The following is a 54,242-nucleotide window of genomic DNA, read 5'->3' on the forward strand; positions in this document are numbered from 1 at the left end:
CCGAGGAGTTCGGTGCCGAAGCCGGCCGCGATCCGGGTGAAGCACTCGCCGATCTTGCCGGTGCCGATCACGCCGACGGTCATGCCGTGGACGTCCCGGCCGAGGAGGCCGTCGAGGCGGAAGTCGAACTCCCGGGTGCGGGTGGCGGCGCGGGTGAGGCGGCGGTTGACGGCGAGGGCGAGGGCCCAGGCGTGTTCGGCGACGGCGTACGGGCTGTAGTGGGAGACCCGGGCGACGGTGAGGCCGAGGTCGGCGGCGGCGTCGAGGTCGATGTTGTTGAAGCCGGTGGAGCGTTGGGCGATCAGCTCGGTGCCGCTGGCGGCGAGGACGGCCAGGGTGTCGGCGTCGAGGACGGCGTTGACGCTGCTGCTGACGGCGGGGTGGCCGGCGGCGAGCGGGGCGGTGTCGCGGTCGAGGAACACGTCCAGGCAGCGCAGTCCGTGCCGGCCGGCGAAGGCCCGTTCCAGCAGCGGCCGTTCGTCGGCCTGCACGCCGTACGCCAGGATCTCCATGCGTCGTCCTTCCGGGGAGGGCTCCTGGGGCCCACGCTAACGGGGCGGTGGCCGGAACGCCCGCCGGGCGCACGGGAGCCCCCGGCGGCTGCCGGGGGCTCCGGAACGGGCGGGAGGGGCGGCGGTCAGAGGACCGTCTCGGCCTCCTGGTAGCGCTCCTGCGGGACGGTCTTGAGCTCGGCGACGGCCTCGGCCAGCGGCACCAGGTTGATGTCGGTGCCCTGGAGGGCGGTGATGTGCCCGAAGGCGCCCTTGTGGACGGCCTCGACGGCGTGCCAGCCGAAGCGGGTGGCGAGCACCCGGTCGTACGCGGTGGGGGTGCCGCCGCGCTGGGTGTGGCCGAGGATGACCGGGCGGGCCTCCTTGCCGAGGCGGTGCTCCAGTTCGCGGGAGAGCTGGGTGGCGATGCCGGTGAAGCGCTCGTGGCCGTAGATGTCCCTGCTGCCCTCCTCCCAGTGCATGGTGCCGGGCTCGGGCTTGGCGCCCTCGGCGCAGACCACGATGGCGAACTTCTTCTGCCGGTCGAAGCGCTCGCGGACCACGGCGGTGAGCTTCTCGATGTGGAAGGGGCGCTCCGGGACGACGATGGCGTGCGCGCCGGCGGCCATGCCCGCGTTCAGCGCGATCCAGCCGGTGTGCCGGCCCATGACCTCGACGACCATGACCCGCTGGTGGGACTCGGCGGTGGTCTTCAACCGGTCCAGGGCCTCGGTGGCGACCGAGACGGCGGTGTCGAAGCCGAAGGTCACGTCGGTGGCGGCGATGTCGTTGTCGATGGTCTTGGGCACGCCGACGATCGGCAGGCCGGCGTCGCTCATCAGCTTGGCGGCCTTGAGGGTGCCCTCGCCGCCGATCGGGATCACGGCGTCCAGGCCGAGGTCGGAGCAGTACTTCTTGGCCCGCTCGACGCCGTCCCGCAGGTGGCTCGGCTGCACCCGGGAGGACCCGAGGATGGTGCCGCCCTGGGCCAGGATGCCGCTCACCGAGTCGAGGGTCAGGGGGCGGTGGTGCCCTTCCAGGAAACCGCGCCAACCGTCCTCGAACCCGATGATCTCGTCGCCGTGGTCGACCACCCCCCGGTGGACCACGGAACGGATCACCGCGTTCAGGCCGGGGCAGTCACCGCCGCTGGTCAGCACTCCGATACGCATTAGCTTTGCAACTCCCGAGCAGAACCGAGGAACGGCCGGACTACAGGCTGGGACGACGAGCCGTCACCGCGACGAGGCCTTCCCCACCGGGGTGACGGGGAGGTTGCCTCGGGGTGAAGCACCGGCCGGATCCGGACAGAGCATCCGAAAACGGCCGTGAAGTCGAGCATACGACCCCTGGTCCGGCCGGGCAGGAGCCGACGCGGGAGCGGCGCCGTCGGCGCCCCCGCGCGGAATTGCAGCCTGCTGCCGAGGAGGGTGTGCAGCCGGCAGCCCCATTGTCGTACGTCCGGGGCCGCCCGTGGGCCGGATGACCGCATCGCGGGCACCCGGGCGGGGCGGCCCGGTCGTACGACGCGGGGTGCGTCGTGAGGGGTGGGTGACCACGTCGGTCCCACGCGGGTCCCACGTGGTCACTCCCCGGGCACTGCGTGGGTACTACGCGGGGCGCGCCGTGGCGGCGATGCGCTCGGCGCGCAGCGCGTCGTACCAGGTGGTGTCGGCCGGCGGCAGGGCGTTGACGTCCAGGGCCAGCCGGATCAGCATGTCGGCGACGGCGGGGTTGCGGGCCAGCACCGGGCCGTGCAGGTAGGTGCCGAAGACGGTGTCCCGCCAGGCGCCCTCGGTGCCGTCGCCGGTGCCGTTGCCGCGGCCGACGGTGACGTTCGCGAACGGCTGGACGCCCTGGCCGAGGTGGGTGACGCCCTGGTGGTTCTCGAAGCCGGTCAGCTGCGGCAGGCCGAGCCGCGGGTCCACGTCGGCGAGCACGTCGCCGACGCAGCGGGCGCCCTCGCCCCGGGTGGTCCAGACGTCCAGCAGGCCGAGGCCCGGCTCGCGCTCGCCGAGGTCGTTGACGAACTCGTGGCCCATGATCTGGAAGCCGGCGCAGACGCCGAAGATGATCGCGCCGTTCTCGGCGGCCCGCACCAGGCCGCTGTCGGCGCGCAGCCGCTCGGCGGCCAGTCGCTGCGGGCGGTCCTCGCCGCCGCCGATCAGGTAGATGTCCCCGCTGGTGGGGATCGCCTGGTCGGAGCGGACGTCGATCCGGGTCACGTTGAGATGGCGCTGGCGGGCCCGGCGCTCCACGACCAGGGCGTTGCCGCGGTCGCCGTAGGTGCTGAGCAGGTCCGGGTAGACCCAGACCACGCGCAGGCTGCTCTCACTCATCCTCGAAGGCCTTCCGTCACGAAAAGACTGGTGTGCGGGCGCGGCATCAGCCGGCCACGACCTTCCGCAGCTGCTGGAAGGCGGTGTAGTTGGCGATGGCCTCGATCCGGCCGGGCGGGGCCATCCGGACGGCCTGCTCCAGGGTGTCCACGACGTGGAACTGCAGCCCGGCGACCTCCAGGCGGACGGCCAGGTCCAGCTTGCGCTGGCCCATCACGAAGATCGGGTGCCCGGCGAGCCGCTCGTAGTCGACGTCCCACAGCCAGGAGGTGTCGGTGCCGTCGGCGTCGAGGGCGTTCACCGAGAGGATCACCGGGGCCGGCGGGCCGTCGATCAGGGAGAAGGTCTCCAGCCAGCCGGCCGGGTTCTTGGCGAGCAGCAGCCGGATGTCCCGGCCCTGGTACTGCACCACGTCGTAGCGGCCGGCCACGGCGGACACCGAGCGCATCCGCTCCAGGGCGACCTGCGGGGAGACGCCGAACACGGCGGCGACGGCGGCCGAGCTGGTGGCGTTGGCCAGGTTGGCCCGGCCGGGCAGCTGCAGCTGGATCGGCCAGGCGCCGCGCTGCGGGTCGATCACGTGGGTGCCCTGGAGCGCCCAGTGCGGGTTGGGGCGCCGGAAGCCGCAGTCCTGGCAGAACCAGTCGTCGCCGGGGCGCTGCATCACGCCGCCGCACGCGGGGCAGGACCAGGCGTCCTCCTTCCACGCCTGTCCGGCGGCCACCCAGACCACCTTCTTGCAGGAGGAGGCGGCCCAGGTCACCAGCGGGTCGTCGGCGTTGGCGATGACCACGGCCTCGGTGTCCTGGAGGCCCTCGCGCCACTTCTCCGCCATCATGCGGGTCTCGGCGGCGCGGTCGAGCTGGTCGCGGGAGAGGTTGAGCAGGGCGATCGCCTTGGGGTGGGTGTCGCGGGCGACCGTCGCCAGGTACTTCTCGTCGACCTCGATCACGCCGAAGCGGGCCTCCGAGCCACCGGCCAGGGCGGACGTGATGCCGGCCGGCATGTTGGCGCCGAGGGCGTTGGAGACCACCGGGCCGGCGGCGCGCAGCGCCTCGGCGATCAGGCGGGTGGTGGTGGTCTTGCCGTTGGTGGCGCTGACCAGGACGACGTCGAGGTGGTCGGCGAGGGTGGCGAGCAGGTCGGGGTCGAGCCTGAGGGCGACCTTGCCGCCGATCACCGAGCCGCTCCCGCGACCGGCCTTGCGGGACACGGCGGCGGCGACCTTGCCGGCCGTGACCGCGATCTTGGCGCGGGCCGGCAGCGAGGCGTCGCGTGCGCCTGTGGGCTCCGATTCGGTGCCTGCCATGCTCAGTGGTTCCTCCTTGCTGCGGCACCACCTGTCGGCCGGATAACGGGCCGTCGGGCGGCGGGGACGGGGCCAGCCTACCGACTCCGTAGCCCGGCCGGACGATCCGGACCCCATGCCGCCAGCTGCGACGCCGCTGCGGGGGCTGCTGACGGCCCGTCAAGGAGGGCGGTGTACGGAGGGACCCCTGCTGCGGGGAAGGACGCCTCACCGGCTGCCCCGGGTTCCCGGAGCAGCCGGTAAGGATGTCGTGAAGAAATGATCAGCGGCCCGGAACGGGTGCGGAGGCGGTGGCGGGCGCGGCTCCGGCGGCGAGGGTGGCGGTGATCACCAGGGTGCCGTCCTCGCAGTGGAAGTCCAGCGGCGCCGCCAGCCGGCGCATCGCGGCGATCAGCCCGGTGTTGGCGGCCTGGGTCACCGCGTACGCCGCGCCGATCCCGGCCGCCCGGGCCAGCGCGGTCAGCCGCCGGAGCAGGGCCAGGCCGAGCCCCTGCCGCTGCCAGGCGTCCTCGACCAGCACGGCCAGCTCCGCCTCGTCCTCGTCCCACATCAGGTGCCCGAGGGCGATGACCCGCCCGTCGGGGGCCACCACCACCAGGCTGCGGCCGTGCCGGGGGTCCAGCAGGTGCTCCAGGTAGCGGTCGGCGTCGCGGACCGGCCCGTGGTAGCGCAGCCGCAGCGCGGCGGGGGAGCAGCGCTCGTGCATCGCCAGGGCCGCCGCCTTGTCGGCAGGGCCGGCCGGGCGCAGCAGCAGCTCGGTCCCGTCCGGCAGGGACAGCCGGGACACCTCTGCGGCCGGAGCGGCCGGAGCGGCGTGGCCGCGGGTCGGCCGGTGCGGGCCGCCGGGGTGCGCGGGCGGCCGGGTGGACTGGGCGTCGGGCGCCGCGCACCTGCGGTTCGACCTGCGGAAGGGCCGGTGCCAGAACCGTTCGGGGCGGGTGCGGGGTGCCGTCATGGGTCCGACGCTACCGACGGCTCGCTTCCGGCCGGTTACGTGATCGTGAACGCACGAATGCCCGACCGCGCACGGGCGTCCCGCCGGGACGGATCCGGCACAGGTCCAGACCGGTGCCTCATGCGGTCGGGACGGCGGGCGGCCGACGGTGGAGTCCGTACCCGGCGCTCCTGGTGAGCAGGTCCGCCGGGGTCCGTACGTCCACGCACCGAAGGCTCTCCCATGCGCAACACCGACCTCGCCGCCACCGCCACCACCACCGCCACCGGCGGCACCCCCGCCAACCCCGCCACCCGCCTCCCGCACGCCCGCCGGGCACCCGTCGGCACCGCGCTGACCGGTCTGCTGGACCGGCAGGCCCGCACCCGGCCCGCGTCCCCGGCCGTCGTCGGCGAGCACGGCCGCCTGACCTTCCTGGAGCTGTCCGAACGCGCCCGCGGGCTGGCCGCGCGGCTGCGCGCGCTGGGCGCGGGCGCGGGCCCGGACGACTGCGTGGGCCTGTACGTCGAGCCCTCGGTGGAGCTGGTCGCCGGGGCCTGGGGCGTCCTGTACGCCGGGGCCGGCTACCTGCCGCTGTCGCCCGAGTACCCGGAGGACCGGCTCCGCTACATGATCGAGGACAGCGGCACCCGGATCGTCCTCACCCAGGAGCACCTGCGCGAGCGGCTGGCCGGGCTGCTGCCGGCCGGCACCGCGGTCCTCACCGTCGAGGAGGCGCCGTCGGCGCACGGGCAGTCGCCTGCGCACGAGCGGACGGAGGCGCACGGGCAGCCCGAGGAGTGGGCGCAGCCGGAGTCGACGGCCTACGTGATCTACACCTCCGGCAGCACCGGCCGCCCCAAGGGCGTGCAGATCGAGCACCGGGCGGTGGTCTCCCAGCTGCGCTGGCTGCACACCGCCGGGCACCTCGCCCCCGGGGTCACCGTGCTGCAGAAGACCCCGATGAGCTTCGACGCCGCCCAGTGGGAGATCCTCGCCCCGGCCGTCGGCGCCCGGGTGGTGGCCGGCACGCCCGGGCTGTACCGGGACCCGGAGGCGCTGGTCGCCGCCGTGCGCCGGTACGGCGTGACCGCCCTGCAGTGCGTGCCGACGCTGCTGCAGGCCCTGCTGGACACCGAGGGCTTCACCGACTGCACCGGCCTGACCGGCCTGTTCTCCGGCGGCGAGGCGCTCTCGCTGCGGCTGGCCCGCGACCTGGCCGCCGCCCTGCCCGGGGCCGCGCTGGTCAACCTGTACGGCCCGACCGAGTGCACCATCAACGCCACCGCCCACCTGGTCGACCCGGCCGCGCTGGGCGACGGCGCCGGCTCGGTCCCGATCGGCCGGCCGGTCGACAACACCCAGTGCTACGTCCTGGACGAACGGCTGGCCCCGGTCGGCCTCGGGGACGTCGGCGAGCTGTACATCGGCGGTGTCCAGCTGGCCCGCGGCTACCTGCACCGGCCGGAGCTGACCGCCGAGCGGTTCGTGCCCTCCCCGTTCGCCCCGGCCGAGAAGCTGTACCGCACCGGCGACCTGGTGCACTGGAACCCGGACGGCACCCTCCAGTTCGCCGGCCGGGTCGACAACCAGGTCAAGCTGCGCGGCTACCGGGTCGAGCTGGACGAGATCGCCCGGGCGATCGAGGAGCACACCTGGGTCCGCCGCTCGGCCGCCGTGGTCACCGCCGACGCGCGCACCGGCCACCAGAACCTGGTCGCCTGCGTCGAACTGAACCCGCGCGAGGCCGCCCTGATGGACCAGGGCAACCACGGCGGCCACCACCAGTCCAAGGCCAGCCGGCTCCAGGTCCGGGCCCAGCTGTCCGACCCCGGGGTGCGGGCCCCGGCCCAGCTGGCGGGCCGGGAGAAGGTCGAACTGCCCGGCCGGCGCGAGAGCGGGACCCAGCGGCGGGCCGTCTTCGCCCGCAAGACCTACCGCTTCTACGACGGCGGCCCGGTCACCCGGGACGACCTCACCGCGCTGCTCGCCCCCCGCCCGGCCGGCCCCTTCGGCCGCGAGCTCGGCCTGCTGAGCTTCCCCGAACTCGGCCGGATCCTGCGCTGGTTCGGCCAGTTCCACAGCGAGGAGCGGCTGCTGCCCAAGTACGCCTACGCCTCGCCCGGCGCGCTCTACGCGACCCAGCTGTACCTGGAGACCGGCGGCCTGGACGGGCTGGCCGCCGGGATGTACTACTACCACCCGGTCGAGCACACCCTGATCAGGGTCGGCGCCGCCGACGCCCGCCCGGAGCCGTACCTGACGCTGCACTTCTCCGGGCGGACCGCGGCGATCGAGCCGGTGTACAGGAACAACATCCGCGAGGTGCTGGAGTTCGAGACCGGGCACATGCTGGGCGTGCTGGAGGAGGTGCTGCCCGAGTACGGCCTGGAGGTGCGCCCGCAGGGCTTCGACCCGGCCGTCCGGCAGCGGCTGGACGTCGCCGAGGAGGACCACTACCTGGGCAGCTTCACCGTCGACCGCAACCGCAGCCTCGCCCCCGAGGAGCACACCGAGCTGTACGTCCAGGCCCACGGCGACCGGGTGGACGGCCTGCCGGCCGGCCTCTACCGCTACGCCGACGGCGAGTTGACCGGCGTCGCGGACGAGGTGGTGGAGTCCCGGCAGGTGATCGCGATCAACCAGGCCGTGTACGCCCGGGCCGCGTTCGGCATCACCGCGGTCAGCCGGGCCGCCGAGGACTGGCTGGAGTACGTCGCGCTCGGCACGAAGCTGCACCACCTCCAGCGCAACGGCCTGGGCCTGGGCTTCATGTCCTCCGGCTACAGCTCCAAGTCCGGCCACCCGCTGCCCGCTTCGCGCCGGATCGACGAGATCCTCGACGCGGCGGGCATCCCCACCGGCGCCTCGTACTTCTTCCTCGGCGGGAAGGTGAGCGAGGAGCAGATCGGCAGCGAGGGCATGCACGAGGACACCGTGCACATGAAGGGCCCGGCCGAGATCATCAAGGACGAACTCGCCACCCTGCTGCCCGACTACATGCTGCCCAACCGGGTGCTGATCGTCGACGCCCTGCCGCTCACCGCGAACGGCAAGGTCGACCTCAAGGCGCTGGCCGGCTCCGAGGCCGTCCGCGCGGACGGCGGGCGCGGCGAGTTCGTCGCCCCGCGCACCGCGCGGGAACGGTGGCTGGCCGAGGCCTGGGGGCAGGCGCTCGCGTACGAGGAGGTGTCGGTGACCGACGAGTTCTTCGCCGCCGGCGGCAACTCGCTGACCGCCGTGGCGCTGGTCAACCGGATCAACCGGGAGTTCGGGACCTCGCTGCCGCTCCAGGTGGTGTTCGAGTGCCCGAAGCTGGCGGACCTGGCGGCCCGGATCTCGGCCTCGGACGGCGCGCCGGCCTCACGGCTGGTCCCGCTGCAGCCGGGGAAGCCGGGGAAGCCGGGGGAGTCGGCGGAGTCGGGGGCTTCGGGGCAGCAGGGCCGGCCGGTGTTCTGCTGGCCCGGGCTGGGCGGCTACCCGATGAACCTGCGGCTGCTCGGCCGGGAGGCGAGCGACGGTCGTGCCTTCTACGGCGTCCAGGCGCACGGCATCAACGAGGGCGAGACGCCGTACGCCACCATCCGGGAGACGGCCGCCGCCGACCTCGCCCAGCTGCGCCGGGTGCAGCCCGAGGGCCCGTACACCCTGTGGGGCTACTCCTTCGGCGCCCGGGTCGCCTTCGAGGCGGCCTGGCAGCTGGAGCAGGCGGGCGAACGGGTGGAACAGCTGCTGCTGATCTGCCCGGGCAACCCGGAGGTCCGGCAGGCCGACGGCCGGGAGTACGGCCGGGAGTCCTCGTACGCCAACCCGGCGTACGTGACCATCCTGTTCTCGGTGTTCGCCGGGGCGATCAGCGGGCCCGAGCTGGAGCGCTGCCTGGCCGGGACGGTCGACGAGTCCTCGTTCGTCGCCGGGGTGCACCGGATGCTGCCCGCGCTGGACGAGGAGGTGATCCGCCGGATCACCCGGATCGTCGGCGAGACCTACGAGTTCGAGTACAGCTTCCGCGAGCTGGCCGAGCGGCGGCTGGCGGCGCCGGTGACCGTCTTCAAGGCCTCGGGCGACGACTACTCCTTCATCGAGGGCAGCACCGGCTGGTCGGCCGCCCCGCCCACCGTGGTGGAGCTCGCCGGGGACCACTACGGGGTGCTCAAGGAGCGCGGGGTGCTCGAACTCGCGGCCGCCATCCGGGCGGTGGAGCGGCCCACCCCGTGACGCCCGGGCGCTGACGCGGACACGCTCACGGATGGCCCAGGATCCGTGACCGCGGGAGCCCCTTCGGATAGGGATGGCTCGGCTTTCCGCCGAACCCGTCTCGATCCGAAGGGGCTCCCCCATGCTCGCGAAGAACTCCGCACTCGCCACGGCCTGTTGCGCCCTGCTGCTGGCCGTACCGCTCGCCCTCGCCGGGACGGCTGCCGCCGCCGGCAGCGGCAGCAGCGCCGGCACCAACGGCACCGGCAACAGCAGCACCGGCAACAACAACACCAGCATCAACACCAGCAGCAACAACGGCCCGAAGACCCCCCAGGAGGCGGCCGTCTGCAAGAGCGTCACCGGTGCGCTGCTCGGCGGCTTCGGCGGCATGCTGGGCAACGCGGTGTGCGTGGTGCAGCCGGCCGACCGGGGCTGAGCGGCCCGCCGACCCGCCCGAGGAGCGGCGGGCGCCCGATCAGGCGCCCGCCGCCGCCACCAGCCGCTGCTCCAGCAGCTGCCACTGCGCCGCCATGTCGTGCACCAGGTAGAGCTCGCGGCTGCGGGTCCAGGCCTGGCCGGACCGCGGGTCGTACGTCCCCGGCATCGCCGTCCCGGCCGGGGCGCCCGCCGAGGCGATCCCGGCCAGCCGGGTGGTGAGCACGCAGCGCTTCACGTGGTCCCGGAAGCCGACCACCCCGGCGGTGCCGATCCCGCCGGGCAGGCCCTTGCGGGCGGCGGCGACCTGGGCGGCCACGCCGTAGGTGCTCAGGTAGGTGATCGTCCCGTCCGGGGCGACCACCGGTTCGATCGAGGTGACGTCGGTCAGCCCGTGGACGTCGGTCAGGAAGTGGGCGATCTCCCACTGGGCGTACACCGGCACCTTGCGGCGGCGGTGGATCCTGGCCACGGTGTCCGCCAACTCCCGGTTCACCGGGCCCGGTTCGTACCGCACCTTGGCCGGGTCCCCGCCGCCGGCCGGGGCGCGGTTGCCGAAGGCGTAGGCGAGCAGGAAGTCGACCTTCGCCGGCTCCACCGTCGGCGGCGCCCAGTCGAAGCAGACGTCCAGGATCCGCGGCACCTCGGCCTCGGCGGCCGCCCGGTCGCCCAGCGCGCCGGTCAGCGCCTTCACCATCTGCCGCCGCAGGCCCTCCTGACCGCCCGTCCCCTCGGCCTGCGCCTGCCCGGCCCCGGCCACCACCGGCACCACCGCACCCGCCGCCACCGCCGCGGCGAACCTCCGCCGATCCATGCTGCGCACCCGCTCCCTGTTCCGTCGTCCGGTCGGCCCATCCGACCGGGCGCGCGCGTCCGCCGGGCGGCCGGGCACGGAAGCCCCGGTGAACGTTGGCCGGACCCGGAAGGCTGGTGCGGGCCCTTCGCGTGCTGACGTATCATCCGGCGATCTGTTGAGCTGTTGTTTACGCGAAATGAGATGACATGCCGGACATGGAGAACGAAGAGCCGACCGAGAGACCCACCGGTCTCCGGGCGATCTGGGCCAACACCCTGGAGCCGGTGGCCCCGCTGCCCTGGTACCGCACGGTGTCCCGCAAGGTCTGGATCGGCGGAGCCGTGGTCGCCGCCCTGTTCGCCGGGCTCACCGTCGCCGCCGTCACCGGCGCGGGCGCCCCGCCCTCGCACCGGATCGTCCTGGCGGACCGGATCGGCGACCAGGAGCGGTTGCCGGACACCGACGAGATCACGGCCGAGCGCTGGCGCCTGCACCAGAACCTCACCGCGCTGAGCCGTTACCGGGACGTCGAGGTGGCGGGCTACGGCCCCGTCGGCTCGGGTCGCAGCACTCTCCGGGTGGTCGGGATGACCGGCGGCTTCGCGGATGCCCGGGAAGAGCTGGACCGGCAGTTCGGCGCGCACTGGGGCGCCCGTACGACCAGGGACAGCGAGCCGATCCGGAGCCGCCGGGACTACCCGGCCGGCCCGCTCGGCGGCGCGATGGACTGCGCCGTCGTGGGCGTCCCAGGTGAGGAGCGGACGATCTGCATCTGGGCGGACGGGACGACGGTCGGCGGGGTCGTCGACGAGTCGGGCGCGACCAGCACGGACGACCTGGCCAAGCGCACCACGGAGGTTCGTACGGCCGTCGAGGTCGAGGCCTGAACCGGACTGCACCCGGGCCGTTCAGGCGATGCGGGTCGGGGTGTCCTCGACGGTGTGGCCGGTGGTGGTGAGCAGGGCGGTGAGGGCCGCCGGGTCCAGGGAGTGGGGGGTCCGGAGGAAGAGCTCGTCGGCCGTGGGGTGGCGGTGGAGCGAGAGCAGGGTGATCCGGTGGTCGGCGAGCGCGGCGGGGGTGTGGGCGAGGGCGGTGGTGCGGACCCGCCACAGCGTGGTCGGGGGCGGGCCGTGGGGGGACCACCAGGAGTGCAGCAGGGCGGTGGCGAGCAGGGCGACGGCCGAGCCGATCAGCAGGACCGGGCCGTCCGGGCCGTCGACCACGAGCTTGGCGATCAGGTCGGCCGCGGTGACGGAGAGGAAGACCGCGGCGAGTTCGACGGTGTCCCGGCGCCAGCGGGGGGCACGGGGGAAGGAAGGCTTCGAGTGCTCCATGCCCTCCACCGTGCCCGCTCGGTGTTTCCGGTCCGCGAACCGGCCGTGACCTGCTGGTTAAGGTCCGTCCGGGGGTGTTACGGCAGCAGCGTGCGGGCGGCGGCCCGGACCTCGTCGAGCAGCAGGCGCAGGTCCTCCTCGGTGGTCGCGGCGTTGAGCAGGCAGGCGCGGAGCATCTCGTGCCCGCCGAGCCGGGCGCCGGTGACGAAGACCCGGCCGCGCCGCTGGACGGCGACCGGCAGCTCGCGGTTGAGGGCGTCGCGGGCCGCCGCGTCCTGCCCGGGCGCCCGGTGGCGGAACGCCACGATGGACGTCTGCACCTCCGCGAGCAGCTCCAACTCCTCGTCGGCCTCGACGAGTTCGCCGAGCCGACGGGCGAGCGCGGTGCACCGGGCGATGTCCCGGGCGAGGCCGGTGCGGCCGCGGTGGGCGATGGTGGCCCAGACCTTGAGGGCGCGGAACGGGCGGGTCTGCTCGGTGCCGTACTCGGAGAACCAGCCGAGCTCCCCGGCCGCCTCGTCGCGCAGGTAGGACGGGACGAGGCTGAACGTGCCGCGCAGTTCGTCGGTGTCCCGGACCAGGGCGCAGCCGCAGTCCACCGGGACGCCGAGCCACTTGTGCGGGTCGAGGGCGAGCGAGTCGGCGCGCTCCAGGCCGGCGTAGCGGTGGGCGATGGCGGGGTCGAGCCGGCCGAAGGCGCCGTACGCGCCGTCGACGTGCAGCCACAGGCCCTGCTCCTGGCAGAGGTCGGCGAGCGGGTCGAAGGCGTCCACCGCGCCGGTGCCGACGGTCCCGGCCGAGGCGACCACCAGGAAGGGCAGCAGTCCGGCGGCGCGGTCGCGTTCGACGGCGGCGCGCAGGTCGGCGGGGTCGAGCAGCCCGTCGGGGCCGGTGGCGACGGTGCGCAGGTGGCGGCTGCCGAGGCCGAGGAGCTCGGCGGCCTTGCGGACGCAGGAGTGGGTCTCGCCGGTGACGTAGCCGACCAGCGGCGGCAGCCCGGTCAGGCCCTCCTCGCGGACGTCGTGGCCGGCCCGGCGGGCGGCCCGGTTGCGGGCGGCGGCCAGGCAGACGATGGTCGCCGCCGAGGTGCCGGAGGTGAGCAGTCCGCCGCCGGCCGGGTGCGGGAAGCCGACCAGTTCGGCGATCCAGCGGACCACGGCGCGCTCCAGGTGGACGTCGGCGTGGTCGCCGCCGGCCGAGCTGGGGTTCATCGCGGCGGCGGCGAGGGTGGCGAGCACCCCGGCGGGGGCGGGCGCGGAGTTGACCCAGCCGAAGAAGCGCGGGTTGCCGTTGCCCATGGGGTGGGGGAGGACGTCCCGCCCGACGGCCTCGACGAGCTCGGCGAGCGGGCGGCCCTCGGCGGGCAGCGGGGCGTCGAGCAGGGCCTGCCGGGCGGTGTCGTCCATCGGCTGCCAGACCGGGCGGGCAGGCAGTTCGGCGAGGTAGTCGGCGACCAGGTCGGCGGCGGCGTGGGCGGCGCCGCGGAAGTCGTCGGAGGTCATGTGGGTGTGCTCCAGGGGCCGGGGGACCGGGGGAGGCGCGGCGTCCTCGGCGCACCGTGATCAGCAGATGCTACGGAACGGGCCCGCGCCGTGCGGCGCGGGCCCGGAGGGTGGGACGGGGACGATCAGTCGAGGGAGGCGGACAGCCCGCCCGCGGAGCGGCAGTAGCCCTGCATCTCCTTGTTGGTGATCTTCGCGCAGAGCCGCCCGGCCGCGCCGCCGTCGGTGTAGTTGACCGTGTAGTAGCTGACCAGCCCCTCCGCGCAGGCCTTGCGCTGCCAGCCGTCGGCGGCGGTGGCGCACTGCTGGGCGGCCCAGTCCTCGCGGTCCAGGTTGTACTTCATGGTCCGGGAGCCGACCCCGCGGCTGCAGTCCACCGCCCCGCCGCTGGCCTTGCCGTTGAGGCACCACTTGAGCGCGTCGGCGTAGACCTCGGGGTGGTTCGGGTAGTCGTGCGAGGACAGGTAGAAGGTCGGGGCGTAGAAGAAGCAGGCGGACTGGAACAGCGAGGGCTGGTCCTTGCACGGGTACAGCGGGTCCTGGGCGAGCTTGTCGGCGGGCAGGTTGGCCTTGGCCTGCTCGTCCTCCTCGTCCGGGCCGAAGAGCTGCATGAACAGGCCCTCGGAGCAGCGGATCCGGTTCTGGTCGCTGGTGAACTTGTTGCACAGGTCGCGGGCCTTGGCGACGTCCTGCTTGGCGACGAACATGGTGCCGTGGCCGACGCCGTGGATGCAGGGGCCGCTGTTCTTGGGGGCGCACAGCTTGAGCAGGTCCACCTCGGGCTGGGTGGAGGCGTTGAGCATCTCCTCGACCGCGCCGTGCAGGTAGCCGGCCGCGCAGGTCTCGTGCGGGAAGGAGATGACCTTCTGGAAGTCGGCGTTGAAGCGCTTGACCGCCGCGTGGCCGAGCTCGTGCGCGATCGGGTGGCAGAAGCGCACGGTGTACGGCTTCTCCTTGGTGATCCTGTCGAGGTCGGCGAGGGCGACACCGGGGTCGGTGGCGTCCATCTCGGCCATCATCTTGTTGCGCAGCGTCGAGCGGGTCCACACCGCCGGGTCGCCGGTCGGGGTGGCGCTCGCGGCGCCGGCCGTGACCGGCTGGGCGCCGGTGCCGGCACCCGCGCCCGGACCGGCGACGGCCGGGGCGGCGGAGGCCGCGGCGGGCTTCCAGTCGGTGACGGCCACCGAGCCCAGGCCCAGGACGCCCAGGAGCACGGCGGTGAGAATCGCGAAGACTCGCGGCTGCATGACGGGATCCCCCGGCGGATCGAGGTGAACGGTTCGCTCCCATCCTGACGGCACCGGGAGCGCGATCCCGCGTTATCGCCCGCCATTCGGGAGGTGTCGGCGACGCTACCGCATCGCCGGGACGCCCCGGCGGGCCGGGACGGCTCCCGGCGCGCGGGGCCCGCGGCGGACCACCCGTACGGAGGGGTCCGCCGCGGGCCGGGCGTGCGTTCCGCCGTTCGGGCGGGGGGACGGTGCGTCAGAGCTCCAGCGTCACGCGGTACTCCGTCAGCCAGACGTCGAGGTCCAGCGCCAGGTCGACGCCCAGCCGCACCGACCCGGGGTCGGTGTCGGGGGCGAGCGCGTCGGCCAGCCGCCGCCGGTCCAGCAGCTCCAGTGCCGGGGAGGTCCGTTCGGCGGCGAGCCGGGAGAGGTCGGCGCGCAGCAGCTGCGGGTAGCGCGGGTCGGCGGTGATCGGGTAGGCGCTCTTGACCCGGTCGGCGACCTCGGCCGGCAGCAGGTCCCGGACGGCGGCGCGCAGCAGGCTCTTCTGCTGCCCGTCGAAGGTCTTCATCGCCCACGGCGTGTTGAAGACGTACTGGACCAGCCGGTGGTCGCAGAACGGCACCCGCACCTCCAGCCCGCCGGCCCGGCTCATCCGCTCGTTGCGGTCGAGCAGCACACCGGAGAAGCGGGTGAGGTTGAGGTACGAGATCTCCCGCATCCGCCGTTCCACCGGGTCGGCCGCGGGCAGGTGCGGGACTTCGGCGAGCGCCTCCCGGTACTGGGTGCGGCGGTGGCCGGCCAGGTCGAGCTTGCGCACCAGGTCGGCGTCGAGCAGCTGCTCGCGCGGGGCGGAGCCCGGGCCGGCCAGGCCGCCGTCGAGCCGGGCGGCCCAGGGGAAGTCGTCGGCGGCGATCGCGACCGGGTCGTGGAACCAGGGGTAGCCGCCGAACAGCTCGTCCGCGGCCTCGCCGGACAGGGCGACGGCGGCCCGCTCCCGGACGCGGCGAAAGAGCAGCAGCAGGGCGGCGTCCAGGTCGGCGAGCCCGCCCGGGAGGTCCCGGGCGCGCAGCACGGCGTGACTGCGGCGCAGCTCGGTGAGCTCGGCGGCGTCCAGCGCGATCACGTCGTGCTCGGCGCCGACGTGCCGGGCGAGCATCCGGGCGTACGGGCCGTCCGGCGTCGAGCGGGCCGGGTCGGGGTGGAGGTCCTCGTCCCGGCCGGTGAAGTCCACCGCGAGGGTGCGCAGCGGGCCGGCCCCCGCCCGGCGCAGCGCCGCCGCGGCCAGGGCGGTGAGGGCGCTGGAGTCCAGGCCGCCGGAGAGCAGCGAGCAGAGCGGCAGGTCCGAGTCGAGCTGGCGGTGGACGATGTCCTCCAGCAGGGCCCGGACGGTGGCGATCGTGGACTCCAGGGAGTCGACGTGCTCGCGCGCCTCCAGCCCCCAGTAGCGGCGCTCCGTGACGCCGCCGCGGCGCACCCGGACCAGGTGCCCGGGCCGGACCTCGTGGACGCCCCGGTACGGGGTGGTGCCGGGCGTGCGGGTGAGGGAGAGCAGTTCGCGCAGCCCGTCCAGGTCGACCACCGCGCGGACCGCGGGGTGGGCCAGCACCGCCCTGGCCCCGGAGCCGAACACCACGCCGTCCGGGGTGGGGTGGTAGTGCAGCGGTTTGACGCCCAGCCGGTCGCGGACCAGCAGCAGCTCCTCGTGCCGGGAGTCCCAGATCGCGAAGGCGTACGCGCCGTTGAGCCGCTCGGCCAGGCCCTCGCCCCACTCCAGGTAGCCGAGCAGCACGACCTCGGCGGCGTCCCGGGTGCGGAAGCGGTGGCCGGCCGCCTCCAGTTCCGCGCGCAGTTCGCGCTGGTTGTGGACCTCGCCGGTGAGGGCGAGCACGGCCAGTGGGCGGCCGTCGTGCTCGACGGACAGCGGCCGCGCCCCGCCGTCGGTGCCGGCCGCGCCGGGGCGGCGGCGGCCGAGTGCGGCGTGCGGCTCCAGGTGGACGCCGCCGGCGTCCGGGCCGCGGCAGACCTGGGTGGCCGTCATGGCCTCGAGGACGTCGTGCTCGGCGGTGAGGTCGCGGTCGAAGGCGACCCATCCGGTGATCCCGCACATCAGCAAGCCCTCCGGTCTTCGGGTACGTGTGGCGGGGGTCACGCTACGGGCGCCCTCGGCGCGGCATCAAGAGCCTGTCCGGAAGGTGACGGCCAGGGGTCCGCGCGGTTACCCGGGCCGAAAGTCGCCGAGCCTGCCCGAATTCGGGCAAGATCTTTGGCTTCGGCACGCCGGGAGACCTAGAGTTCTCATTCGTGCCGAGCTCACCCCACCCTCACGAAGACCTCCTCGCCCACCTCTCCCGGACCAGCCCGCTCGGGCCCCGGGAAGCGGCGCGGGTCGTGGCGGAGGTGCTGGCGTACTTCTCCGAGACCACCGAGGAGTACGTCCGTCGCCGCCACGGCGAGCTGCAGGCACGCGGCCTCACCAACGAACGGATCTTCGCCCGGCTCGCCGAGGAGCTGCCCGCCCGCCGCGTCGCGGCGCCGGAGCTCTCGGCCCGTCAGCTGCGCCGGATCGTCTACGGCTGAGCCCCGGGTTCATTCGCTATTTACTGGAGGAGTCCACGCATGTGCGGAATCGTGGCCTACATCGGCCCCAAGGACGCGACCCCCTTCCTGCTGGAAGGACTGGCCCGGCTGGAGTACCGCGGCTACGACTCGGCCGGCGTCGCCGTCGCCGGGCGCACCGGCGGGATCAAGCTCCGCAAGGTGAAGGGCCGGGTCGCCGACCTCGCCGCCGCCGTGCCGGCCCGCTTCAAGGGCGGCACCGGAATCGGCCACACCCGCTGGGCCACCCACGGCGTGCCCAGCGACGCCAACGCGCACCCGCACCTGGACAACGCCGAGCGGATCGCCGTCGTGCACAACGGCATCATCGAGAACGCCGACGAACTGCGCGCCAAGCTCGCCGCCGACGGCGCGGTCTTCCGCTCCGAGACCGACACCGAGGTGCTCTCCCACCTGATCGCCGCGCACACCGCCGAGGGCGTCGAGCTGGAGGACGCCGTCCGCGCCGCGCTCGGCCGGGTCGTCGGCACCTACGGCATCGCGGTGCTCGACGCCGAGCAGCCCGACCGCATCGTGGTCGCCCGCAACGGCAGCCCGATCGTGCTCGGCATCGGTGAGAAGGAGATGTTCGCCGCCTCCGACGTCTCCGCCCTGGTCCGCTACACCCGCCAGGTGGTGCACCTGGAGGACGGCGAGCTCGCCACCGTCCGCGCCGACGGCTTCCGCACCTTCACCGCGGACGCCCGCACCACCCACCGCCAGCCGTCCACCGTCGACTGGGAGATCGACTCCTTCGACACCGGCGGCTACGACCACTACCTGCTCAAGGAGATCCACGAGCAGCCCACCTCCGTCGAGCGCACCCTCAGCGGCCGGCTCGACGAGCGGTTCAGCACCGCCCACCTCGGCGGCCTCAACCTGGACGCCCGCGAACTGCGCGAGATCCGCCGGGTGAAGATCCTCGGCTGCGGATCCGCCTACTACGCGGGCGAGATGGGCGCCCAGCTGATCGAGGAGCTGTCCCGCATCCCCGCCCACAGCGAGCCCGCCTCGGAGTTCCGCTACCGCAACCCGGTGATCGAGGCCGACACCCTGTACGTCGCGGTCAGCCAGTCCGGCGAGACCTACGACACGCTGGCGGCCGTCCAGGAGATCAAGCGCAAGGGCGGCCGCGTCCTCGGCGTCGTGAACACCGTGGGCAGCGCGATCGCCCGCGAGTGCGACGGCGGCATCTACCTGCACGCCGGGCCCGAGGTGTCCGTCGCCTCCACCAAGGCCTTCACCTCCACCGTGGTCGCCTTCGCCCTGCTCGCCCTGCACTTCGGCCGGATCCACGACCTCTCGCCGGCCGACGGCCGCCGGATCGTCTCCGCCCTCCAGGCGCTGCCCGACCAGATCCGCGAGGTGCTCGACCAGTCCGACGCGATCGCGAAGCTGGCGGCCGAGTACGCCGACTCCGCCGGGATGATGTTCATCGGCCGGGTCCGCGGCTACCCGGTGGCCCGGGAGGGCGCGCAGAAGCTCAAGGAGATCTCCTACGTCCACGCCGAGGCCTACCCGGCGAGCGAGCTCAAGCACGGGCCGCTGGCCCTGATCAGCCCCGAGCTGCCGACCGTGGCCCTCGTCCCGGACGACGAGCTGCTCGACAAGAACCTCACCACCCTCGGCGAGATCAAGGCCCGCTCCGGCCGGGTCATCGCGGTCGCCCACCGCCGGCCCGAGGACAAGCTGGCCGACCACTGCATCCTGGTCCCCAAGAGCGAGCCGGAGCTGGACCCGCTGCTCCTCAACATCCCGCTCCAGCTGCTCGCCTACCACGCGGCGGTCGCCCTCGGCCGGGACGTGGACAAGCCGCGGAACCTGGCGAAGAGCGTGACGGTGGAGTAGCCGTCAGGCGTTCGAACCCCGGGCCCCGGTCGCTGTGCGGACGACCGGGGCCCGGCCGCCGTCAGGCCCGGTTCGCGCGCGCCGTCCGGACGTGCTGCCAGATCAGGGCGGCCAGGGTCAGCACGGCGGCGGCGTGCAGCAGCCACCAGCCGGCCCCGAAGGTCAGCGTGAGGTTCGCCTGCACCGCGGGCGGCAGGGTGTGGAAGACGTCGGCGTCCTGGGCGCGCAGGGTGACGTCGACGATGCCGAGCACGACCGGGAGCGGCAGGGCGCAGAGGTAGCCGAACCTGCGCAGCGGCCCCCACGGGCGGTACGGCAGGACGGCCGCGCAGACCAGGGCCAGTACGGCGGGCACCAGCCACGGCCAGGGCATGAACAGGAAGCCCCGGCCCGTGCCGGGGAAGTCGTCGAGCCCGAGCGCGGAGTGCAGCGGGAAGCCCGACCCGGACGCGTGGTTGATGGCGGCGACCGTCTGCGGGGTCATGTTCCCGCCGGCCGCGATGCTGACGGTGCCGCCGGTGAGCAGCATCGACACGCCGTACACGGCCAGCAGCCCGGCCGGCACCAGGACGGACGCGAGCAGGCGCTCCCGCCGGCCGGTCGCCGGGGGCCGGCCCGGTTCCCCCGGCGGGACCGGGAGGGTCGGCGGGGTGACCGGCTGGGTGGCGAGCGCGGTCGGCGGGTGCGCGGGCCGGGCCGGCGGCACCGGCCGGTGCGGTTGCCGGGGCCGCTGCCCGGCGAGCAGGGCGGCCGCCTGCGCCCCGGTGAGGCGGGCGTTCGGGTCCTTCGCCAGCAGGCCGTCGATCAGCGGGGCCAGCGGGCCGGCCAGGGTCATCGGCGGCGGCTGTTCGAACAGCACCGCGGTGAGCGTCGCGACCGGGGTGTCCCGGCGGAACGGCGGTCGGCCCTCGGCGGCCTGGTAGAGCGTGGCGCCGAGCGAGAACAGGTCGCCCGCCGGGGCCGCGGGGCTGCCGTGGGCGCGCTCGGGGGCGAGGTAGTCGACCGAGCCGATGAAGGCGCCCGAGGCGGTGAGGGCGGTCTGGTCCTGCTGCACGGCGATCCCGAAGTCGGCGAGCAGCACGCCGCCGTCGTCGGCCAGCATGATGTTCGCCGGCTTCACGTCGCGGTGCACGATCCCCGCCCGGTGCGCGGCGTCGAGCGCGGCGAGGACGGCCTCGGCGACCGTCACCGTGTCGGCGGTCGGGAGCGGGCCCTCCCCGGCGATCCGCTCCTCCAGGGACCGGCCGACGATCAGCTGCATCACCGTCCACGGGGCGCCGTCGTCGACCACCACGTCGTGGACGCCGACGACGTTCGGGTGGTCGCGCAGCCGGGCCGCGTGCCGGGCCTCCCGCTGGGCGCGCAGCAGGCGCTCGGAGTGCTCCTCGGGCGAGGCGGCGGGCGGCAGTCGGACCTCCTTGACGGCCACGTCCACGCCGAGCACCTCGTCGTGGGCCTGCCAGACGCTGCCGAAACCGCCCGCCCCGAGCCGCCGCGCCAGCCGGTACCGGCCGCCGACCAGCCGCCCCGCCGAGGTCACGGCCGTACCGCCGTCCCCGCTGTCCGCCACCGTCGGTTCCCCCGTTCCTCGGCCTGCACGTCCGCCACAGTCTGGCAGAGCCGGTACGGCCGACGGCGGGGGAGGGCGGGTGACGGGGGAGGGCCGCGGCGGTGCGGAGTCGGTGGGGCTTCGGGATGCCGACGGGTTGTCATGACTGAAACACCGTCGGGCTGGGCATAACGACGTGGACCCACCGAAGGGCCCGGCTGACGCTCCCCCACGAGCGCAACCGGGCCCCGGGCCGGCGATCGGGCCTGGGCGTGACTCCCCCCACGGAGTGGCGACCAGGCCCGCAGCGTGTTCAACCAGCGATACGCAGAGTACATGTCATATCCACGTAGCGCTACCGAGTTCCGCGCTTCCGTTCCGGGCCCCGAGCGGGCCCCGGGGGCGGGGGTCAGTTCGCGCGGCCGGCCCGGGCGTAGGCCGCCAGGACCGAGAGGTAGCGCCGCCGGACGTCGTCGCGGTCGGCGGCCTCCGGGACCGACTCCCGGTTCAGGCGTTCGATCATCTCCGCCTGCTGGAGCAGGACCCGGCGCTGCTGTTCGGTCCGGGTCTCCGCCATGATCTCGGCCAGCGCGTCCAGCTGGCGGATCAGGACGGCGGGCATGCCGGGGGCGGCCTGGCGGATCTTCTCGAACGACCGCTGGACCAGCCGCTCGTAGCTCACCGGGACGGTCATCACCCGGACGTACCCGGCCTCGTCGCGGTGGACGGGGTTCGGGTCCCAGCGGGCGGCGATCCGGCACAGGCCCTCGCCCAGCCAGTCGATGCAGGTCAGGGTGGTGAAGGTGTCGTTGACCGCGGTGGACAGGGCCCGGATGGCGATCTCCACCAACTGGTCGACGGCGAAGGCGATGTCCTGGGCGAGGGTGCGGGTCGACCCGACGACGTGGGCGCGGGCGAAGCTGCGGGCCACCTCGGGCGCGGCCGCCGGCGGCCAGACGGTGGCCAGCGGGTGGCCCTGGACGAGGAAGTGCCCCGGCCGGTGGTCCAGCCGGATGACGGCGTCGAGCTCCGCGGCCATCCGGACGAGCGTGCGGTGCCGGACGAACTGGAGGTAGCCGCTGGCGGGGGCCGGGACCGTCGCCCCCGAGGTGTCCAGCCGGACGTTCAGCTCCGCGGCCGTCGGCCCCGCGCCGCCCCCGGCAGGCCGGTCCGGCCCGCCCGCGCCCGCCTCGATCGCCTCCGACAGCTCCGCCGCGATGCTCGCGATCACCCGGGGCAGCTGGATGGAGGTGGCGATGTGGTGGATGAAGAAGATCAGTACGGCGAGGTCGAGCATGACCAGCACCATGCACACGGTGATGGACAGGTGGGGGACGAAGTCGCCCCTCGGGCCGGGCCCGATGACGACCAGCGAGAGGATCGCGAAGACGAACGTCCCGACGAAGGTGCCCAGGGTCATCTGGGTGGTGCGGTCCCGGATGAAGGTGCGCAGCATGCGCGGCCCGAACTGGGTGGAGGCCAGCGTGAGCGTCACGATCATGATCGAGAACACCACGCCGACCACGGTGATCAGCGCCGCCGCGATCGCCGCCAGGACCTGCCGCGCCGAGTCCGCCGTCCCGCTGATCACCCAGGACGGCAGCCCCAGCGTCCCGTCGTACGCCCCCCGGTCCAGCGAGACCGTGACCGTGAACAGGGCCGCGGCGAACCCGACCTCCAGGATCGGGACGACCCACAGATTGGTCCGCAGCGCCTCGCGCCGCCACTGCGCCTCCAGGTGGACACCGCGGATCACCTCGCCCACCTCCGTACGCCCGGCCCGCCGGTACACCCCCTCGATCACCCAATCTAGGGTCCCGGCGGCCTCCCGGCTCGGCGTCCGCCCAGCCCGTACGGCTTGACCTTGACACGGTGACAAGCCCTTCACTGGTCTCCAGGAGGTGGTCCCGATGACGACGTCGACCGAGGACGAGAACACGATGCGGGTGTGGAAGGGGCTGGCGCACGACGACCCGTCGGTGCGGCTGCGGGCCGCGCTGGCCGTCGGGACGAACCCGGACCCGGGGTTCGTCGACGGGCTGGTCGAGCGGTGCGCCGTCGAGCCCGACTTCCCGGTGCGGGAGATGCTCACCTGGGCGCTCACCCGCCACCCGGCGGCGGTGACCGTCCCGCCGCTGCTCGACGAGGTCCGCTCGGAGCGCGCCCAGGCACGGAGCCAGGCGCTGCACACCCTGTCCAAGATCGGGGACCGGCGGGCGTGGCCGGCCGTCACCCCGGCGCTGCTGTCCGACCCCGACGAGGAGGTGGCCCGCAGCGCCTGGCGGGCCGCGGTCGTGCTGGCGCCCGAGGACGAGCGGCCCGCCCTGGCCGTAGGGTTGGCGGCGCAGCTCGGGCGCGGCGGCCGGGAGACGCAGCTGAGCCTCAGTCGGGCGCTGGTCGCGCTCGGGGAGGCGGCGGCCCCGGTCCTGACCGCCGCGACGACGGACCCCGACCCCCGGGTGCGCGCCCACGCGCTCGCCACGGAGGCGCTGCGCCGCGACCCGGACGCCGGCTTCGAGTCGGCGATCGAGGAGGCGAAGCGGATCGCCGTCCTCGGGACCGAACGGGACGGGTAGCGGGGGATGTCGATCGGTGGCGGACGGTGTGGACGGTTTGGACGGTGTGGGCGGTGCTGATCGGTGAAGTCGCCCGGCGGTCCGGGGTCAGTGCCCGGATGCTCAGGCACTACGAGTCGCTCGGCCTGGTGCGGCCCTCGGGCCGTACCGGCTCCGGCTACCGGGAGTACTCCGACGCGGACATCCGGCGGATCTTCCACATCGAGAGCCTGCGCTCGCTCGGCCTGTCGCTGCACGACGTCGGGCGGGCGCTCGACGACCCGGGCTTCGCGCCCTCGGGGCTGGTCGACGACCTCGTCGCCCGCACGCTGGAGCGCATCGCGGCGGAGAGCGAGCTGCTGACGCGGCTGCGCCGGATCGGTGCGGCGGAGCCCGGCGGCTGGGAGGACGTCCTGCGGACCGTGGCGCTCCTGCGCGGGCTGGAGTCGGGGAGCGCGGGGGCGCGGCAGCGCGCGGCCCTGGCGGCGGTCGAGGAGGCCCCCGTCCCCCTGGAGGCACTGGCCGAGGCGGTGCTGGCCGAGTCGGACCCGAACGCCGCCGGGGCCCTGCGGTGGGCCTTGGCACGGGCCGGCGAGGCGGCGGTGGCCCTGCTGGCGCCGGGCCTCGGCTCGCCCTCGGCCGAGGTGCGGGAACGCGCTGTCCGGTCCCTCGCCGAGATCCCGGACGAGGCGGCGACCGCACTGCTGCGGGACGCCCTGGCCGGCCCCGATCCGGTGGTCCGCGGGTACGCGGCCCTGGCGCTCGGGGCCAGGCGGGTGGCCGACGCCGTCCCGACGCTCATCGACATGATCGTCGAGGAGCGGAACGACGCCGACGCGGCCGACGCGCTGGCCGCGCTGGCGAACGGCGGCGCCGGGGGCGGTGCTGCCGGTGTCGGTGCTGCCGTTGATCCCGTCCTGGCGGACCGGATCGCCGGGCGGCTCGTCGAGCGGCTGGCCCGGGACGGGGTCGACGAGCCCGCCCGGCGGCGGCTGACCCAGGCGCTCGCGGACATCCCGGGGAGCACGGCGACGCGCGCGCTCGCCGGGCTGGCGCGGGACGGTGACCGGGTGGTCGCGCTCACGGCGGCGTACGTGCTCACGCTGCGCGGCGCGCGGTAGCGGACTCCCGCGCGCCGCGCAGTGGCTGTGGGCGGTCGGTGGCGGTGGGCCGGTCAGCCGGCGCTGCTGATCCGCAGGATGCCGGTGGTGGTGCCCTGGTAGACCACGCCGCCGGGGGCGATGGAGCCGACCATCTGGAGCGTGTCGAAGAGGAATCCCGCGCCGAGGTAGTGGGTGCGGGTGACGGCGCCGGTGCTCGGGTCGACCTCGGCGTAGTCGTACGGATCGAGGATCGAGGTGGCGTCGGTGCCGGGGATGACCGGCCGGCGCAGCACGGTGTGGATCAGACCGTCACCGGTGGACAGCCTCGGCACGGCGGCGGAGCGCACCGTGGTGTCCCAGACGAGGTCGCAGCCGGAGCCGTCGGAGCGGACGTCGACCCGGCTGAGACCGCCGGAGAAGCGGCCGGAGGCGGGCACGCTCGGGCCGGCGTCGGCGGGCAGCTTGGGGTACGGGTAGCCGTAGGTGCTGGCGACGAAGACGGCGTTCCCGGCGCCGACCGGGGAGTTCTCGCTGCCGCTGCCGCCCGCCCTGAGGACGGGGACGGAGCAGACCTCGGAGCCGTCGGCGGTGCGGTAGACCAGCAGGTGCACGGTCGGCGCGGCGTTGTCGACGACGGTGACGTAGTCGGTGCCGGTGCGCGGGCCGAAGAAGGTCGGCGTGGAGCCGGTGCCCCAGCTGAGCTGTCCGGGCTTGCGGCCCGGCCCGCGGTCGTACGGCCGCCGCCAGGCGATGCGCGGAGTGCCGTCGGCCCCCGCGGTCAGCAGGTAGGTGGCGTGGGTGGTGGCCACCAGCGTGCCGGCCGGGGCGGTGGAGAGGGAGTTGGCGACCTTCTCCCCGGCCGGGAGGGCGAGGGTGCGGACGGTGCCGGTGCGGTCGTCGGCGGTGCCGACGACCCCGCCGCCGGTGGCGAACCAGACCCGGCCCTGCCAGTCCGGGGACAGGCCGGTCACGGCGTCGCCCTCGGGCACGGCGCCGGCCAGCGACAGCCGGCTGTCCACGGTCAGCGCCCAGGCGCCGGTGGCGGTGCGGTGGTGGCCGATCCGCAGCAGGTCGCGGTTGCCGTCCACCACCACCAGGCGGTCGTCCTGGTCCAGGTAGGCGTACACGCCGCCGAGCAACGAGCCCTTGGCGATGGGGAGTTCGGCGACGGAACCGCCGTCGGCCGGGTCGAGCAGGTGGACCGTCGGGACGAGGCCGAAGATCGTGGTGCAGAGCGCGACCGGGCGTCCGTCCGAGCCGACCAGCACCGTCGGGCAGGCGGACTGGAGGGCCACCCGCTCGGAGTCGAGCGGGCCGGGCTTCGGGCCGGGCAGCGGGGTGGCGTCGGAGGAGCCGGTGTCGCCGTGCATGGTGGCGGTGCCGTCGGGCCCCGCGTACGGGTTGTGCGGGGGGAGCGGACCGAACGGGCTGTCGGCGTGGGCAGGGGCAGGGGTAGGGGCGGGGTCCGCGAGGGCGGGGACCGGGAGGGCCAGCAGGGCGGCGGTCACGAGTGCGGGCAGCGCGAGGCGCATGGGAGTTCCCGTCGGGAGAGGTGTGGACGGCGTGGTGGTGCACGTGATCGCCCGGGTGGGGGTTCCCGACGGCGCCGGGGGCGCCGGGCTGATCACCGCGTCAGAGCGCGCGGTGACAGATCGCCGAGCACGCGTGCCCGAGGTCGACGTCGAGTCGACGGCTCAGGTGCGTGTGGCGGTTCATGCGGCCAGCATGGACCACTGACACTTTGTCGCACAAGCGTCCGTCCGGCCCGTGGGACCGGGTGGTGCGGGTCAGAAGACCGAGCAGCCGGAGAGGGTGGTGAGGGTGTCCAGGGCGGTCACGGCGGCGACCGAGTTGCCGGCCTGGTCGAGGCGGGGGCCCCAGGCGCAGACGGCCGCGCGGCCGGGCAGTATGGCGAGGACGCCGCCGCCGACGCCGCTCTTGCCGGGCAGGCCGACGCGGAAGGCGAACTCGCCGGCGGCGTCGTAGGTGCCGCAGGTGAGCAGGACGGCGTTGAGGCGCTTGGCCTCGCCGCGGCTCATCAGCCGGGTGCCGTCGGTGCGCACGCCGTAGCGGGCGAGGAAGGCGCCGGCGAGCACGAGGTCGCGGCAGCTGGCGGCGATCGCGCAGTGCGCGTAGTAGTGGTCCAGCACGGTGTCGACCGGGTTCCGCAGATTGCCGTGGCTGGCGATGAAGTGGGCGAGCGCGGCGTTGCGGTGGCCGTGCTCGGCCTCGGAGGCGGCGACCACCGGATCGGTGTCCAGCAGCCGGTTGCCGGACTCGCGGCGCAGGAACTGCCGTACGGCGCCGGAGGCGTCGCCGGTCAGGGACTGCAGGCGGTCGGTGACCACCAGGGCGCCCGCGTTGATGAACGGATTGCGCGGGATGCCGTGCTCGGTCTCCAGCTGGACCAGCGAGTTGAAGGGGTTGCCGGAGGGCTCCCGGCCGACGCCCCGCCAGAGGTCCTCGCCGCCGTCGGGGCTGTAGGCGAGGGCGAGGGCGAGCGAGAACAGCTTGGAGACGCTCTGGATCGAGAACGGCCGCTCCCAGTCGCCGACGCCGTGCAGCTCGCCGTCGACGGTGGCCACGGCCATGCCGAAGGCCTCCGGGTCGGCCTCGGCGAGGGCCGGGATGTAGTCGGCGACGTGGCCCCGGCCCGTGGTCGCCCGGGCGGCCGCCTCGGCGGCGGCCAGCAGGACGGGGTAGTCCAGGTTCTCCACATCGAACAAGGTTCTTCACTCCACGCGCGGACGGGTACGGACGGGTATGGACGGGTACGGGCACCGTCCGACCTGTGATTATCCGTCTTCGGGGGAGTGCTGTGCGCCAGGCGGGGGTGCGGTGCGTGGCGTGCCGGGAGGCCGGCGCTACGGCGCGTCGGTCGGCGCCTGGACCGGCGGGCCGGTCAGCAGGGTGCCGGAGTCCGTGTAGGGCCAGCCGTTCGGGACGCAGCCGTGCAGGCCCTTGATCTGCTGCATCATCACCGGCGCCGGGGCGCCCGGGCCCGGGCAGTCGACGTGGCCGTTGCCGAGGATGTGCCCGACCTCGTGGTTGATCGCCAGCGCGTGGTACAGCTCCGGCTGGTTCCGGTAGAACTCGGACAACTCGGTCCACCGCTTGAGGTTGATCACCACCTGGTGCTGGACGCCGCAGTTGACCCAGCCGCCGGTGTCCAGCCCGTACTGGCCGCAGATCCGGTCGGTGGAGCCCGGGGTCGCCAGGTAGACCGTGAAGTCCACCGGGTCGGCGGCCATCCGCTCGAAGGACGCGGTGCCCCCGGCCGCCCAGCCGCGCCGGGTGTCGCCGAGGACGGCGTCCACCTCGGCGGCGAACTGCGCCGGACTCTCCGCGATGCCGTCCTCCACCCGCACCTTGTAGCGGTACAGGTGCTCCCCGGTGCCGAAGCGGGCGGAGCCGCCGGGGGCGGTGGTGAAGGCCAGCGGCGCGGGCTCGCCGCTGCGCCAGGGCTGCCACCACAGCAGGCCGGCGGTCACCGCCGCGACCAGGGCCAGGGCGAGCGCGGCGTGCCAGGGCCGCAGGCGCCGCCAACGGCGCGGGCGGGCAGCGGCCGCCGTCATCGGCCGCTGCCCGCCGCCGCACGGCCGTGCGTCCGGCGTATTCGGTGGGTCGGGGGCGCGGCGGTGTCGGACATGGTGGTGGTGCTCCTGGGCGGGCTCAAAACGGGGTACATCAGGAGGAACGGTCCGGTTGCGGCGGAGGGTTCAGTCCTGTTGCGGGTGTCGGGGCCAGGGTAGGGGACGGCGGGAGCGCCAGGGCGTCGCGGAACTCCCGGGCGAGGGAGAGGAACTCCTCCGGGGACCGCGCCGCGTGGTGCAGGTCGATCAGCGGCTCGGCGCCCAACTCCCGTACGGCGGAAGCCAGGTAGTGGGCGATCTGGGCGACCGTGCCACGCTGGGGGACGTCGCCCTCGGGCGCCGGGCCGGCGGTGACCACCGGGTTCACCCGCAGCACCAGGCGCAGCGCCCCCGGGTCGCGGCCGTCGGGCGGGCGGCGCCGCCGGTTCCCGGAACCACTCGAAGGTGCCACCCGTGCGGCGTGTTCCTGGGGATCGCCGTCGGAATCGGCTGTTGTGGTGCGGGTCGATCACGACGACCACCCGCACCACGACCCGTAACCGGAGGCACCGTCATGTCCATCACCACCGTCCTCACCGTCGACGGCATGAGCTGCGGCCACTGCGAGAGGACCGTCAGCGCCGGGCTCGCCGCCATCCCCGGGGTCACCGAGGTCGTCGCGGACGCGCCGAGCGGACGGGTCACCGTGGCCTCTGCCCAGCCGCTGGAGACGGCGGCGGTCCGCAGTGTGGTGGACGGGGCCGGCTTCACCCTCGTCGACGAGATCTGACCCCGGACGGGCCGGGGCCCGCCGTCCTGCTACGGCGGGCCCCACCCGGCTCAGCCCATGCTCTTCGCGCCGTCCAGCGACTCGCGGACGATGTCGGCGTGGCCCGCGTGCTGGGCGGTCTCGGCGATGACGTGCAGCAGCACCCGGCGGGCCGACCACTCGGCGTCCGCCTCGAACCAGGGCGCCTTCGGCAGCGGCTGGGTCGCGTCCAGGTCCGGCAGGGTGGCCACCAGCTCGTCCGTCCGGCGGGCCACCTCGGCGTACTCCGCCAGCACCCCGGCCAGCGTCTCGCCCGGCAGGAGCCGGAACTCGTCGGCGCGGCGGGCGAAGTCGGCCTCGGTCATGGCGGAGAAGTCGGGCATCGCGGACGGGCCCTCCACGATGAACTCCGCCCACAGCCGCTCCACCGTGGTCACGTGCTTGACCAGACCGCCCAGGCACAGCTCGCTCGCACAGGTCCGCAGGCCGGCCTGCTCGTCGGTGAGGTCGCGGGTGGTGAAGCGCAGGAAGTGCCGCTGCTTCTCCAGCGCGACCAGGAGGTCGGCGCGCTCGCCGGTGACGGGGGCGGTGGCGTCGGGGGTGGTGGTCGTGGTCATGGCTCTGGCCTTCCGTTCGGGTCCTGCTCGGGTGCTGCTCCCTCGGACGAGAACCACATTACGGAGCATTGCGGCCACTTCCTGTCCTGAATTGCGGCCAGAATCGGGACATGGCGAACACCAGCACCCGGACCCTGCGACTGCTCTCCCTGCTCCAGACCCACCGGTACTGGCCCGGCGAGGAACTCGCCGACCGGCTCGGCGTCTCCGTCCGCACCCTGCGCCGCGACATCGACCGGCTGCGCGACCTCGGCTACCCCGTCGAGGCCCAGCGCGGCGTCGAGGGCGGCTACCAGCTGGCCGCGGGTGCGGCGCTGCCCCCGCTGGTCATCGACGACGAGGAGGCGGTCGCCCTCGCGGTCGGACTCCAGGCGGCGGCCGACAGCCCGGTGGAGGGGGTCGCCGAGGCCTCCGTCCGGGTCCTGGCCAAGGTCGTGCAGGTGATGCCGGGCCGGCTGCGCCGCCGGGTCGAGGCGCTGCGCGCCGTCACCGTCCCCGTCGACTGGGGCACCGCCCCCGCCTCCCGCGTCGACCCCGACGCCCTCACCGCCGTCGCCCTGGCCTGCCGGGACGACGAACGGATCCGCTTCTCGTACACCGCCGCCTCCGCGCGGCGCACCGAGCGGCACGTCGAGCCGCACCGGCTGGTCTGCCTCGACCGGCGCTGGTACCTGGTCGCCTACGACCTCGACCGCGGCGACTGGCGGACCTTCCGCCTCGACCGCCTCACCGCCGCCGAGGCCACCGGCGCCCGCTTCGCGCCCCGCACCCTCCCGGCCGCCGACGCCGCCGAGTTCGTCCGCGCGGGCCTCAGCGCCATGCCCCGCCCCAACCGCGTCGAGGCCCTGGTGGAGGCGCCCGCCGACCGCGTCCGCGCCCACGTCGGCCGCTGGGGCGACGTCGAGGCGGTGGACGCCACCCGCTGCCGCCTACGGATGACCGCCGACTCCCTGGACTGGCCCGCCATGGCCCTGGGCTCCCTCGGCGCCGAGTTCCAGGTCGTCCACCCGCCGGAGCTGCGGACACTGATCGCGGAATGGTCCACCCGCTTCGGCCGGGCAGCGGAAGGCGGCGCGGAGGAGTAGGAAGTCGGCCCGATCGACTTTCGGTGCGGGGTGGGGCTGTGGTGGGGTGGTCCTCCCGTGGGGTGGGGCTGGAACGGCCGGGCTTCGTACGGTCGTTACGCCGGCCGGGGGTGGATGGGGGTGGGTGTGGGGCGGGTCAGGGTGTGGCGGGTCAGGAGGGTGTTCCGGGAGGCGGACCACAGGTACGTGCGGGCGGCGGAGCTGAGGCTGGAGGGGGTGTTCCAGCTCCTCACCCTGTCGGGGAGGCGGCGGGCTCGGCGGCTGCCGCTCGTACGTCGGCAGTGGCTGCGGGCGGTGGAGGAGGATGCGGACCTGGCGCTGACGGCGCTCGCCGACGCGGTGGTGGACGGGTTGGACGTGGCGACCGGCGAGTTCGTCGACGAGGCGCTGGCCCGGTGGGTCCGTTCCGGGCGGCAGGGCCGTTTGCAGCGAGGTGCCTACGAACGGTTGCGGGAGGCCCTGGCCACGACCGGCCGGTCGCTGGCCGCCCGGCTGACCGACCTGTACCGGGGGGAACCGGCGCTTCGGGAGCACCGCAGTGCCCCGGAGGTGCGCGACATGCTGATGGAGTACCACCCGGAGCACCCGCCGATGGAGCTGCTGATGGCGGTGGGCCCGCTGGGTTCGGAGGCGGACTGGTGGTGCGATCTCGGGTACCGGGCGGTCGAGGACGGTGACCTGGAGCTGGCCGACCGGCACTTCGCCCGGTCGCACGACCTCGGTTGTCCGCACGTGCGGAAGCGGGTCGTGTACCTCGCTCTGCTGCGGGTGGCGGAGGTCGGCGACCGGGTGCAGGTGCGCGACGCCCTCAGGACGGCCCGTGAGCTGCATCCCGCCCTCGACCACGAGCAGTTGTTCTACCTGGACTGCCGGGCCGTCCTCGCCGGTGCGGAGCCGGACGTGGCGGCGATGGTGCGGTTGCGGGTGGGCCGCCCCGACCTGCGTCAGCTGTGGCTGGCCCAGCACTTCCTCCGGGTCGGGAACCCCGTCGTGGCCCGGGCCAGGTTGCGTTCGTGCGTGCGGAAGGCCGGGAAGCTGACCCAGGACCGGTACTGGCACCTGGACAGGCGTGACGACGATCCCGATCCGTCCGACGTCCTGCGCACGGCCAAGGCCCAACTGGCCCGGCAGGACGGGCGTCGCCAGGACGGGCGTGAGGCGGCGGGCCCGGACGCGCGCCTGCTGCCGTCGGTGCACCGGTTCGACCCGGGCTATCTGCACGAGGCGCCGCCGGAGCCGTAGTGGCGGCGGGCCGCCGCCACTACGGGGCGATGGACTCGATGGTGGCGCGCAGGCGTCCGAGTACGGCGGGGAGTTCGGGCAGCGGGGGGTTGGCGAGGGCGAGGCGGATGGCGTTGGGGTGGTGGGGGCCGGTGGCGAAGGCGTCGGCGGTGGAGACGAGGATGCCCTCGGCGGCGAGCAGGGCGGCGACCCGGTCGGGGCGCTGGTGGGGTTCCAGGGCGAGCCACTGGATGTAGGAGGCGGGGTGGGCGGTGACGGCGAGGCCGGCCAGGGCGGTGCGGGCGAGCCGTTGGCGCTCGGCGGCGTCGGCGCGGCGCCGGGCTTCGAGGCGGGTGACGGTGCCGTCGGCGAGCCAGCCGGTGGCGAGGGCGGTGATCAGGCCGGGGGCGCCCCAGGCGGCGGCGCGCAGCTGGGTGGTGGCGGCGCGCAGGTGGCGGTCGGGGAGGACGGCGAAGCCGAACCGCAGGCCGGGGGCGACGTTCTTGGACAGGCCGGCGACGTAGCAGGTGCGGTCGGGGGCGAGGGCGTGCAGCGGCGGGGGCGGTGAGGCCTCCAGGAAGGCGTAGGTGCCGTCCTCGATCAGGGTGCAGTCGTGGGCGGCGGCGAGGGCCGTGAGGCGTTGCCGCTGGCCGCGGTCGAGCACCCAGCCGAGCGGGTTGTGGACGGTCGGGACGGTGTAGACCGCGCGGACCGGGCGGCTGCGGCAGAGCCGGTCGAGGGCGTCGAGGTCGGGCCCGGTGGGGGTGACGGGCACGGGGGCGAGGTCCAGTCCGTGCGCGGCGGCGAGGAGTTTGACGCCCGGGTAGCTGAGCGCGTCGACGGCGAGGACGTCGCCGGGGCGGGTGAGGGTGCGCAGGACGCAGTCGAGGGCCTGCTGGGCGCCGCTGGTGAGCAGGACGTTGTCGGGGGCGGTGTCGACGCCGCGGTCCAGCAGGTAGCGGGCGACGGTCGCCCGGTCGTGCCGGTGGCCGCCGGGCGGGTGCTGGCGCAGCAGGGCCTCGGCGTCGCCGGAGGAGGCGAGGGTGCGCAGCGCCCGGCGCAGCTGGTCGCCCTGGTCGGGGGCGAGGGGCTGGTTGAAGGAGAGGTCGGCGGTGCGGGGCACCGGGAGGACGCGGGAGGGTTCGAGGCCGTCGTAGCCGGAGCGGACCCGGACGAAGGTGCCGCGGCCCTGCTCGCCCACGACCAGCCCGGCGGCGCCGAGTTCGGCGTAGACGCGGGTCGCGGTGGCGAGCGCGATGCCGCGTTCGCGGGCGAGGGCGCGGTGGGTCGGCAGCCGGGTGCCGGCGGGCAGGGCGCCGGAGCGGATCGCGGCGGCGTACTCGTCGACGACGGCCTTGTAGGAGGGAGGTCGCACGGGGCCTGCCGTTCCGTGGTCCGAAGGCGTGGGCGGGGGAGGGGGAAGTGTATCCAGGACAATAACTGGATTGTCCTGGACCACCTTTCCTAGCCTCGCTCGGGCAGTGACCGAAGCGACCACGTCGAAAGGGAACCAGCGGCCATGACCGTCCACAGCGAGCGGGACCAGCACGTCGTCACCCTCACCATCGACCGGGAGAAGAAGCTCAACGCCCTCGACTACCCGACGATCGACGCGCTGCTCGCCGCACTCGACCGGATCGACGCCGACGACAGCGTCCGCGCCGTCATCCTGACCGGGGCCGGGCAGCGGGCGTTCAGCGCGGGCGCGGACATCCCGTCGCTGGCGGCCAGCATCGCGGGCGGGCCGGAGCGGGCGCTGCGCGAGTTCGTCCGCCGCGGCCACACCCTGACCCGGCGGATCGAGGAGTTCCCCAAGCCGGTCATCGTCGCGGTCAACGGGCTGGCGTACGGCGGGGGTTGCGAGCTCACCGAGGCGGCGCCGCTGGCGATCGCGGCGGAGCACGCCAGCTTCGCCAAGCCGGAGATCGCGCTCGGCTTCCCGCCGCCCTTCGGCGGCTCGCAGCGGCTGCCGCGCCACGTGGGCCGCAAGCGCGGCCTGGAGCTGATCCTCACCGGGGACCCGGTCCCGGCCGCCCGGGCGGCCGAGCTGGGCCTGGTCAACGCGGTCGTCCCGGCCGGTGAACTGCTCGACGAGGCACGGGACCTGGCGGACCGCATCATCCGGTACGCGCCGACCGCGGTGGCCGCCTGCCTGCGGGCGGTCACCCGCGGGATCAACCTGCCGATCGACGAGGGCCTCGCGGTGGAGGCGGCGGCCTTCGCCGCCACCGTGCCGACGGACGGTGTGCGGGACGGGATCCGGCGGTTCCTCGACCGGACCTGAGGCCGGATATTCGCTTGGCCGACGGTGGCGGGCCGGGCGATCATGGCGGGATGTCCGATCTGTTCGAGCGGGTAGCCGCCTTCCACGTCGCCTTCGCCCGCCGCCAGGCGGCCGAGGTCATCGAACTGCCGGAGTTCCCAGGGGTCTTCGCCGTACGGAACCCCGAGTTCGTGCGCTCCCACGAGCACAACCAGCTGATCGTCACCGGGCCGGGCGCCGACCCGGCGGCCCTGCCGGGGCTGGCGGCGCGCTGGCTCGGGCAGCGCCGGCAGTACGCGATCACCGTGCTGGACGAGGCGTGGGGCGAGCGGGCCGCGCCGGTACTGGCCGGGGCCGGGTACGCGCGCAGCGCCGTGGTGGTCATGGCCAGGGGCACGGCGGGCTGCGCACTGCCCGAACCGGCCGCCCTGCCGACGGAGTTCGCCGAACTGCGGGAGCCCGTGCTGCGGCAGCAGCGGGAGTGGTACGAGGAGGCGGAGCTGCTCCGCCAGCTCACCGACCGCCGACCGGCCAGGCGGCGCGGCGCCGAGCAGGTGCACTTCCTGGCGGCCCGGGCGGCGGACGGCGAGGTGGCCGCCTGGGTCGACCTCTACCTCGAACCGGCCGCCGGGCTGGCGCAGTTGGAGGACCTGGTCACCGCGATCCCGCACCGCGGGGCCGGTCACGGGGACACCCTGCTGGCCAGCGGCCTGGCCCTGGCGGCGGCGGCCGGGATCCCGCGGCTGTTCCTGTTCGCGGACGCGGTCGACTGGCCGCGCACGTGGTACGCGCGCCGGGGCTTCGTCGAGATCGGCCGCAACCTGTCCTTCCAGACGAGCTGACGACCGGGGGACAGGCGATTGGACGGTGACCTGAACACGGAGCGGGCCCTGCCCCGTGACCTGATGGCCGTCGACACCCCGGCGCTGCTGCGACTGGAGGAGCGCGCCGTGGATCTCGGCCTCTCCCAGCGGCTGGACCCGGCGTGGCTGAGGGCGCACGCGGCGCCCGACGGGCGGCACTACCTGCGGGCGGCGCTGTGGCACGGGCTGTCCCACCGTCCCGAACTGCCGGCCCGGTTGCGCTGCGAGCTGGTGCTGGAACTGCGGACCGGCGAGCAGGTGCTGAGCCTGCTGGACGTCCTGCCCGAGGAGTTCGCGCGGCTGTCGGCGGTGACGTCCCGCGACGAGGGCCTGCCGGTGGCCCGTCTCCTGGGCGGCGGCGGGCTGCGGTCGGTCAGGGAGTACTCGGGCGGGGAGTAGCCGGCTGGGGCGCGGGCGGCGTACGACGAGGGGCCGCGGGGCTGACCGGCCCGGCCGCCGCCCGCCCGCAGTGGTCGGCGACGGTGTCCGCGAAGGCCCGGGCGAGCGGTCCCAGGGTGAGCCACTCGCGCGCGGCCCAGCCGACGGTGAGGCCCGGGAGGTCGGGCAGCGGGACCAGCCGGAGCCCGGGGTGGCCGGGGCCCTGCCACTCGGGGAGCGCGGGGACGACGGCGTGGCCGAGGCCGAGTTCGGCGAGCAGGATGGCCGTGTCCCAGTCGGTGACGCTGGTGTCGAAGACCGGGCGGATGCCCGACTTGCCGAGCCAGTCGTCCAGTTGGGAGCGGGAGACCGAGTTCTGCGGCAGCCCGATGAGCCGGGCGTCCTGGAGGTCGGCGGGTTCGATGCGCTCCCGGGCGGCGAGCGGGTCGGCGGCCGCCACGGCGAGCACCCACGGCAGGTCGGCGACGGGACGCTGCTCGATGCCGCGGACGGGCGTGCCCAGGGTGATCCAGGCCAGGTCGACCTGGCCGGCGGTGAGCGCGTCCAGACAGCTGCGGCTGGAGACGCCGGTCTGGAACTCCAGGCTGACCTGCGGGAACCGTTCGCGGAAGTCGACCACGGCGGCGGACATGAAGTGCCGGATGCTGGTGGCGCCGGTGGTGATCCGCACCGATCCGCCCTCGCCGCGGGCGAGTTCGGCGATGGTGCGCAGCGCGTGGTCGATGCCGCCCAGTCCGTTGGCCACGGCGGTCTGCAGGTGGCGTCCGGCCTGGGTGGGCACCACGCCGCGCGGGTGCCGATCGATCAGGGTGAGGCCCAGCTCGCGCTCCAGCCGCTTCACGTGCTGGCTGACGGCGGACTGGCTGCACGCCAGGTCGCGGGCGACGGCGCTGAGCGAGCCGGCCCGGCAGACGGCGGCGAAGACGCGGAGGTCGTCGAGGGTCACGAACGCCCAGGGTACTGCCGGTCCGGGACGGCACGAGAAGGGGCCCGACCCAAGCCTGACCTTGGAAGTTCCCCAGGAAATCAGCGGATTGACTTGGAAGTCCGGCAGCCTCGATCATCGACGGCAGGGCCCGCAGGAGGGCGGCAACCCGCCCGCTGCCTTCGCGGCGCTCCGGACGCGTAGAGGCGGGGGCGGGGCGGGTGCCGACCCGTAGGTACCCGCGGGCCCACGGGCACGTCGGGCAGTGGAGGGGGAACGGAACATGCGGTACGCCGATGGTCCCGGTACGGACTGCGAGGTGTTCGTCCGGGCGGAGGTGGAGCGGGTCTGGGCACTGGTCACCGACATCGCGCTGCCCGCCCGGCACAGCCCGGAGCTCCAGCGGACCGCCTGGTTGGACGGCGCGGTCGGCGCGGACGACCCCGCGCCGGGCGCCCGCTTCGAGGGGTACAACCGCCGGGCGGGCATGCCCGATTGGCGGACGGTCTCCGAGGTGGTGGAGCTGGTCGAGCACCGCGCCTTCGCCTGGGCCGTCCTGGACGTGGACGGCCGCTTCGGCACCCCGGTGACGGACGCGACCGGTGCGCTGGCCCGGTGGCGCTTCGAGCTGCGCCCCGAGGACGGCGGTACCCGGGTGCGGCACTCGGTGCTGCTCGGCCCGGGCCGCAGCGGAGTCACCCGGGCCATCGACGCCCGGCCGGAGGCCGAGGAGAAGATCGTCGCCTTCCGCCTGGGGGAGCTGCGGACCGGGATGACGGCGACGCTGGAGGGCATCAAGTCGGCGGCCGAGAGCGTGGGTTGAGGTGTCGGAGCTGGAACGTTCGGAGCTTGAGCGTGCGCTGGACCCCGACGGGCTGCTCGCGGAGGTCCGGGCCTCGGCGGCACGCCTGTGCGCGGACCTGGCGCCGCTGACCGACCGGCAGGCCCGTGAGCCCTCGCTGCTCCCCGGCTGGAGCCGGGGCCATCTGCTCACCCACCTCGCCCGCAGCGCCGACGCCTACCGCTGGATGCTCGCCCTGGCCCGTACCGGCCGCGCCCCCGGGCCGCGCGCCGACGCCGCCGAGCTGGACCGGCAACTGCGCGCGGGCGCGGGGCGCGCCGCCGGAGCGCTGGCCGCCGACCTGCGGGACAGCCTGGACGGGCTGCTGCGGGACGCGGCCGAGCTGCCCGCCGGGCGCCGGGACGTCCTGGTCCCGGCGTTGGCGGGCTGGCGGCACCCGGCCTGGTACCTGCTGTGGCGGGCCTGGCGGGAGCTGGAGGTGCACGCGGTCGACCTGGGCCTCGGCCGCGGGCCGGCCGACTGGCCCGCGGCGTTCGTCCGGGCGGCCCTGGCCGAGACGGCCGCGGCACTGGCCGTACGGGCGGTGCCGCTGGCCCGGGTGGAGGCCGAGGACCTCGGCCTCGGCTGGGCGATCGGCGGGACGGGCCCGGTGGTGAGCGGCCCCGGGCACGCGCTGCTCGCCTGGTTCGCCGGGCGCGGCCCGCTGGCGGCCCTGCGGGTGGACGGCGGGTTGCCGGCGCCCGCGGTGCTGCCGGCCTGGCCGTTGCCGCCGGTGCCCGGCTGGGGGTGAGGTCCGCTCAGGAGGCGGAGGCGGAGGCGGAGGCGGAGGCGGAGGCGCGGGCGCGGGCGGGGGCGTCGGAGGGCGGGTGCCCGGCATCAGCACGGGTGATGCCGGTGACCGGCCAGGGGCTGTTCGGGACGGGCCCGGAGGAGCGGAACGGCGTACGGCGGGGTCGACCGATCGGTTGATCCCGCCGTACGCCGTTCACCAGGAGAGTGGGTAGCGGACCGGGTGTCCGCCGATCCGGCCCGGCAGCAGGCCGACGGCGACCAGCAGGGTGGTGGCCAGGACGAGCAGCGGCAGGAAGGGCACGGGGTGCGGGGCTTGCAGGACCACGATGACGGCGGTGGCCGCCGCGGGGGAGTGCGAGAGGTGGGTGAGCAGCATCGCGCCGAGCGCGAGTCCGGCGGCGATCGCCGCGCCCCAGGCGGTGCTGCCGGTGACGGCCAGGGTGGCGTAGCCGAGCGTGGCGGACAGCAGCTGGCCGCCGATCAGGTTGCGCGGCTGGGAGATCGGCAGCCCGGGTGCGCCGTGCACCAGTGCGGCGCTGGCCGCCAGGGGCGGGATCAGCAGCGGCTGGTGGAGCAGCACGCCGATCCCGACCAGCACGAGCAGGGCGCCGACGGCGTAGACGGAGTCCCGCAGCACGTGCAGCGGGTGCGGCCGCGGGCGGGCGCCGGTGGCGGGCGGTATGCCGGGGGCGGGCGGTGGGGACGGCGGGGCGGGCATGTGCGGGTGGCTCCGGGTGGAAGACGGGGGACCCGCCGATGATAAACAGACTGTTGAAGGAGAGGTAGGACGTTTTGCCTGCTGGGCACATTGTCGAGACGGGATCCGAGGAGCACCGTGTGATCGCACCCACCCCACCGGCCGTCACCGTCTTCCGGGACGTCCGCCCCTTCGGCGCCGCCGAGGCCGTCGACCTGGTCGCCGTGGACGGCGTCCTCGCCGAGCGCGTCCCGGACGGCGCGGCGCCGCAGATCGTCGAGGGCGCCGGCCGGATCGCCCTGCCCACCCTGGTCGACGCCCACATCCACCCCGACAAGACCGCCTGGGGCGAGCCCTGGTACAGCCGCCGCCCGGCCGGCTCGCTGCCCGAGTACGTCCAGGGCGACGTCGAGCTCCACCGGCGGCAGCGCACCCTGCTCGCCGAGCGGGCCCACCGGCTGCTGGCCCACGCGGTGACCCGTGGCACCCGGGCCGTCCGTGCCCACGTGGACGTCGCCCCCGCCTTCGGCCTGGCCGGGGTCACCGGGCTCGCCGAGGTGCGGGAGCGGCTGGCGGGCGCGCTGGACCTCCAGCTGGTCGCCTTCCCCCAGCACGGGGTGCGGCGCACGCCCGGGGCGGGTGAGCTGCTGGCCGAGGCGGCCGCGAGCGGGCTGATCGACGCGATCGGCGGAATCGACCCGGCCGGGTTCGACGGCGGCCCGGACGGCACCGGCCCCGCCCAGCTGGACCTGCTCTTCGGCCTGGCCGAACAGTACGGCCTGCGGCTCGACATCCACCTCCACGACCGGGGCGAGCGCGGCCTCGGCCCACTGCGCGAGATCGCCGCGCGGACCGCGGCGGCCGGTCTCGCCGGGCGCGTGGTGGTGAGCCACGCCTTCTGCGTGCCCGAGCTGACCGGCCCGCCGCTGGCCGGACTGGCCGAGCTGCTGGCAGGGTCGGGGGTCGGGCTGACCACCGTCGCGCCCTCGGCCCACCAGGTGCTGCCGTTCCGCGTCCTGCGGGAGCACGGCGTGCGGGTCGGCCTCGGGTCGGACGGCGTGCGCGACTCCTGGAGCCCGTACGGCAACGCGGACCTGCTGCACCGCGCCCACCTGCTCGGCTGGACCACCGACGCCCGCACCGACGGGCAGCTCGCCGACTGCTTCGCCCTGGCCGCCGACGGCGGCGCCGAACTGCTCGACCTGCCGCCGGTGACCCTGGCGCCCGGCTCGCCGGCCGACTTCATGCTGCTGACCGGCGAGTGCCTGCCGCAGGTCGTGGTCGACCTCCCGCCGCGCGAACTCGTCGTCCGGGCGGGGCGCGTGGTGGCCCGCGAGGGGCGGTTCACCGGCTGACCTTCGGCCCCGCCCCTGCGTGGCCCCCGCCTGCCCGCGCCCGGCACCGGTTCGTCCGGTGCCGGGCGCCCGACTGTCCGGCCGTCCGACTGTCCGGCCGTCCGACTACTCGGCCGTCCGACTGTCCGGCCGTCCGACTACTCGGCCTTGAGGTGCGCCAGCGTGACGATCAGCCGGTCGGCGATCCCCTCCGGCCACGGAAAGGCGACCGTGACCGCCCGCTGGTGGGCCAGCCCGTGCAGGCCCAGCCAGAGGGCCACGGTGTCCGCGAACGCGTCGTCGCTGCTGGACGCGCCCGTGGCCACGCACGCCTCCAGGGTCTCGACGAACAGCTGCAGCAGCTCCTGGCCGAGGGTGCCCATCTCCTCCGGCGTCACGGTGGTGTCCTGGAGCGCGGGCACCCAGACGCCGCCGAACATGGTGCGGTACCGCTCGGGGTGCTCCCGGGAGTACGCCAGGTAGGCGTGGCAGAGGGCGGTGAGCCGCTGTCGGGGGTCGTCGTCGGCCGCGTCGACGGCGGTGCGCAGCCGGGCCTCCATCTGTTCGAAGGCCTGTCGCACCACGGCCAGCATGATGGCCGGCTGGTCGGGGAAGTGGCGGTAGATCGAGGGGGCCGCGATGCCGACCCGGCGGGCGACCGAGCGCAGGGTGACGGCGGTCTCGGTGCCGGCCTCGTCGAGCAGTTCGACCGCGGCGGCCACGATGTCCGCGCGCAGGCGGGCGCCTTCCCCGCGACGGTTGCGGGCACGGACGGGGGCTGTGCTCGATTCGTTTCCCATGGCGTGAGCTTACAGGTGAAAACTTACGAACGGCAGCTCTTGTCAGTCGTGAGCTTACGTGTGTAACTTTACGGCTGTAGCCACCGCACCGCAGAGCCGAACGGAGCACACCGTGAACAACGCCGTCGTCACCCACGCCACCGAGGTCGTCCTGCCGGGCGAGGTCGAGCCGAGCGGCCTGCGGCTGCGCACCCGCGACCTCCCGCCGCCGAGCGCGGGCCACGTACTGCTCCGGATGGACGCCACCGGGGTCTCCTTCGCCGAGCAGCAGATGCGCCGCGGCAAGTACTACGACCAGCCGCCCTTCCCCTTCGTGCCCGGCTACGACGTGGTCGGCACCGTGGTCGCGACCGGCCCCGGCGTCGACCCCGCGATGGTCGGGCGCCGCGTCGCCGCCGTCACCAAGACCGGCGCCTGGGCCAGCCACCTGCTGCTCGACGCCGCCGACGTCGTCCCGGTGCCGGACGGCGTGACGGCCGCCGACGCGGAGACCGTCGTGGTCAACGGCGTGACGGCCTGGCAGATGCTGCACCGGACCGCGAAGGTGCGCCGGGGCGGCACGATCGTCGTGCTCGGCGCCAACGGCGGCGTCGGCTCGACCCTGGTCCAACTGGCCCGGCACGCCGGGATCACGGTGATCGGCACGGCCTCCGGGCGGCACCACGACACCGTCCGCGCCCTGGGCGCGACCCCGGTCGACTACCGCGACCCCGAGCTGTACCGGCGCATCCGGGAGCTCGCGCCGGACGGCGTCGACGCGGTGTTCGACCACGTCGGCGGCGCCGGACTGGAGCAGTCCTGGTCGCTGCTGCGCCGCGGCGGGGTCCTGGTGTCCTACGGCACCGCCGCCACCAGGGACGAGGCCGGCAACTCCCAGCTCCCGGTGTTGAAGCTGTTCGCCCGGCTGGCGCTGTGGAACAACCTGCCCAACGGCCGGTCCGCGCACTTCTACAACTTCTGGGCGGGCAAGCGCCGCCCGGCGGCCTTCCGGGCCCGGCTGCGCGAGGACCTCACCCAGGTGCTGGCCCTGCTCGCCGACGGCACGCTCACCGCCCAGATCGCCGCCGAGTTCCCGCTCGACGAGGCCGCGGCCGCGCTCGCCCTGGCCGAGTCGCGCACCGTCGCGGGCAAGGTCGTCATCGTCCCCTAGGGCCTGTCCGGCGGATCTTGCCAGGCGCGCGACGCCGGGCATCCCGCCTGGACGCACGCCCGAATCGCCCAAGTACGTCCAGTACGAGGCCGACTCGGGCGCACGCCCAGCCGGGCGCCCAACGCCGCGCGCTGATCTGCCAAGATCCGCCGGACAGGCCCTAGTCGGGGGCCGGCGTCGGCCGGATGCCCGAAACCCCTTCTGCCGCACCAGGATTGGAGCTCCACCCATGGTCGACCCAGCTGCCGCCCGGACCGTCCGCCGCCGCTGGTGGTGGTCCCTGTGGGGCCTGATGGCGGTGTCGGCGGTCGGCATCGCGGCCGTCTTCGTCCCGCCGTACCTGACCGGATCCTCGTACGCGCCCATCGACCGGAGCATCGTCGGCTACTACGCGAGCCTCGTCGTCCACGCGGGGCCGGCCGGACTGACGCTGATCATCGGGCCGTTGCAGTTCGTGCCGCGCCTGCGGACCCGCTACCCCCGGCTGCACCGGATCGCCGGCCGGGTGTACCTGGTCTCCGTGGTGGCCGCCTCGGCCGCGGCCCTCTACGCCAGCACGGTGTCGCCGAGCGGCTTCCCGCTCCAGGTCGCCTTCTTCCTGCTGACGGCGGCGTGGCTGTACACCGCGGCCCAGGCCTACCGGACGATCCGGCGCGGCGAGGTGCAGCTGCACCGGATCTGGATGATCCGGAACTACGCCCTGACCTTCGCCGCGGTGACCCTGCGGATCTACCTCCTGGCCGGCCTGGCGCTGGCGGAGGTCGTCCCGTCCCTGACGTTCCGGGACGTGTACACCGCGGCGGGCTGGGCGGCAGTCCTGGGCAACGTGCTCGTCGCGGAGTACGTCATCGTGCACTGGACGCTGGAGCGCTCGACCCGCCGGCGGCGCGACGCTTCCGCCCCGGTGACCGTCGCGGGCACGGCGGGCACGGCGGGCACGGCGGGCACGGCGGCCTCGACGGCCCAGCGGGCCTGACCGGCTTGACCGGCCCGAGCGGCCGTCCGGGCCGAGCCGGCCGGCCGTCGGTCAGGCGGTGTCGGCGGCGGCCGCCGCGATGCGGGCCTCGATCTCCGTCAGGATCGGCCGGTAGGCCTCCTCGTAGGTGCGCATCCGGTCCAGGCACTCGGCGAACAGCCGCCGGGAGCGGGACCTTCGGTGGGGCATCAGGTCGTAGCGGCGCAGGCGCACCGAGCGCATGTCGACCATGAACCCGGGCCGGCAGCGCACGCCGTGGGCGTGCCGGACGGTCTCCTCGGCCTCGCGCAGCAGGCTCAGGTAGGCGTCGTGGCCGACCTTCCAGCGGGCGGCCTCCTCCGGGGTGCCGGGCACCGCGACGCCGCGCAGGGGCGGCAGGACCGGGTCGGCGATGTCGTAGAGGGTGAACTCCAGCCCCTCGGGCGCCTGGGCCCAGGACATCACCCGCCACGGCCACGGGATCAGGGTGTAGGTGCGGTGCTGTACACGGATCACGCGGTTCCCCCCGGTGTCGGTGCGCATCGGTCCGGCGGCCGGGGCCTGCTGCCCCGGGCCTGGCGTCAGCGTAGAGGATGCCGCGGGCGCGGTGGAGGCCGTCGGCGCATCGGTCCGGCGGTTGATCATCGGGCGTCAAGTTGTCTGTACAGCTCCGGGTTTCTTGACGGCCACCGGCCGGACACCGGACTCCGCCGCTGCGTCCACCTCGGTCTCGTAGACCTGACGGGTCCGACACGAACGGCCGCTCCCGGGCCGGTGCCGGAGCCCCCCAGTCCGTCAGCAAGGAGCCCCACCCCATGAGTCCGAAGCCCGAACTGTCGCGCCGCAGCCTCCTCGGCGGCGCGGCGGCGGCCGCGGTGCTGTCCGCCCTCCCGCTCAGCGTCCAGCAGGCGCTCGCCGCGCCGGCCCGGCCCGGACGGCTGGCCGACATCGAGCACGTCGTGGTGTTCATGCAGGAGAACCGCGCGTTCGACCACTACTTCGGCACCCTGGCGGGTGTCCGGGGCTTCGGGGACCGCACCGCCGTGCGCGGCGTCGACGGGCGCTCGGTGTTCCACCAGCCGGACCCGAGCCGCAAGGAGGGCCACCTGCTGCCCTTCGCCATGAACGCCGCCCACACCAACGCCTACCAGCAGGGCGCGCCCGCCTTCGGCTTCGTCGACTCGATGAACGCCTGGAACGACGGCCGGGCCGACGGCTCGGTCACCCGCCGCTCCTCCGGCTGGCTCGGCCAGGGCTACTACGAGTCCGCGGACATGCCCTTCTACCACGCGCTGGCCTCGGTGTTCACGGTCTGCGACGCCTACTACGCGTCCGTGCAGTGCAACACCAACACCAACCGCGAACACCTGATGACCGGGACCAGCGGCGGCACCGTGCGGGACACCCCGGTCACCGACAACACCGAGATCCCCGGCGGCTACGAGTGGACCACCTACGCCGAGCGCCTGGAGCGGGCCGGCGTCAGCTGGAAGACCTACCAGGCCCTCGACAACTTCGACGACAACGCGCTCGCCTGGTTCGCCCCCTTCGTCAAGGCCAAGCCCGGTGAGCCGCTGTACGAGCGCGGCATGCGGGCCGTCGGCGACCCGGCGAAGAAGGACGACCCGTTCGCGATGGGCGACGCCCTGGTCGAGGCCTTCACCGCCGACGTCCAGGCCGACCGGCTGCCGCAGGTGTCCTGGATCGTCGCCCCGGCCGCGCTCTCCGAGCACGCCAACTACGCGCCGCCGAGCAAGTGTACAGACGTTGACCTCGCCCGTGACCAGTGGATATGCGGGCAGGTCACCAACTACGCACTTGCGGCGTGAGCCCGGCGGCCGTCGACTGGAGGAGGACGCCTGTTGCGCGGCAAGGCCCCCGTTCTGCGACAGCGGGGGCGGTTGCAGAACGGGGGCTGGCCGCCCGGGTGGTTGATCTTGTGGAGGGATCACACCGTCGCTATGCCGGGGTCGACCGGGGGTCGGGCACCGAGTGCAGAGCCTGGTCACGCGCGCGGAAGCCGAAGCTGACGAGGGTGACGCTCTCGCTGGCGCTGAGGGGCGTCCGGCCGTGCGGCGTGAGCGCACCATCGAACACGACGCAGTCACCCGGGCCAAGATCGCATTCGAGGTAACCGTCGACGGTGATGAAGACGGTGGTGCTGACCCTGGGTACGCCGGTGGGCCGTTCGTGCTTGAGGCACAGGATCAGGTTGGCCTCGCCGAAGCCGGGCTCGTCCACGTGGAAGTCGAGGAACTGACCTTCCTCCCGGTAGGCAATGTAGACGCCAGTATGGGGCTGTTCGACGTTCAGGCCGGCGGAGCGCCCGACGACCGCCGTGAGATCGACCTGTTCGGCGAAGTGGTGCGCGGCGTCGCCGACACCGGCGTTCCACTTGCCGTTGTGGAGGTACCCGTCAGCGGTGATGGCCTTGTCCGCCTCCTCAGCCATCGCGGCGAGCAGGTCTGCGGGGAACGACTGATCGCGCCGGTGGCGCAGGTGGCGCGGGGCCACATGCTGCTGTGAGGTGAGCCCGCGGATGGCGTCCCGCAGAGCGGGGAAGTCCCCCGCCCATCGGGCGGGCGTCCGGGCCGTGGTGCGTGACTGGAGCCATCCGGTCCATTCGCCCGCTGTGGCAGGGATTGCCGTTGCTGCGCCGGTCTGGCTGATCAGCAGCTCGACCCGGTCGAGCGCGGCCTGCGTGGACTCGACCAGCTCGGCGTCCCCTTTGGCGATCCGCAGCCGCAGCGCTTCTTGCAGGTGGCCCTGCGCGCCCACGAGGTCTCCGCGCTCCATGAGGTGCTTTCCGGTGTGCTGGAGCGCGTAGTCGAGGAGTTCCGGGTGCTGGCCTCGGGCGGTGCTCAGGGCGCTGCGGTAGAGCGCATCGGCGCTCTGGGCGTCCCCGGCGTAACGGTGCGCGTCACCGAGGTTGAGCCCGGTGGCGACGACGGCCCTGCTGTTGCCGATCGCCGCGGCGAGGTCGAGCGACTGCCGGAGGAACGTCCGGGCCTCGTCGTGGTTGCCCAGGCACATCTGAGCGATGCCGATCCATCTGGTCAGGACCCGGGTACGGGCGGAGTCGCTCCCTTCGGGCAGGGTCCGCAGTTCCTCGCGGAGTCGGCCGACGGCGGCGGTCAGCTCGTTCCGGTCAGTGGGGACCATCCGCAGGTTGTCGTCATGTGTGATGAGGTGATCCAGCACGTGGCTCTCCGTCGGTGGGTTGCGCTCAGCGTGGCACTACAGCTGGTCGGTCTGGTGGCGCAGGTCGGCCAGCAGCTCCAGGCCGTGGGGGGTGAAGTGCTCCCGCAGGAGTTCGAGTTCGCGCATGAGATAACGGACGGCCGGCAGGCCCTCGTCGTAGGCGCTCTGGAGGCTGGTGCGCTCGTCGGGCGTGAGGTCGCTGCGGCGCAGTTCGGTCTGGCGGAAGCGCAGCAGCTGGTTGTAGACGCAGGTCGCGTGGAAGGCCCGGTCGATCTCCCAGTACTGGTTGCGGTCCTCGCCCTGTCCGGCCCGCCACCTGATCTCGATCTTGGGTGAGGTCTTGGACGAGTACCCGTCGGCGAAGACCTGGTGCTGGAGGACGTGGAAGCTGATCGACTGGTGGGTACCCTCGTGCAGCAGGTTCTCCGCCAGGTAGAGGGGAGAGGGCTGCTCGCTGACGGTGTTCGGCGGGATGTGACGGGCCGCCTTGTCGGAGAACACGATGACGTACGGGAGCGCCGGGTCGCTGGAGCTGGTCAGCGAGGACGCGCGGACGCCGGGCTTGAGGCCCATCCACAGCAGCCCCCGGACGAATTCGCGCACGCGGGCGAACCCCTCGGGGTGGACCAGCGACAGGCGGTCCAGGGCCTGGGTCAGCGCCGCACGGCGCTCGTCGGTGTGGGCCACGATCTCGTAGTCCGCGAGGTTGATCTCATCGGCGATCTCGGCGGGAAGCTCGGCGTCGAACCAGTCGAAGCTGGCTCCGGCCACGGTCACGGGTTCGCTGCGCAGCATGCGGGCGTGCTCGGCGAACGGGGTGCCCGTCTTCACCAGACGCTCCATCAGGGCGAAGGGCATGGCCGGCTCGGCGCCCTGCTCGCGGAGCCGGATCAGGTCCGGGTCCTTGCGGTCGAGGTCGAAGAAGGAGCCGGTGGGGACGCGGGTGGCGATGGCAGTCTTCAAGGCAGACTCTCCTTGATCGGGATGTGTGGGCGGGAACGGCGGGTCGGCGAGGGAGATCATCCGTCGCCGACCCGCCTATGCCGTCAACTGACCGGCATCAGAGGGGATCTGCGGTCAGACCTCCGTGCCCACCGGGGTGAAGTCGCCGTCCGGGACCTTGTGGTCCAGGCGGCGGGTCAGGGCCTCGACGCCCGTCTGCGGGGCGAAGTCCCCGTCCGGGACCGAGTGGTCCAGGCGGCGGGTCAGGTTGGTGACCTCCGGGTCACCGGGCTTGGTGGTGGTGTCCACGTACTTCTCCAATCAGGTTGGCTCTGCCCACACGGGTGCGAGTGGGCAGGCGTGCGGGGTGGTGCAACCCGGCCCGGGAAGAGGCCCTTCCGACAGGCCGGGGGCTCATGGGCGCCCGAAGGCGCAGGTGCTGGCTAGTAGCGGCCGGAGGCGATCAAGGCGGTTGCCAGCCCCATCAGCGCGAGCAGCGAGAGCGTGTAGGCGACGGCGACCGGTACCGGGGTCGGAACTCCGTGTGCGGTCTGCTCGGCCGCATCGCGGTACTCGTCCTGGTCGTCCATGCCGTCCCTACGCCTACCCCTTGCCGAGCGCGGCCCGCAGGGCGGCACGACGCTGCGGCTTCCGGGCGCGGCTGATGCAGTCGCCGCAGATCGGGTGACAGGTGCTCCGGTCCTCACCGGGGACCTGGATCGTGGTGCCCGCGCAGACCAGCGTCTCCCGGTCGCAGACCCAGCAGGTGCCCTCGCGGTAGCCGTCGGGCCGGTCCACGACGAGTCCGTCGCCCGGAGGCCGGCTGGGGCGCGGGGCGCTCAATCCGCGCTCTCCAGCTCCTCCAACAGGACCATCTCCGGGTAGGAGTCGCTGGCGCTGTCCTTGGTCACCCAGGCGTGGTTGGCGAGCTTGCTCGGGGTCTCCGTGACGGTGCCCGTCCAGCCGGCCTTGCGGTGCCGGACCGGGTCGCCCTGGATCACGTTCACAGTTGCGCCTCTCCATCGAGAAGTTGAGCGTGGTGGTTAGGCAGCCCATCGGCGGGCCGTGCAGCGGGCACAGGGACACAAGGCCCGTACGGCGTCGTCCTGGAGCAGGGAGCCCATCGAGGGGGCACGGTCGGCGGCCTGCGCCGCTTGGTAGTCGTCGAGCGGGTTCCAACCCGCTGGGGCCCTCGCCAACTCGAACTTCGAGGGGCCGCTGAAGACTTCGCGGTACTCGCGTTTGGGGTTGCGCCCTGCCATCGGTCTGTCCTCCTTCGCCGAGGGCGATGCGGTTCGATCCGCGCGGGGGTCAACCTGGGGTTCTGGTGCGGTCTCGGCCCCGTGCGGCTTTGACCAGTCAACGACCTGGGCATCTCTGAGGCAGGGGCCGCGGAGGGGTGCATTTCTCTGCAGGGGGCCGCTCTGGGGGGCCAGAATGGCACGCCTCACTTCAACTAGCCCTGGGGAGAGCGCATGATTTGCCCTGACGGGATCGGTCAGCTTCTGCGGGTCATCCGGGAGTCGCACGGCCGAACTCGTCTGGAGCAGGCCGAGCTGCTCCAACGTCTGCAAGACGGGCGCTACTTCGACCCGGACAACATCAAACGATGGGAAACGGAGAAGCGGCTCCCGACACCGGTGTGGTACGGCCTGCTCGTTTCGGCCTACGGCGTACCCCTGGAGGAGATCAAGCGAGCCATCCAGGCCAGCAAGCAGTACCGCCGGCTCGCTTCGGCCAACGTCCAAGCTGATCCGGAGGAACCACCAGTGGAGCGTCGAAACTTCCTCGCCGCCGGCCTCGTCGCCGCCGGTTCTGCGATCGAACCGTGGGGACGACTCGCGGCCGCGATCTCGCCCCGGCCGGTTGATACTGCGACCGCAGAGCGCCTACTTGCGGCGACGGCTGCCATGTTCACCACCGAGGAACATCTCCCGGCACGGATGCTCGCGGCGAGGTTGGCAACTCACCTGGAGACCTTGACGTCCTTGTTGCCCGCAGCGGGAAAGCACCGACGCGAGCTGACCGTCGCCGCGGGTGAGACGGCGGCGCTTGCCGGTTGGGCCGCCTACGACACAGGAGACCTGGCCTCTGCGGCTCACTACTACGAGACGGCACTTCTGGCTGGACGCGAGGCGGGTCACGGAGCCGTAACCGCCCTGGCGCTGGGCTATGCCTCGTACTCTGCCAACCCGGAGCGAGCAAGGGACATGCTGTCCGCTGCCCAGACCCACGTCCGGGGGGCCGGATACGCCTCGGCACGGTCATGGTTGGCTGCTCGTGAGGCCGAGGAGATCGCCACTCTCGGGGACCGGGCAGGCGCTGAACGTGCCATCGACCGGGCCACCCTGGCGTTCGACTACGTGCTCACGGACGGGGAACCGGCCTGGACGAGCTTTTTCAGGCGCAGCCGCCTGGACAGTCTGACGGTCTCCACGTACGCCCGGCTGGCCCACTCGGACTTGGCGCTCGCCGCCGATGCCGCGCTGGCCAACCTGGGGTCCGACGACTCAAAGGTCCGGATCGCAGTGCTGCATGACGTCGCAACCGGGTACGTGGTCTCAGGCGACCTCGACCGAGGGGCCGAGGTCGGCCGCCGCTTCCTCAGCGCGGCGTTGGGCACGCCCACGACGATGGGCCGCCAACGGATGGCCGACTTGGCGAAGCAACTGCCGCCGACAGACGGCGCGGCCCGTCAGCTCCACGAGGAGATCCGAGCCGCGCTCGCGGCGTGACTACCGCTCACTGGTCTCCGCCCGCACCCAGTCGAGGTACGCGGCGCTTCCGGTCGCCAGCGGCACCCCTACGATCTCGGGCGTGTCGTAGATGTGGTGTTCACCGATGAACGCACCGAGGCGCTCCGCGAGGTCAGCACGGGTCTTGAAGTCGATTCGCCATTCCGCGGAGTCCTGCACCTCCCCGTCCCACCAGTACACCGACTGAATCGGGTAGACCTGAGCACACGCCGCCAACCGGGCCTCGACTACCTTCTTGGCCAGCGCACGCGCCTGCTCGGAACCGTCGTGGGTTGTTGTCACGACAAGGAACTCAGGGGTGGTCGTCATGGGCGTAAGCCTAGGTGGTCCGACGTGTCCACCGACCAGCTTCGGAGACGACGGGGCCGCGCCTGGCCCGGTGCTCACGGAAGGGAGAACTCGTCAATCGCTCACGAGGGAGCAGTGCCTGGTCCACGCGAAGACCTGGTCGTCCCATTGGCCGTCGGGCAGGAGGTTGGAGGGGTGGGGTATCAGGGGTGAGTCCTTCCGTTCGGGCGGGAGGGGCGGGCGGGGCCTGGTGCCAGCGGCCGGCGAGGCTGGTGGAGCAACGGTGAGTGGAGGCCGCGGGGGTGGGCTCTGGTGTCCGCTCGCCGACCTCGACCCCGTCGGCGAGTAGCTGGCGGAGGGTGGCCTCGGCATGGTGGCAGTCGGGGTGGCGGGAGATGAAGTGCCCGTTCTCCCGGATCTCGTACATGTCCGTCGCGAAGTCGCGGTCGTTGAGCACGACGTTCAGGCGGCGGTCGTGGTCGGCACTGGTGACGCTCCAGCGGCCGGCACCCACCGCGGACCACGTGAGGTCGATGTCCGCTCCGGTGTGGGCCCGCTCGGCGTGGACGCGCTCGGCCTGCTCGTCGGCACGGCGCTGACGGGCGGCGGCCAGCTCCGCCTGGTGCTGCCGCTCCGCCTCCTCGCGACGCCGCAGGAACTCGGCGCGGGACTGGGCGGCCTGGCGCTCCAGCTCCGGCATGCGCTGGCGGGCTGCCTCGCGGCGGCGTGCGGCTTCCTGGCCTCCGGGCAGCGGGGGCAGGGCCTGGGGCTCGTGGCGGGCGGGCCAGGGCTCGGCGAGGTCGGTGCGGTGGTGCCGCCAGATGGTGAGCATGGCCCGGCCGTCCGCCGCGGCGACGACGTCGCCGTTGTCCTCCCGCCGGAGGAACCCGGCGGCAAGTACCAGCTCCACCACGCGGCGGCGTACTCGGCGGCCCTTGGCGTTGAGCCGGGCCCCGGAGGGGACGAGGCGGTAGCCGGTGCCGTCCCACCAGACTCCGCTGTAGTCCTCCCCGATGGCTGCCGCGACGAGGGCGTAGACGCGGGTGGTCCACCCGGACTTCTCGCGGGTTTCGCGGGTGCGCTCGGCGGTGATGAACCGGCGAAGCTCGCCTTCGTGGTCGTCGGCGTGGAGGCGGGCGGCGTGGTGGGCGTCGTCTTGGTGGATGTGGTCCTCGCCGACCTGGGCCGGGCGGCCGGTGTAGCGGTCGCCGCAGTCCAGGCACCACACCTTCCCGCCTTCGCCGCGGTAGCCGCCGGGGCCGACTCCGACCGGGCACGGGGGGCGCAGCCCCCACTCCAGGGCGGTGCCGCCTCCGGGTATCCAGGGGGCGCGGGCGGGGGCGTGCACTGGGGTCTCCTGGGAGGGTGGGGCCTGTGGTCAGGCCGGATGGTGGAGGGGGTGGGACAGCGGAAGAGTGGTGTCGTTAGTGTCATTTTTTGACACTCTTAAAAAGATCTATAAACAGCACTCTTACGGTGGGACTCAATGCCAACCGGGGTCCGGCACTCGGCACTTCGACACCGGCCCCACCCCCGGACCCTGGGGTGGGGCCGACATCAGAGGGTGTTCGTCACTGGTCGAAGTGCCACTGCACCAGTTCGGCATCTAACCCTGGCGGGTCTCGCTATTCGTGATGATCACCCAATTCACCTTCCGCATAGCGTCGTCAGAGAGGCGTCCAAGTCGGGGCCACTGCGCGGGGCAGTGAACGACCTCGCCACGGCTCCACCAGCCGAGGTCAAACGTCGGCTGTCGGCGCTGCCATCTCATCCAGTACGTCAGGCCCTTATTTTTAGGGTGGGCAAGGGTCAGCATGAATATCGGTCTCGAATAGTCGCCGGGTTCATAGCGCCAGTCGCTGTCAACTTTCCACCCCTGCTGCTTAGCGATGCGTTCAAGCATCAAAGCTTGGCCCGGCCTAGGCGGCTTGTCAGCCTCCGTCAACGACACCGTTCCATCGAGAGGGGGAAGGGCGTTCGGATACCTCTTCAAGGTCTCTCCTGTCGATTGACCAACTCGCTTAAGGATAAGGCTCAGTTGACCCCCTACATGGGGGCAGATCACCAGTGCTGCCAGGGTGCGACCAGCGTTAGTAGGCATCGCCAAGGGGCAGGGGCGGGGCCTGGTGTCAGCGGGGCTCAGCTATGCTCGGTGGTCAGGTGCCGCTTACGGCTCTCGTCCACGTAGCCCTTGGTGGTGGAGCGGGTGCGCCACCCGCACGTGCACGCGGCGGTGGAGTAGGCCCGGCCGGGGCAGCCCTCGGTCAGCGGCTTGCCCGAGCTGCTGTGCTTGTGGGCGGGCGAGCACTCGGTGCCGTCCTCGTGGTGGTCGGTGCGGGGTGCCTTGAACTTCGCCGTGGGGGCGGCCTTCGGCTGGCTGGCCGACAGCGGGCTCGGCAGTCCGCTGGTGCCGGTGCGGCTGATGCTTTCCTGCTCGGCTTCGGTGAGGGCGTCGCCGACCACCATGGGCTCGGTGTGGTCGAACCACGTCGTCCGGTCGGCCGTGATGATGCGCTCGGCCTCGGCTTCGGCGGTGGGGGCGAGGACGGGCACCAGGTGCACGTCGATCACGTCCACGGCGACGATGTACTTGGGCATGCAGGGTTCTCCTGGGGTATCGGGGTCGGGCCTGGTGCCAGTGGCCGGCCGCTGGCGGGGGTGGGCTCTGGTGTCTATGCGGCCTTCACCGGCTTCTCGGCGGGCAGCGAGGCGACCAGGGCCAGCAGCACGGCCTCGGCCATGTCGGGGGTGAGGTGCGAGCACGCGATCTCGACGCTGCCGAACCGGGCGCGGCTGACCTTGACGACGGCGTGGGGTGAGCTCCAGGAGGTCCCGGAGCCCTGGTTCCACCGCAGGGTGCGGGTGGTGTCCTCGCCGTTGCGCCGGTTCGCCTCGGCGGGCGGCTGGCCGGTGGTGAGGGGCACGGCCTTCAACCGGCGGGCCACGGCGGTCACCTCGTGCACGTCGGTGAGGTGCCTGTGCTGCCGGGTGCTCATCTCGGCGACTGCCGCGTCCAGGGCGGGCAGCAGCCGCCGTTGCACGTCCTGGGCGACCTGGGCGGGGGTCTTGGCCCGGGTGACGGTGATGTCCCCGGCTTCGATGTCGTACCGGTAGAAGTAGGTGCTGCTGTCGGGGAGGACGCCGTGCACCCACCACCGGCCGGGGCGCAGCCGTTCCTGCTGGATCAGGACGCGGGCTCCGTCTTCGGTGCGGACCAGTTCGACGCAGGGGTGCCAGTCGGGTATCCGGCGCGGGTCGACGGTCCACTCGGTGGCACCGAGGGCCTGGGCGAGCCCTTCGCCGAGCGTCAGCAGTTCGGCGCGCAGTGGGGCGAGTTCGTCTCGGGGGGTGGGCACTGGTGTCTCCTGGGCAGGTGCGGGGGTGGGGCCTGGTGTCAGAGGCTCTGGAGGAGGCGGACCACGTCCGCCGTGAGGTCCGCGAGTTCCGCCCTCAGCGCGTCGTTCGCGGCGGTGACGGCCGCGACGCTGGCGCGCAGCTCGTCCAGCTCGGCGGGGTCGATCTCGACGTCGTCCGGGCCGGTCACAACGGGATGCCGCCGATGTGCGTGCCCACGGGGTGGGCCCTGGTGTACTCGGCGCGGACGGCCTGTCCGGAGCGGGTGACCCGCCAGTACCCGGCCACGGCCCCGGGGGTGAGGTATCCGGCCTCGGCGAGGAGGGCCGCTGCTGTGCCTTCGGGGTCGGCGACGTCGGCCCCGATGCGGTCGGCGAAGGCCCAGTGAGACAGGAGCGCGAAGTCCTGGGCGCTGATCACCGGCCACCCTCCATCTCGCGGATGAGTGCTTCGAGTTCGGCGGTGAGGATGAGCAGCAGTTCCCGGCAGTCGTGGGCGCGGTCGGTGTCCATCTCGTCGTAACGGCCCATGTGCCGGTCTTCAACGACCTGGTCGGGGTCGTCGGGATCGTAGGACGGAAGGCACTCGCGGAAGGTGTCTTCCCAGTCGCGTTCGTTGCGGTGGACGCGGTCGACGAGGGCTTGAAGCTGTGCGGTGGACATTGCGCTGTTCCTTCGGTTCGGGCGGGGGTGGGGCCTGGTGTCAGCGGCGGGCGCGGTAGGGGCTCAGACCTTGATGCGGGATATGGCGCTCCACACCGGGCGCATCGCGTCGGAGATCAGTTGGTCGTATTCGCTCGGCATGTCGCAGTCGGCGCAGCTGACCCGGGCGTCTTCGCTCCAGGCCCCGAGCGCTTCGAGGGCGGGGGTTCCGTCGGGGCGGCGGCGAATCCGGGCCCACAGGGGGGCATACGCTTCGATCCGGCCGCCGCAGTACTCGCACTCGAACAGGTCGCCGATGCTCTCGGCTGCGGTCTCGGTGGGGTTGGTGGACATGGCGCTGTTCCTTCGGTTACGGGTGAGGAGTGGGGCCTGGTGCCTGAGCGGCTACGGCAGGGGCCGGAGGGTCCGGCCGCCACCGAAGCGGCTCAGACCGCCATGCCGGTCAGCGCGTTGTCCCACGGGTACATGGCGTCCGTGATCATCCGGTCCAGGTGGTCCCCGGCGGCCTGGTTGCATTCCTTGCAGCTGACGGTGGCCGACTCGATGCCGATCCCGTGGACGTAGACGCCGGGG

The 54,242-nt window shown here is 73.7% G+C and carries 58 protein-coding genes (1 of these 58 running past the window's edge); 21 read left to right on the top strand and 37 right to left on the bottom strand.

The genetic code is table 11. The annotated features are described in order from the left end of the window. The 5 genes from ACFY2K_RS10525 to ACFY2K_RS10545 all read right to left on the bottom strand — a co-directional run. Positions 1-512 (bottom strand): NAD(P)-dependent oxidoreductase (locus ACFY2K_RS10525; RefSeq protein ID WP_387710694.1); only part of this gene is annotated, 512 nt, incomplete at its 3' end. A 125-nt stretch (positions 513-637) separates the two neighbouring features. Further along, entirely contained in the window at positions 638-1,663 is a 1,026-nt protein-coding gene (locus ACFY2K_RS10530) for a 6-phosphofructokinase (protein ID WP_375885974.1), read from the bottom strand. A 438-nt stretch (positions 1,664-2,101) separates the two neighbouring features. Further along, complete coding sequence (locus tag ACFY2K_RS10535; RefSeq protein ID WP_375885976.1) at positions 2,102-2,830, bottom strand: type 1 glutamine amidotransferase; 729 nt, start codon at positions 2,828-2,830, stop codon at positions 2,102-2,104. 46 nt (positions 2,831-2,876) lie between these two features. Next, positions 2,877-4,139 carry a MurT ligase domain-containing protein gene (locus ACFY2K_RS10540; protein ID WP_375885978.1) on the bottom strand — a complete coding sequence of 421 codons (1,263 nt, stop codon included), beginning with the start codon at positions 4,137-4,139 and terminating at the stop codon, positions 2,877-2,879. Between the two features lie 262 nt (positions 4,140-4,401). Further along, entirely contained in the window at positions 4,402-5,094 is a 693-nt protein-coding gene (locus tag ACFY2K_RS10545) for a GNAT family N-acetyltransferase (protein WP_380527690.1), read from the bottom strand. A gap of 222 nt (positions 5,095-5,316) precedes the next feature. On the opposite strand from ACFY2K_RS10545, the gene ACFY2K_RS10550 reads away from it, so the two are divergent. Next, positions 5,317-9,291, top strand: a complete 3,975-nt coding sequence (locus tag ACFY2K_RS10550) for an amino acid adenylation domain-containing protein (RefSeq protein WP_387710697.1) — start codon at positions 5,317-5,319, stop codon at positions 9,289-9,291. 121 nt (positions 9,292-9,412) lie between these two features. After that, complete coding sequence (locus ACFY2K_RS10555) at positions 9,413-9,709, top strand: hypothetical protein (RefSeq protein WP_380593022.1); 297 nt, start codon at positions 9,413-9,415, stop codon at positions 9,707-9,709. 39 nt (positions 9,710-9,748) lie between these two features. Here ACFY2K_RS10555 and ACFY2K_RS10560 read toward each other — a convergent pair whose 3' ends face one another. Further along, positions 9,749-10,522, bottom strand: coding sequence for a hypothetical protein (locus ACFY2K_RS10560; RefSeq protein WP_380527685.1), 774 nt, complete (start codon positions 10,520-10,522; stop codon positions 9,749-9,751). 197 nt (positions 10,523-10,719) lie between these two features. Between ACFY2K_RS10560 and ACFY2K_RS10565 the strand changes: the two genes are divergently transcribed. Beyond that, on the top strand, positions 10,720-11,391 hold the full coding sequence (locus ACFY2K_RS10565; protein ID WP_380527684.1) for a hypothetical protein: 672 nt from the start codon (positions 10,720-10,722) through the stop codon (positions 11,389-11,391). 21 nt (positions 11,392-11,412) lie between these two features. Here the strand turns inward: ACFY2K_RS10565 and ACFY2K_RS10570 are convergent, their stop codons facing one another. The 4 genes from ACFY2K_RS10570 to asnB all read right to left on the bottom strand — a co-directional run bounded on the left by ACFY2K_RS10570 (position 11,413) and on the right by asnB (position 16,679). Further along, the gene (locus ACFY2K_RS10570) at positions 11,413-11,838 is read right to left on the bottom strand and encodes a hypothetical protein (protein ID WP_375885990.1); all 426 of its coding nucleotides are present in this window, start codon (positions 11,836-11,838) and stop codon (positions 11,413-11,415) included. A gap of 77 nt (positions 11,839-11,915) precedes the next feature. Next, a complete protein-coding gene (locus tag ACFY2K_RS10575; RefSeq protein WP_387710700.1) occupies positions 11,916-13,340 on the bottom strand; it encodes a pyridoxal phosphate-dependent decarboxylase family protein in 1,425 nt (474 codons plus the stop codon). Positions 13,341-13,465: 125 nt separating this feature from the next. Beyond that, on the bottom strand, positions 13,466-14,587 hold the full coding sequence (locus tag ACFY2K_RS10580; protein WP_380527679.1) for a hypothetical protein: 1,122 nt from the start codon (positions 14,585-14,587) through the stop codon (positions 13,466-13,468). Between the two features lie 238 nt (positions 14,588-14,825). Beyond that, positions 14,826-16,679, bottom strand: a complete 1,854-nt coding sequence (gene asnB / locus ACFY2K_RS10585; protein WP_387710702.1) for an asparagine synthase (glutamine-hydrolyzing) — start codon at positions 16,677-16,679, stop codon at positions 14,826-14,828. Positions 16,680-16,873: 194 nt separating this feature from the next. On the opposite strand from asnB, the gene ACFY2K_RS10590 reads away from it, so the two are divergent. Further along, on the top strand, positions 16,874-17,149 hold the full coding sequence (locus tag ACFY2K_RS10590; protein ID WP_360237016.1) for a hypothetical protein: 276 nt from the start codon (positions 16,874-16,876) through the stop codon (positions 17,147-17,149). Between the two features lie 39 nt (positions 17,150-17,188). Next, entirely contained in the window at positions 17,189-19,015 is a 1,827-nt protein-coding gene (gene glmS, locus ACFY2K_RS10595) for a glutamine--fructose-6-phosphate transaminase (isomerizing) (protein WP_380396049.1), read from the top strand. Positions 19,016-19,076: 61 nt separating this feature from the next. On the opposite strand, the gene ACFY2K_RS10600 is transcribed toward glmS, so the two are convergent. Continuing rightward, positions 19,077-20,585, bottom strand: a complete 1,509-nt coding sequence (locus ACFY2K_RS10600; RefSeq protein ID WP_380644591.1) for a serine/threonine-protein kinase — start codon at positions 20,583-20,585, stop codon at positions 19,077-19,079. Positions 20,586-20,973: 388 nt separating this feature from the next. Next, positions 20,974-22,368 carry a DUF2254 domain-containing protein gene (locus tag ACFY2K_RS10605; protein WP_380644592.1) on the bottom strand — a complete coding sequence of 465 codons (1,395 nt, stop codon included), beginning with the start codon at positions 22,366-22,368 and terminating at the stop codon, positions 20,974-20,976. Between the two features lie 106 nt (positions 22,369-22,474). On the opposite strand from ACFY2K_RS10605, the gene ACFY2K_RS10610 reads away from it, so the two are divergent. Together ACFY2K_RS10610 and ACFY2K_RS10615 are read left to right on the top strand one after the other, a co-directional pair. Beyond that, complete coding sequence (locus ACFY2K_RS10610; RefSeq protein ID WP_380527666.1) at positions 22,475-23,140, top strand: HEAT repeat domain-containing protein; 666 nt, start codon at positions 22,475-22,477, stop codon at positions 23,138-23,140. A gap of 53 nt (positions 23,141-23,193) precedes the next feature. Further along, entirely contained in the window at positions 23,194-24,240 is a 1,047-nt protein-coding gene (locus ACFY2K_RS10615; protein WP_375886007.1) for a HEAT repeat domain-containing protein, read from the top strand. Between the two features lie 53 nt (positions 24,241-24,293). On the opposite strand, the gene ACFY2K_RS10620 is transcribed toward ACFY2K_RS10615, so the two are convergent. Further along, complete coding sequence (locus tag ACFY2K_RS10620) at positions 24,294-25,754, bottom strand: hypothetical protein (protein WP_387710706.1); 1,461 nt, start codon at positions 25,752-25,754, stop codon at positions 24,294-24,296. A gap of 31 nt (positions 25,755-25,785) precedes the next feature. On the opposite strand from ACFY2K_RS10620, the gene ACFY2K_RS10625 reads away from it, so the two are divergent. After that, positions 25,786-25,959 carry a hypothetical protein gene (locus ACFY2K_RS10625; RefSeq protein ID WP_375886011.1) on the top strand — a complete coding sequence of 58 codons (174 nt, stop codon included), beginning with the start codon at positions 25,786-25,788 and terminating at the stop codon, positions 25,957-25,959. Between the two features lie 50 nt (positions 25,960-26,009). Here ACFY2K_RS10625 and ACFY2K_RS10630 read toward each other — a convergent pair whose 3' ends face one another. From ACFY2K_RS10630 to ACFY2K_RS10640, 3 genes are all read right to left on the bottom strand, one after another. Beyond that, positions 26,010-26,930, bottom strand: coding sequence for a glutaminase (locus ACFY2K_RS10630; protein WP_375886202.1), 921 nt, complete (start codon positions 26,928-26,930; stop codon positions 26,010-26,012). A 156-nt stretch (positions 26,931-27,086) separates the two neighbouring features. Continuing rightward, a complete protein-coding gene (locus ACFY2K_RS10635) occupies positions 27,087-27,797 on the bottom strand; it encodes a DUF3152 domain-containing protein (protein ID WP_380638958.1) in 711 nt (236 codons plus the stop codon). A gap of 112 nt (positions 27,798-27,909) precedes the next feature. After that, positions 27,910-28,266, bottom strand: a complete 357-nt coding sequence (locus ACFY2K_RS10640) for a hypothetical protein (protein ID WP_387710709.1) — start codon at positions 28,264-28,266, stop codon at positions 27,910-27,912. 102 nt (positions 28,267-28,368) lie between these two features. Between ACFY2K_RS10640 and ACFY2K_RS10645 the strand changes: the two genes are divergently transcribed. Then, entirely contained in the window at positions 28,369-28,584 is a 216-nt protein-coding gene (locus ACFY2K_RS10645; RefSeq protein ID WP_375886017.1) for a heavy-metal-associated domain-containing protein, read from the top strand. Between the two features lie 50 nt (positions 28,585-28,634). Here ACFY2K_RS10645 and ACFY2K_RS10650 read toward each other — a convergent pair whose 3' ends face one another. Then, on the bottom strand, positions 28,635-29,180 hold the full coding sequence (locus ACFY2K_RS10650) for a DinB family protein (RefSeq protein ID WP_375886020.1): 546 nt from the start codon (positions 29,178-29,180) through the stop codon (positions 28,635-28,637). 110 nt (positions 29,181-29,290) lie between these two features. Between ACFY2K_RS10650 and ACFY2K_RS10655 the strand changes: the two genes are divergently transcribed. Both ACFY2K_RS10655 and ACFY2K_RS10660 read left to right on the top strand, forming a co-directional pair. After that, positions 29,291-30,265 carry a helix-turn-helix transcriptional regulator gene (locus tag ACFY2K_RS10655; RefSeq protein WP_380593806.1) on the top strand — a complete coding sequence of 325 codons (975 nt, stop codon included), beginning with the start codon at positions 29,291-29,293 and terminating at the stop codon, positions 30,263-30,265. A gap of 216 nt (positions 30,266-30,481) precedes the next feature. Further along, positions 30,482-31,507 (top strand): hypothetical protein, encoded by a 1,026-nt coding sequence (locus ACFY2K_RS10660; RefSeq protein ID WP_387710711.1) that lies wholly within the window; start codon positions 30,482-30,484, stop codon positions 31,505-31,507. A 19-nt stretch (positions 31,508-31,526) separates the two neighbouring features. Here the strand turns inward: ACFY2K_RS10660 and ACFY2K_RS10665 are convergent, their stop codons facing one another. Continuing rightward, positions 31,527-32,861 (bottom strand): PLP-dependent aminotransferase family protein, encoded by a 1,335-nt coding sequence (locus ACFY2K_RS10665; RefSeq protein ID WP_387710713.1) that lies wholly within the window; start codon positions 32,859-32,861, stop codon positions 31,527-31,529. Between the two features lie 144 nt (positions 32,862-33,005). Here ACFY2K_RS10665 and ACFY2K_RS10670 point away from each other — a divergent pair, with 144 nt between their 5' ends. The 3 genes from ACFY2K_RS10670 to ACFY2K_RS10680 are packed head-to-tail and all read left to right on the top strand — an operon-like array spanning position 33,006 to position 35,011. Then, positions 33,006-33,770, top strand: coding sequence for a crotonase/enoyl-CoA hydratase family protein (locus ACFY2K_RS10670; protein WP_375886029.1), 765 nt, complete (start codon positions 33,006-33,008; stop codon positions 33,768-33,770). Positions 33,771-33,820: 50 nt separating this feature from the next. After that, positions 33,821-34,591 (top strand): GNAT family N-acetyltransferase, encoded by a 771-nt coding sequence (locus tag ACFY2K_RS10675; RefSeq protein WP_387710716.1) that lies wholly within the window; start codon positions 33,821-33,823, stop codon positions 34,589-34,591. A gap of 18 nt (positions 34,592-34,609) precedes the next feature. Beyond that, a complete protein-coding gene (locus ACFY2K_RS10680; RefSeq protein ID WP_380527645.1) occupies positions 34,610-35,011 on the top strand; it encodes a hypothetical protein in 402 nt (133 codons plus the stop codon). Here ACFY2K_RS10680 and ACFY2K_RS10685 read toward each other — a convergent pair. Then, positions 34,986-35,957 (bottom strand): LysR family transcriptional regulator, encoded by a 972-nt coding sequence (locus ACFY2K_RS10685; RefSeq protein ID WP_380527643.1) that lies wholly within the window; start codon positions 35,955-35,957, stop codon positions 34,986-34,988. The genes ACFY2K_RS10680 and ACFY2K_RS10685 overlap by 26 nt on opposite strands. 262 nt (positions 35,958-36,219) lie before the next feature. Here ACFY2K_RS10685 and ACFY2K_RS10690 point away from each other — a divergent pair, with 262 nt between their 5' ends. Together ACFY2K_RS10690 and ACFY2K_RS10695 are read left to right on the top strand one after the other, a co-directional pair. After that, on the top strand, positions 36,220-36,759 hold the full coding sequence (locus ACFY2K_RS10690) for an SRPBCC family protein (protein WP_387710719.1): 540 nt from the start codon (positions 36,220-36,222) through the stop codon (positions 36,757-36,759). Between the two features lies 1 nt (position 36,760). Next, on the top strand, positions 36,761-37,528 hold the full coding sequence (locus tag ACFY2K_RS10695) for a maleylpyruvate isomerase family mycothiol-dependent enzyme (protein ID WP_387710721.1): 768 nt from the start codon (positions 36,761-36,763) through the stop codon (positions 37,526-37,528). Positions 37,529-37,723: 195 nt separating this feature from the next. On the opposite strand, the gene ACFY2K_RS10700 is transcribed toward ACFY2K_RS10695, so the two are convergent. Beyond that, on the bottom strand, positions 37,724-38,248 hold the full coding sequence (locus ACFY2K_RS10700) for an HPP family protein (RefSeq protein ID WP_380524778.1): 525 nt from the start codon (positions 38,246-38,248) through the stop codon (positions 37,724-37,726). Positions 38,249-38,367: 119 nt separating this feature from the next. Here ACFY2K_RS10700 and ACFY2K_RS10705 point away from each other — a divergent pair, with 119 nt between their 5' ends. Further along, positions 38,368-39,582: an amidohydrolase gene (locus ACFY2K_RS10705; protein ID WP_387710723.1), complete on the top strand. Its 1,215-nt coding sequence runs from the start codon at positions 38,368-38,370 to the stop codon at positions 39,580-39,582. Between the two features lie 137 nt (positions 39,583-39,719). Here the strand turns inward: ACFY2K_RS10705 and ACFY2K_RS10710 are convergent, their stop codons facing one another. Further along, entirely contained in the window at positions 39,720-40,361 is a 642-nt protein-coding gene (locus tag ACFY2K_RS10710; protein WP_380524776.1) for a TetR/AcrR family transcriptional regulator, read from the bottom strand. A gap of 112 nt (positions 40,362-40,473) precedes the next feature. Between ACFY2K_RS10710 and ACFY2K_RS10715 the strand changes: the two genes are divergently transcribed. Next, entirely contained in the window at positions 40,474-41,511 is a 1,038-nt protein-coding gene (locus ACFY2K_RS10715; RefSeq protein WP_387710725.1) for a medium chain dehydrogenase/reductase family protein, read from the top strand. 229 nt (positions 41,512-41,740) lie between these two features. Further along, a complete protein-coding gene (locus tag ACFY2K_RS10720) occupies positions 41,741-42,487 on the top strand; it encodes a DUF2306 domain-containing protein (RefSeq protein ID WP_387710727.1) in 747 nt (248 codons plus the stop codon). A gap of 51 nt (positions 42,488-42,538) precedes the next feature. Here the strand turns inward: ACFY2K_RS10720 and ACFY2K_RS10725 are convergent, their stop codons facing one another. Next, positions 42,539-42,982 carry a hypothetical protein gene (locus ACFY2K_RS10725; RefSeq protein ID WP_380593788.1) on the bottom strand — a complete coding sequence of 148 codons (444 nt, stop codon included), beginning with the start codon at positions 42,980-42,982 and terminating at the stop codon, positions 42,539-42,541. Positions 42,983-43,281: 299 nt separating this feature from the next. Between ACFY2K_RS10725 and ACFY2K_RS10730 the strand changes: the two genes are divergently transcribed. After that, positions 43,282-44,295 (top strand): alkaline phosphatase family protein, encoded by a 1,014-nt coding sequence (locus ACFY2K_RS10730; protein WP_387710729.1) that lies wholly within the window; start codon positions 43,282-43,284, stop codon positions 44,293-44,295. A gap of 130 nt (positions 44,296-44,425) precedes the next feature. On the opposite strand, the gene ACFY2K_RS10735 is transcribed toward ACFY2K_RS10730, so the two are convergent. The 6 genes from ACFY2K_RS10735 to ACFY2K_RS10760 all read right to left on the bottom strand — a co-directional run bounded on the left by ACFY2K_RS10735 (position 44,426) and on the right by ACFY2K_RS10760 (position 47,616). Further along, on the bottom strand, positions 44,426-45,667 hold the full coding sequence (locus ACFY2K_RS10735; protein WP_387710731.1) for a tetratricopeptide repeat protein: 1,242 nt from the start codon (positions 45,665-45,667) through the stop codon (positions 44,426-44,428). 36 nt (positions 45,668-45,703) lie between these two features. Beyond that, entirely contained in the window at positions 45,704-46,630 is a 927-nt protein-coding gene (locus ACFY2K_RS10740) for a hypothetical protein (protein WP_387710733.1), read from the bottom strand. 114 nt (positions 46,631-46,744) lie between these two features. Then, a complete protein-coding gene (locus tag ACFY2K_RS10745; protein WP_387710735.1) occupies positions 46,745-46,918 on the bottom strand; it encodes a hypothetical protein in 174 nt (57 codons plus the stop codon). Between the two features lie 134 nt (positions 46,919-47,052). Beyond that, the gene (locus ACFY2K_RS10750) at positions 47,053-47,199 is read right to left on the bottom strand and encodes a hypothetical protein (protein ID WP_387710737.1); all 147 of its coding nucleotides are present in this window, start codon (positions 47,197-47,199) and stop codon (positions 47,053-47,055) included. A 13-nt stretch (positions 47,200-47,212) separates the two neighbouring features. Then, on the bottom strand, positions 47,213-47,407 hold the full coding sequence (locus ACFY2K_RS10755) for a hypothetical protein (protein ID WP_387710739.1): 195 nt from the start codon (positions 47,405-47,407) through the stop codon (positions 47,213-47,215). Between the two features lie 41 nt (positions 47,408-47,448). After that, positions 47,449-47,616 carry a hypothetical protein gene (locus tag ACFY2K_RS10760; protein WP_387710741.1) on the bottom strand — a complete coding sequence of 56 codons (168 nt, stop codon included), beginning with the start codon at positions 47,614-47,616 and terminating at the stop codon, positions 47,449-47,451. Between the two features lie 468 nt (positions 47,617-48,084). Here ACFY2K_RS10760 and ACFY2K_RS10765 point away from each other — a divergent pair, with 468 nt between their 5' ends. Next, the gene (locus tag ACFY2K_RS10765; protein ID WP_387710743.1) at positions 48,085-49,344 is read left to right on the top strand and encodes a transcriptional regulator; all 1,260 of its coding nucleotides are present in this window, start codon (positions 48,085-48,087) and stop codon (positions 49,342-49,344) included. Here the strand turns inward: ACFY2K_RS10765 and cutA are convergent, their stop codons facing one another. The 9 genes from cutA to ACFY2K_RS10810 all read right to left on the bottom strand — a co-directional run. After that, positions 49,345-49,674, bottom strand: coding sequence for a divalent-cation tolerance protein CutA (gene cutA / locus ACFY2K_RS10770; protein ID WP_387710745.1), 330 nt, complete (start codon positions 49,672-49,674; stop codon positions 49,345-49,347). 10 nt (positions 49,675-49,684) lie between these two features. Further along, positions 49,685-51,001, bottom strand: coding sequence for a hypothetical protein (locus tag ACFY2K_RS10775; RefSeq protein WP_387710747.1), 1,317 nt, complete (start codon positions 50,999-51,001; stop codon positions 49,685-49,687). Between the two features lie 791 nt (positions 51,002-51,792). After that, on the bottom strand, positions 51,793-52,251 hold the full coding sequence (locus tag ACFY2K_RS10780) for a hypothetical protein (protein ID WP_387710749.1): 459 nt from the start codon (positions 52,249-52,251) through the stop codon (positions 51,793-51,795). A gap of 74 nt (positions 52,252-52,325) precedes the next feature. Continuing rightward, a complete protein-coding gene (locus ACFY2K_RS10785; RefSeq protein ID WP_387710751.1) occupies positions 52,326-53,009 on the bottom strand; it encodes a hypothetical protein in 684 nt (227 codons plus the stop codon). A 38-nt stretch (positions 53,010-53,047) separates the two neighbouring features. Next, entirely contained in the window at positions 53,048-53,197 is a 150-nt protein-coding gene (locus ACFY2K_RS10790; RefSeq protein ID WP_387710753.1) for a hypothetical protein, read from the bottom strand. Beyond that, a complete protein-coding gene (locus tag ACFY2K_RS10795) occupies positions 53,194-53,427 on the bottom strand; it encodes a hypothetical protein (RefSeq protein ID WP_387710754.1) in 234 nt (77 codons plus the stop codon). The genes ACFY2K_RS10790 and ACFY2K_RS10795 overlap by 4 nt, the downstream gene beginning before the upstream one ends. Next, the gene (locus ACFY2K_RS10800; protein ID WP_387710756.1) at positions 53,424-53,669 is read right to left on the bottom strand and encodes a hypothetical protein; all 246 of its coding nucleotides are present in this window, start codon (positions 53,667-53,669) and stop codon (positions 53,424-53,426) included. Before ACFY2K_RS10800 ends, ACFY2K_RS10795 begins: the two co-directional genes overlap by 4 nt. Positions 53,670-53,732: 63 nt before the next feature. Further along, positions 53,733-54,002, bottom strand: a complete 270-nt coding sequence (locus ACFY2K_RS10805) for a hypothetical protein (RefSeq protein WP_387710758.1) — start codon at positions 54,000-54,002, stop codon at positions 53,733-53,735. 92 nt (positions 54,003-54,094) lie between these two features. Next, a protein-coding gene (locus ACFY2K_RS10810; protein WP_387710759.1) for a hypothetical protein crosses the window boundary here: on the bottom strand, positions 54,095-54,242 show its end. 185 nt of this gene lie beyond the right edge of the window; 148 of the gene's 333 nt are visible here — the last part of the coding sequence; the start codon falls outside the window, past its right edge — the gene reads right to left on this strand; it ends in the stop codon at positions 54,095-54,097.

Source organism: Kitasatospora sp. NPDC001309 (assembly GCF_042896295.1).
Taxonomy (GTDB): domain Bacteria; phylum Actinomycetota; class Actinomycetes; order Streptomycetales; family Streptomycetaceae; genus Kitasatospora.

Coding starts and splice junctions, on each gene's coding strand:
- ACFY2K_RS10530 (WP_375885974.1), bottom strand. CDS start 1,663: ATGCGTATCGGAGTGCTGACCAGCGGCGGTGACTGCCCCGGCCTGAAC.
- ACFY2K_RS10535 (WP_375885976.1), bottom strand. CDS start 2,830: ATGAGTGAGAGCAGCCTGCGCGTGGTCTGGGTCTACCCGGACCTGCTC.
- ACFY2K_RS10540 (WP_375885978.1), bottom strand. CDS start 4,139: ATGGCAGGCACCGAATCGGAGCCCACAGGCGCACGCGACGCCTCGCTG.
- ACFY2K_RS10545 (WP_380527690.1), bottom strand. CDS start 5,094: ATGACGGCACCCCGCACCCGCCCCGAACGGTTCTGGCACCGGCCCTTC.
- ACFY2K_RS10550 (WP_387710697.1), top strand. CDS start 5,317: ATGCGCAACACCGACCTCGCCGCCACCGCCACCACCACCGCCACCGGC.
- ACFY2K_RS10555 (WP_380593022.1), top strand. CDS start 9,413: ATGCTCGCGAAGAACTCCGCACTCGCCACGGCCTGTTGCGCCCTGCTG.
- ACFY2K_RS10560 (WP_380527685.1), bottom strand. CDS start 10,522: ATGGATCGGCGGAGGTTCGCCGCGGCGGTGGCGGCGGGTGCGGTGGTG.
- ACFY2K_RS10565 (WP_380527684.1), top strand. CDS start 10,720: ATGGAGAACGAAGAGCCGACCGAGAGACCCACCGGTCTCCGGGCGATC.
- ACFY2K_RS10570 (WP_375885990.1), bottom strand. CDS start 11,838: ATGGAGCACTCGAAGCCTTCCTTCCCCCGTGCCCCCCGCTGGCGCCGG.
- ACFY2K_RS10575 (WP_387710700.1), bottom strand. CDS start 13,340: ATGACCTCCGACGACTTCCGCGGCGCCGCCCACGCCGCCGCCGACCTG.
- ACFY2K_RS10580 (WP_380527679.1), bottom strand. CDS start 14,587: ATGCAGCCGCGAGTCTTCGCGATTCTCACCGCCGTGCTCCTGGGCGTC.
- asnB (WP_387710702.1), bottom strand. CDS start 16,679: ATGTGCGGGATCACCGGATGGGTCGCCTTCGACCGCGACCTCACCGCC.
- glmS (WP_380396049.1), top strand. CDS start 17,189: ATGTGCGGAATCGTGGCCTACATCGGCCCCAAGGACGCGACCCCCTTC.
- ACFY2K_RS10610 (WP_380527666.1), top strand. CDS start 22,475: ATGACGACGTCGACCGAGGACGAGAACACGATGCGGGTGTGGAAGGGG.
- ACFY2K_RS10620 (WP_387710706.1), bottom strand. CDS start 25,754: ATGCGCCTCGCGCTGCCCGCACTCGTGACCGCCGCCCTGCTGGCCCTC.
- ACFY2K_RS10635 (WP_380638958.1), bottom strand. CDS start 27,797: ATGACGGCGGCCGCTGCCCGCCCGCGCCGTTGGCGGCGCCTGCGGCCC.
- ACFY2K_RS10645 (WP_375886017.1), top strand. CDS start 28,369: ATGTCCATCACCACCGTCCTCACCGTCGACGGCATGAGCTGCGGCCAC.
- ACFY2K_RS10650 (WP_375886020.1), bottom strand. CDS start 29,180: ATGACCACGACCACCACCCCCGACGCCACCGCCCCCGTCACCGGCGAG.
- ACFY2K_RS10655 (WP_380593806.1), top strand. CDS start 29,291: ATGGCGAACACCAGCACCCGGACCCTGCGACTGCTCTCCCTGCTCCAG.
- ACFY2K_RS10670 (WP_375886029.1), top strand. CDS start 33,006: ATGACCGTCCACAGCGAGCGGGACCAGCACGTCGTCACCCTCACCATC.
- ACFY2K_RS10675 (WP_387710716.1), top strand. CDS start 33,821: ATGTCCGATCTGTTCGAGCGGGTAGCCGCCTTCCACGTCGCCTTCGCC.
- ACFY2K_RS10690 (WP_387710719.1), top strand. CDS start 36,220: ATGCGGTACGCCGATGGTCCCGGTACGGACTGCGAGGTGTTCGTCCGG.
- ACFY2K_RS10700 (WP_380524778.1), bottom strand. CDS start 38,248: ATGCCCGCCCCGCCGTCCCCACCGCCCGCCCCCGGCATACCGCCCGCC.
- ACFY2K_RS10710 (WP_380524776.1), bottom strand. CDS start 40,361: ATGGGAAACGAATCGAGCACAGCCCCCGTCCGTGCCCGCAACCGTCGC.
- ACFY2K_RS10720 (WP_387710727.1), top strand. CDS start 41,741: ATGGTCGACCCAGCTGCCGCCCGGACCGTCCGCCGCCGCTGGTGGTGG.
- ACFY2K_RS10730 (WP_387710729.1), top strand. CDS start 43,282: ATGAGTCCGAAGCCCGAACTGTCGCGCCGCAGCCTCCTCGGCGGCGCG.
- ACFY2K_RS10750 (WP_387710737.1), bottom strand. CDS start 47,199: ATGGACGACCAGGACGAGTACCGCGATGCGGCCGAGCAGACCGCACAC.
- ACFY2K_RS10765 (WP_387710743.1), top strand. CDS start 48,085: ATGATTTGCCCTGACGGGATCGGTCAGCTTCTGCGGGTCATCCGGGAG.
- cutA (WP_387710745.1), bottom strand. CDS start 49,674: ATGACGACCACCCCTGAGTTCCTTGTCGTGACAACAACCCACGACGGT.
- ACFY2K_RS10780 (WP_387710749.1), bottom strand. CDS start 52,251: ATGCCCAAGTACATCGTCGCCGTGGACGTGATCGACGTGCACCTGGTG.
- ACFY2K_RS10800 (WP_387710756.1), bottom strand. CDS start 53,669: ATGTCCACCGCACAGCTTCAAGCCCTCGTCGACCGCGTCCACCGCAAC.
- ACFY2K_RS10805 (WP_387710758.1), bottom strand. CDS start 54,002: ATGTCCACCAACCCCACCGAGACCGCAGCCGAGAGCATCGGCGACCTG.